This is a genomic window from Thermogymnomonas acidicola JCM 13583 (assembly GCF_001316105.1).
Taxonomy (GTDB): domain Archaea; phylum Thermoplasmatota; class Thermoplasmata; order Thermoplasmatales; family Thermoplasmataceae; genus Thermogymnomonas; species Thermogymnomonas acidicola.
Window position 1 is genome coordinate 1 of the sequence record NZ_BBCP01000003.1, and the last position, 56,483, is coordinate 56,483.

At 56.5% G+C, this 56,483-nt stretch carries 49 protein-coding genes, 2 tRNA genes, 23 pseudogenes and 1 riboswitch; of the genes and pseudogenes, 33 read left to right on the forward strand and 41 right to left on the reverse strand.

Translation table 11 applies throughout. The features are described 5' to 3' along the window. Positions 1-199 precede the first annotated feature (199 nt). From JCM13583_RS02995 to JCM13583_RS03015, 5 genes and pseudogenes are all read left to right on the forward strand, one after another. Positions 200-926 (forward strand): annotated as a pseudogene (locus tag JCM13583_RS02995) (ABC transporter ATP-binding protein). Continuing rightward, positions 907-1,611: a hypothetical protein gene (locus tag JCM13583_RS03000; protein ID WP_075056652.1), complete on the forward strand. Its 705-nt coding sequence runs from the start codon at positions 907-909 to the stop codon at positions 1,609-1,611. The pseudogene JCM13583_RS02995 and the gene JCM13583_RS03000 overlap by 20 nt, the downstream one beginning before the upstream one ends. Then, entirely contained in the window at positions 1,572-2,072 is a 501-nt protein-coding gene (locus JCM13583_RS03005; protein ID WP_075056653.1) for a hypothetical protein, read from the forward strand. Before JCM13583_RS03000 ends, JCM13583_RS03005 begins: the two co-directional genes overlap by 40 nt. Next, positions 2,069-2,338 (forward strand): hypothetical protein, encoded by a 270-nt coding sequence (locus tag JCM13583_RS03010; protein ID WP_075056654.1) that lies wholly within the window; start codon positions 2,069-2,071, stop codon positions 2,336-2,338. The genes JCM13583_RS03005 and JCM13583_RS03010 overlap by 4 nt, the downstream gene beginning before the upstream one ends. A gap of 88 nt (positions 2,339-2,426) precedes the next feature. Beyond that, positions 2,427-2,774, forward strand: coding sequence for a hypothetical protein (locus JCM13583_RS03015; RefSeq protein WP_075056655.1), 348 nt, complete (start codon positions 2,427-2,429; stop codon positions 2,772-2,774). Positions 2,775-3,048: 274 nt separating this feature from the next. Here the strand turns inward: JCM13583_RS03015 and JCM13583_RS03020 are convergent. From JCM13583_RS03020 to JCM13583_RS03030, 3 genes and pseudogenes are all read right to left on the reverse strand, one after another. Continuing rightward, positions 3,049-4,644, reverse strand: a pseudogene (locus tag JCM13583_RS03020) (B12-binding domain-containing radical SAM protein); the annotation flags it as partial. Positions 4,645-4,711: 67 nt separating this feature from the next. Continuing rightward, positions 4,712-5,744: pseudogene (locus JCM13583_RS03025) on the reverse strand (PTO1314 family radical SAM protein). 118 nt (positions 5,745-5,862) lie between these two features. Beyond that, positions 5,863-6,735 carry a hypothetical protein gene (locus JCM13583_RS03030; protein ID WP_075056656.1) on the reverse strand — a complete coding sequence of 291 codons (873 nt, stop codon included), beginning with the start codon at positions 6,733-6,735 and terminating at the stop codon, positions 5,863-5,865. A gap of 278 nt (positions 6,736-7,013) precedes the next feature. Between JCM13583_RS03030 and ppdK the strand changes: the two are divergent. Continuing rightward, positions 7,014-9,716: pseudogene (ppdK, locus tag JCM13583_RS03035) on the forward strand (pyruvate, phosphate dikinase). A gap of 226 nt (positions 9,717-9,942) precedes the next feature. Here the strand turns inward: ppdK and JCM13583_RS03040 are convergent. From JCM13583_RS03040 to JCM13583_RS03050, 3 genes and pseudogenes are all read right to left on the reverse strand, one after another. Beyond that, positions 9,943-10,335: a DUF488 family protein gene (locus tag JCM13583_RS03040; RefSeq protein ID WP_075056657.1), complete on the reverse strand. Its 393-nt coding sequence runs from the start codon at positions 10,333-10,335 to the stop codon at positions 9,943-9,945. A gap of 223 nt (positions 10,336-10,558) precedes the next feature. Then, positions 10,559-10,633 (reverse strand) — tRNA-Gly (locus tag JCM13583_RS03045). 180 nt (positions 10,634-10,813) lie between these two features. Next, positions 10,814-12,143, reverse strand: a pseudogene (locus tag JCM13583_RS03050) (Glu/Leu/Phe/Val dehydrogenase). A gap of 404 nt (positions 12,144-12,547) precedes the next feature. Between JCM13583_RS03050 and JCM13583_RS03055 the strand changes: the two are divergent. Beyond that, a complete protein-coding gene (locus JCM13583_RS03055; RefSeq protein ID WP_075056785.1) occupies positions 12,548-13,306 on the forward strand; it encodes a DNA polymerase sliding clamp in 759 nt (252 codons plus the stop codon). A 274-nt stretch (positions 13,307-13,580) separates the two neighbouring features. Here JCM13583_RS03055 and JCM13583_RS03060 read toward each other — a convergent pair. Continuing rightward, positions 13,581-13,658 (reverse strand) — tRNA-Arg (locus JCM13583_RS03060). 84 nt (positions 13,659-13,742) lie between these two features. On the opposite strand from JCM13583_RS03060, the gene JCM13583_RS03065 reads away from it, so the two are divergent. Continuing rightward, positions 13,743-14,075, forward strand: a complete 333-nt coding sequence (locus tag JCM13583_RS03065; RefSeq protein ID WP_075056658.1) for a 6-carboxytetrahydropterin synthase — start codon at positions 13,743-13,745, stop codon at positions 14,073-14,075. Between the two features lie 130 nt (positions 14,076-14,205). Beyond that, positions 14,206-14,944 (forward strand): annotated as a pseudogene (gene queC, locus JCM13583_RS03070) (7-cyano-7-deazaguanine synthase QueC). Positions 14,945-14,947: 3 nt separating this feature from the next. On the opposite strand, the gene mdh reads toward queC, so the two are convergent. Further along, positions 14,948-15,931, reverse strand: coding sequence for a malate dehydrogenase (mdh, locus tag JCM13583_RS03075; protein ID WP_075056659.1), 984 nt, complete (start codon positions 15,929-15,931; stop codon positions 14,948-14,950). 126 nt (positions 15,932-16,057) lie between these two features. On the opposite strand from mdh, the gene JCM13583_RS13720 reads away from it, so the two are divergent. The 6 genes from JCM13583_RS13720 to JCM13583_RS03095 all read left to right on the forward strand — a co-directional run bounded on the left by JCM13583_RS13720 (position 16,058) and on the right by JCM13583_RS03095 (position 18,398). Beyond that, entirely contained in the window at positions 16,058-16,195 is a 138-nt protein-coding gene (locus JCM13583_RS13720; protein ID WP_171823396.1) for a hypothetical protein, read from the forward strand. 378 nt (positions 16,196-16,573) lie between these two features. Then, positions 16,574-16,942, forward strand: coding sequence for a DUF835 domain-containing protein (locus JCM13583_RS03080; protein ID WP_162509305.1), 369 nt, complete (start codon positions 16,574-16,576; stop codon positions 16,940-16,942). Between the two features lies 1 nt (position 16,943). Then, positions 16,944-17,186, forward strand: a complete 243-nt coding sequence (locus tag JCM13583_RS03085) for a hypothetical protein (protein ID WP_075056661.1) — start codon at positions 16,944-16,946, stop codon at positions 17,184-17,186. 38 nt (positions 17,187-17,224) lie between these two features. Next, the gene (locus JCM13583_RS03090; RefSeq protein WP_162509307.1) at positions 17,225-17,611 is read left to right on the forward strand and encodes a hypothetical protein; all 387 of its coding nucleotides are present in this window, start codon (positions 17,225-17,227) and stop codon (positions 17,609-17,611) included. Further along, a complete protein-coding gene (locus JCM13583_RS13725) occupies positions 17,602-17,763 on the forward strand; it encodes a hypothetical protein (RefSeq protein WP_171823397.1) in 162 nt (53 codons plus the stop codon). The genes JCM13583_RS03090 and JCM13583_RS13725 overlap by 10 nt, the downstream gene beginning before the upstream one ends. After that, a complete protein-coding gene (locus JCM13583_RS03095) occupies positions 17,739-18,398 on the forward strand; it encodes a hypothetical protein (RefSeq protein WP_075056663.1) in 660 nt (219 codons plus the stop codon). Before JCM13583_RS13725 ends, JCM13583_RS03095 begins: the two co-directional genes overlap by 25 nt. On the opposite strand, the gene JCM13583_RS03100 is transcribed toward JCM13583_RS03095, so the two are convergent. Continuing rightward, on the reverse strand, positions 18,383-18,673 hold the full coding sequence (locus JCM13583_RS03100) for a hypothetical protein (RefSeq protein ID WP_075056664.1): 291 nt from the start codon (positions 18,671-18,673) through the stop codon (positions 18,383-18,385). The two genes, JCM13583_RS03095 and JCM13583_RS03100, sit on opposite strands and share 16 nt — an antisense overlap. A 55-nt stretch (positions 18,674-18,728) precedes the next feature. On the opposite strand from JCM13583_RS03100, the pseudogene hemB reads away from it, so the two are divergent. From hemB to JCM13583_RS03120, 4 genes and pseudogenes are all read left to right on the forward strand, one after another. Then, positions 18,729-19,726 (forward strand): annotated as a pseudogene (gene hemB, locus JCM13583_RS03105) (porphobilinogen synthase). 68 nt (positions 19,727-19,794) lie between these two features. Continuing rightward, on the forward strand, positions 19,795-20,145 hold the full coding sequence (locus JCM13583_RS03110) for a TA0956 family protein (protein WP_162509308.1): 351 nt from the start codon (positions 19,795-19,797) through the stop codon (positions 20,143-20,145). 64 nt (positions 20,146-20,209) lie between these two features. After that, complete coding sequence (locus tag JCM13583_RS03115) at positions 20,210-20,503, forward strand: twin-arginine translocase TatA/TatE family subunit (protein WP_075056666.1); 294 nt, start codon at positions 20,210-20,212, stop codon at positions 20,501-20,503. A 1-nt stretch (position 20,504) separates the two neighbouring features. Next, positions 20,505-21,346: pseudogene (locus JCM13583_RS03120) on the forward strand (preprotein translocase subunit TatC). Here the strand turns inward: JCM13583_RS03120 and JCM13583_RS03125 are convergent. The 25 genes and pseudogenes from JCM13583_RS03125 to JCM13583_RS03245 all read right to left on the reverse strand — a co-directional run bounded on the left by JCM13583_RS03125 (position 21,317) and on the right by JCM13583_RS03245 (position 39,839). After that, the gene (locus tag JCM13583_RS03125) at positions 21,317-21,505 is read right to left on the reverse strand and encodes a hypothetical protein (protein WP_075056667.1); all 189 of its coding nucleotides are present in this window, start codon (positions 21,503-21,505) and stop codon (positions 21,317-21,319) included. The pseudogene JCM13583_RS03120 and the gene JCM13583_RS03125 overlap by 30 nt on opposite strands. Before the next feature lie 59 nt (positions 21,506-21,564). Beyond that, positions 21,565-22,044: an enoyl-CoA hydratase/isomerase family protein gene (locus JCM13583_RS03130; RefSeq protein WP_075056668.1), complete on the reverse strand. Its 480-nt coding sequence runs from the start codon at positions 22,042-22,044 to the stop codon at positions 21,565-21,567. A gap of 1 nt (position 22,045) precedes the next feature. Beyond that, positions 22,046-22,300, reverse strand: coding sequence for a hypothetical protein (locus JCM13583_RS03135; protein WP_075056669.1), 255 nt, complete (start codon positions 22,298-22,300; stop codon positions 22,046-22,048). Then, a complete protein-coding gene (locus JCM13583_RS03140) occupies positions 22,297-22,662 on the reverse strand; it encodes a hypothetical protein (RefSeq protein ID WP_075056670.1) in 366 nt (121 codons plus the stop codon). Before JCM13583_RS03140 ends, JCM13583_RS03135 begins: the two co-directional genes overlap by 4 nt. Before the next feature lie 3 nt (positions 22,663-22,665). Then, positions 22,666-24,135 carry an NADH-quinone oxidoreductase subunit NuoN gene (nuoN, locus tag JCM13583_RS03145; protein ID WP_162509309.1) on the reverse strand — a complete coding sequence of 490 codons (1,470 nt, stop codon included), beginning with the start codon at positions 24,133-24,135 and terminating at the stop codon, positions 22,666-22,668. Further along, positions 24,132-24,419, reverse strand: coding sequence for a hypothetical protein (locus JCM13583_RS03150; protein WP_075056671.1), 288 nt, complete (start codon positions 24,417-24,419; stop codon positions 24,132-24,134). The genes nuoN and JCM13583_RS03150 overlap by 4 nt, the downstream gene beginning before the upstream one ends. After that, on the reverse strand, positions 24,416-25,705 hold the full coding sequence (locus JCM13583_RS03155; RefSeq protein WP_075056672.1) for a hypothetical protein: 1,290 nt from the start codon (positions 25,703-25,705) through the stop codon (positions 24,416-24,418). The genes JCM13583_RS03150 and JCM13583_RS03155 overlap by 4 nt, the downstream gene beginning before the upstream one ends. A gap of 1 nt (position 25,706) precedes the next feature. Continuing rightward, positions 25,707-27,653: pseudogene (locus JCM13583_RS03160) on the reverse strand (NADH-quinone oxidoreductase subunit L). Between the two features lie 4 nt (positions 27,654-27,657). Beyond that, positions 27,658-27,957, reverse strand: a complete 300-nt coding sequence (gene nuoK, locus JCM13583_RS03165) for an NADH-quinone oxidoreductase subunit NuoK (RefSeq protein WP_075056673.1) — start codon at positions 27,955-27,957, stop codon at positions 27,658-27,660. After that, positions 27,957-28,244 (reverse strand): NADH-quinone oxidoreductase subunit J, encoded by a 288-nt coding sequence (locus tag JCM13583_RS13730; RefSeq protein ID WP_075056674.1) that lies wholly within the window; start codon positions 28,242-28,244, stop codon positions 27,957-27,959. The genes nuoK and JCM13583_RS13730 overlap by 1 nt, the downstream gene beginning before the upstream one ends. A 5-nt stretch (positions 28,245-28,249) precedes the next feature. After that, complete coding sequence (locus JCM13583_RS13735; RefSeq protein WP_171823399.1) at positions 28,250-28,417, reverse strand: hypothetical protein; 168 nt, start codon at positions 28,415-28,417, stop codon at positions 28,250-28,252. After that, positions 28,414-28,792, reverse strand: a pseudogene (gene nuoI / locus JCM13583_RS03175) (NADH-quinone oxidoreductase subunit NuoI). The gene JCM13583_RS13735 and the pseudogene nuoI overlap by 4 nt, the downstream one beginning before the upstream one ends. A gap of 53 nt (positions 28,793-28,845) precedes the next feature. After that, positions 28,846-29,898, reverse strand: a pseudogene (gene nuoH, locus JCM13583_RS03180) (NADH-quinone oxidoreductase subunit NuoH). Continuing rightward, positions 29,895-31,034, reverse strand: a pseudogene (locus tag JCM13583_RS03185) (NADH-quinone oxidoreductase subunit D). Before JCM13583_RS03185 ends, nuoH begins: the two co-directional pseudogenes overlap by 4 nt. A 5-nt stretch (positions 31,035-31,039) precedes the next feature. Then, entirely contained in the window at positions 31,040-31,504 is a 465-nt protein-coding gene (locus JCM13583_RS03190; protein WP_171823425.1) for an NADH-quinone oxidoreductase subunit C, read from the reverse strand. After that, positions 31,504-31,973, reverse strand: a pseudogene (locus JCM13583_RS03195) (NADH-quinone oxidoreductase subunit B). Before JCM13583_RS03195 ends, JCM13583_RS03190 begins: the two are co-directional and overlap by 1 nt. Further along, positions 31,973-32,412, reverse strand: a pseudogene (gene ndhC, locus JCM13583_RS03200) (NADH-quinone oxidoreductase subunit A). The pseudogenes JCM13583_RS03195 and ndhC overlap by 1 nt, the downstream one beginning before the upstream one ends. A gap of 92 nt (positions 32,413-32,504) precedes the next feature. Beyond that, positions 32,505-34,369: pseudogene (gene gatE / locus JCM13583_RS11995) on the reverse strand (Glu-tRNA(Gln) amidotransferase subunit GatE). Further along, positions 34,366-35,603, reverse strand: a pseudogene (gene gatD / locus JCM13583_RS14325) (Glu-tRNA(Gln) amidotransferase subunit GatD). The pseudogenes gatE and gatD overlap by 4 nt, the downstream one beginning before the upstream one ends. A gap of 11 nt (positions 35,604-35,614) precedes the next feature. Further along, complete coding sequence (locus JCM13583_RS03220; RefSeq protein WP_075056677.1) at positions 35,615-36,424, reverse strand: DUF72 domain-containing protein; 810 nt, start codon at positions 36,422-36,424, stop codon at positions 35,615-35,617. Then, positions 36,424-37,580, reverse strand: a pseudogene (locus JCM13583_RS03225) (acyl-CoA dehydrogenase family protein). The gene JCM13583_RS03220 and the pseudogene JCM13583_RS03225 overlap by 1 nt, the downstream one beginning before the upstream one ends. Continuing rightward, positions 37,513-38,214, reverse strand: a complete 702-nt coding sequence (locus tag JCM13583_RS03230; RefSeq protein ID WP_162509311.1) for a DUF3501 family protein — start codon at positions 38,212-38,214, stop codon at positions 37,513-37,515. Before JCM13583_RS03230 ends, JCM13583_RS03225 begins: the two are co-directional and overlap by 68 nt. A 2-nt stretch (positions 38,215-38,216) precedes the next feature. Beyond that, a pseudogene (locus JCM13583_RS03235) lies at positions 38,217-38,637 on the reverse strand (rubrerythrin). Positions 38,638-38,701: 64 nt separating this feature from the next. Then, the gene (locus JCM13583_RS03240; RefSeq protein WP_171823402.1) at positions 38,702-39,415 is read right to left on the reverse strand and encodes a hypothetical protein; all 714 of its coding nucleotides are present in this window, start codon (positions 39,413-39,415) and stop codon (positions 38,702-38,704) included. Next, on the reverse strand, positions 39,324-39,839 hold the full coding sequence (locus JCM13583_RS03245) for a hypothetical protein (protein ID WP_162509360.1): 516 nt from the start codon (positions 39,837-39,839) through the stop codon (positions 39,324-39,326). Before JCM13583_RS03245 ends, JCM13583_RS03240 begins: the two co-directional genes overlap by 92 nt. A gap of 104 nt (positions 39,840-39,943) precedes the next feature. On the opposite strand from JCM13583_RS03245, the gene JCM13583_RS03250 reads away from it, so the two are divergent. Genes JCM13583_RS03250 through JCM13583_RS03265 form a run of 4 tightly spaced genes read left to right on the forward strand, consistent with a single transcriptional unit; the run spans position 39,944 to position 43,308 of the window. Continuing rightward, positions 39,944-40,777: a hypothetical protein gene (locus JCM13583_RS03250; protein WP_162509312.1), complete on the forward strand. Its 834-nt coding sequence runs from the start codon at positions 39,944-39,946 to the stop codon at positions 40,775-40,777. Next, positions 40,722-41,201 carry a hypothetical protein gene (locus JCM13583_RS03255; protein WP_162509313.1) on the forward strand — a complete coding sequence of 160 codons (480 nt, stop codon included), beginning with the start codon at positions 40,722-40,724 and terminating at the stop codon, positions 41,199-41,201. Before JCM13583_RS03250 ends, JCM13583_RS03255 begins: the two co-directional genes overlap by 56 nt. Continuing rightward, entirely contained in the window at positions 41,144-41,824 is a 681-nt protein-coding gene (locus tag JCM13583_RS03260) for a hypothetical protein (RefSeq protein WP_075056683.1), read from the forward strand. Before JCM13583_RS03255 ends, JCM13583_RS03260 begins: the two co-directional genes overlap by 58 nt. Then, positions 41,785-43,308 carry a hypothetical protein gene (locus JCM13583_RS03265; RefSeq protein ID WP_075056684.1) on the forward strand — a complete coding sequence of 508 codons (1,524 nt, stop codon included), beginning with the start codon at positions 41,785-41,787 and terminating at the stop codon, positions 43,306-43,308. Before JCM13583_RS03260 ends, JCM13583_RS03265 begins: the two co-directional genes overlap by 40 nt. Here the strand turns inward: JCM13583_RS03265 and JCM13583_RS03270 are convergent. The 7 genes and pseudogenes from JCM13583_RS03270 to JCM13583_RS03300 all read right to left on the reverse strand — a co-directional run bounded on the left by JCM13583_RS03270 (position 43,309) and on the right by JCM13583_RS03300 (position 51,476). Further along, positions 43,309-44,348, reverse strand: a pseudogene (locus tag JCM13583_RS03270) (methionine synthase). Then, entirely contained in the window at positions 44,349-45,251 is a 903-nt protein-coding gene (locus JCM13583_RS03275) for a hypothetical protein (RefSeq protein WP_075056685.1), read from the reverse strand. Positions 45,252-45,351: 100 nt separating this feature from the next. Then, entirely contained in the window at positions 45,352-45,861 is a 510-nt protein-coding gene (locus tag JCM13583_RS03280) for a methylenetetrahydrofolate reductase (protein WP_075056686.1), read from the reverse strand. Positions 45,862-46,124: 263 nt separating this feature from the next. Beyond that, a pseudogene (locus JCM13583_RS03285) lies at positions 46,125-47,675 on the reverse strand (aldehyde dehydrogenase family protein). 137 nt (positions 47,676-47,812) lie between these two features. Then, positions 47,813-49,440 (reverse strand): annotated as a pseudogene (locus tag JCM13583_RS03290) (B12-binding domain-containing radical SAM protein). Between the two features lie 102 nt (positions 49,441-49,542). Then, positions 49,543-50,568, reverse strand: a pseudogene (gene amrS, locus JCM13583_RS03295) (AmmeMemoRadiSam system radical SAM enzyme). 92 nt (positions 50,569-50,660) lie between these two features. Beyond that, positions 50,661-51,476: pseudogene (locus tag JCM13583_RS03300) on the reverse strand (MEMO1 family protein). A 270-nt stretch (positions 51,477-51,746) separates the two neighbouring features. On the opposite strand from JCM13583_RS03300, the gene JCM13583_RS03305 reads away from it, so the two are divergent. The 10 genes from JCM13583_RS03305 (at position 51,747) to JCM13583_RS03345 (ending at position 56,053) form a co-directional block, all read left to right on the forward strand. Next, positions 51,747-51,929, forward strand: a complete 183-nt coding sequence (locus tag JCM13583_RS03305; protein ID WP_075056687.1) for an AMMECR1 domain-containing protein — start codon at positions 51,747-51,749, stop codon at positions 51,927-51,929. 23 nt (positions 51,930-51,952) lie between these two features. Next, positions 51,953-52,129, forward strand: coding sequence for an AMMECR1 domain-containing protein (locus JCM13583_RS03310; protein ID WP_171823403.1), 177 nt, complete (start codon positions 51,953-51,955; stop codon positions 52,127-52,129). A 48-nt stretch (positions 52,130-52,177) separates the two neighbouring features. After that, a riboswitch (TPP riboswitch) is annotated at positions 52,178-52,288 on the forward strand. Positions 52,289-52,384: 96 nt separating this feature from the next. After that, on the forward strand, positions 52,385-52,924 hold the full coding sequence (locus tag JCM13583_RS12000) for an MFS transporter (protein WP_171823404.1): 540 nt from the start codon (positions 52,385-52,387) through the stop codon (positions 52,922-52,924). Next, positions 52,836-53,579, forward strand: coding sequence for a hypothetical protein (locus JCM13583_RS13755; protein WP_171823405.1), 744 nt, complete (start codon positions 52,836-52,838; stop codon positions 53,577-53,579). The genes JCM13583_RS12000 and JCM13583_RS13755 overlap by 89 nt, the downstream gene beginning before the upstream one ends. Next, positions 53,507-53,764 (forward strand): thiamine phosphate synthase, encoded by a 258-nt coding sequence (locus JCM13583_RS03320; RefSeq protein WP_075056688.1) that lies wholly within the window; start codon positions 53,507-53,509, stop codon positions 53,762-53,764. The genes JCM13583_RS13755 and JCM13583_RS03320 overlap by 73 nt, the downstream gene beginning before the upstream one ends. A gap of 128 nt (positions 53,765-53,892) precedes the next feature. Then, positions 53,893-54,291 (forward strand): thiamine phosphate synthase, encoded by a 399-nt coding sequence (locus JCM13583_RS03325; protein WP_075056689.1) that lies wholly within the window; start codon positions 53,893-53,895, stop codon positions 54,289-54,291. A 1-nt stretch (position 54,292) separates the two neighbouring features. Continuing rightward, on the forward strand, positions 54,293-54,721 hold the full coding sequence (locus tag JCM13583_RS03330) for a thiamine phosphate synthase (RefSeq protein ID WP_075056690.1): 429 nt from the start codon (positions 54,293-54,295) through the stop codon (positions 54,719-54,721). Beyond that, positions 54,615-54,968: a thiamine phosphate synthase gene (locus JCM13583_RS12005; protein WP_162509317.1), complete on the forward strand. Its 354-nt coding sequence runs from the start codon at positions 54,615-54,617 to the stop codon at positions 54,966-54,968. Before JCM13583_RS03330 ends, JCM13583_RS12005 begins: the two co-directional genes overlap by 107 nt. Before the next feature lie 155 nt (positions 54,969-55,123). Beyond that, positions 55,124-55,267 (forward strand): hypothetical protein, encoded by a 144-nt coding sequence (locus JCM13583_RS13760; protein WP_171823406.1) that lies wholly within the window; start codon positions 55,124-55,126, stop codon positions 55,265-55,267. A 591-nt stretch (positions 55,268-55,858) separates the two neighbouring features. Then, entirely contained in the window at positions 55,859-56,053 is a 195-nt protein-coding gene (locus JCM13583_RS03345) for a hypothetical protein (protein WP_075056691.1), read from the forward strand. Positions 56,054-56,483 lie beyond the last annotated feature (430 nt).

Sequence of the window (56,483 nt, forward strand, 5' to 3'; positions counted from 1 at the left end):
TGTTTTTTCATGGGCTGTGCCCCTCCACCGCCTGGTGCCGTATCTCACCAATGAAGCCACTTTGCCATGCTGTCCGTGTGCCAGATTGAGTTCATGCGCCACTTCAGCGGCATGCAGTTGGTACAGGCAAGAAAAGCGTGGCGCAGGCCAGGGTGCATTCCCTTAATAACCCCATCATACTATACATGGTGAGATGACCGTGCCAGACATTGAGCTCAGCGGCGTCGTCAAGAACTACGGAAAGACTACTGCCCTCAACAGCATATCCTTCAGGATAATGCCGGGGGGAGAGGTACTCCCTCCTGGGCCCCCCCAACGGGGGGGCAGGGAAGTCCACGACACTCAAGCTCATAGCGGGCCTCCTCGAGCCTGACATGGGTGACGTGATGGTGGGTGGCCACAGGGCCGGTTCCAACGAGGCTAAGGCACTGATAGGATACCTGCCAGAGGACGCCATCCCGTACGGTGTCCTCTCCGTGAGGGAGAATATAGAGTATATGGCGGCACTCAGGGGGGGCGTCAGCGACCCAGAGGCCAGGACGGAGGAGATGCTGGAGATACTCTCGCTCAAGCAGATGGAGAAATACAAGGTACAGAAGCTCTCCAGGGGGGGAAACAGGCAGAAGACTGCCATTGCAATGGCACTGATCCACAAGCCCAGGATAGCCATACTCGACGAGCCGCTCAACTACCTTGACATACCCACGCAGGAGCAGGTTGTTGACTTCCTGGAAAGCCTGGGAGCAACCTTCCTGGTGTCAACCCACATCATGTCCATCGCGGAGAAGCTCACTGACAGCGCCATAATAATCACGCACGGGAACATCGTGTACTCCGGCCCCCTGGACAACATAAGGAAGTCGACCGATGAGACCATAGAGAGGGCAGTGGCGAGGATGATGGAGGATGAGGTACACACTGAATAGCCTTATCCTGAGAACGAGGTTCACCAGGGGGGGGTTCCTGGCACTCACCGTCCTCCTCCTCCTTTATTCAGGTTTGATAGGCTTCTTCAGCCCACACAGCAATGATGATGTGATATACGCACTGACTTTCACGGCCTTCCTCTTCCTGGTGATAGGGGTCAGTGGCGGCGTCGCTGTCAGGAGGCCGGACAGGGACTTCCTGTTCACCATGCCGCTTGACAGGAGGAAGCTCGGTTCCTCGCTTCTCCTGGCACAGTTCCTGACAACGGGAGTCTCCGAGGCCTACTTCCTCTTCGTGATCTTCAGGTTCCTGGGTCACCCCCCCATTGCCATAGGGCTGGCCGTGGTTGCCCTCATTGGCACTGCCGGCATGCTGACAGGAGTGGGCATAATCAACTATTCCCTCACCCTGCCCAGGAGGGTCGTCGTGAGCGCGGTCATGGCCCTGCTCGCGCTGAGCCCACTCCTTGGCTTCCGGTACTCCTTCACAAGCCCCCCCCTGGTCTCCTATTCCCCCCCGCGGCACGGCTGTTTCAGCTGCTCTCGGCTCAATCTTCCTGGCCTACTCCTACAGGAATATCACGAGGACAAGTTTCGCGGAGGGGGGGCCTCAGGCTCTCTGGCAGGGAAGAGTTCAGGAGCGAGATGGGCTTCTCCGGCCTCACCCCCCCGAGGAGGGCCATAGTCCGCAGGTACATGAACCTCATAGACATCAGCTCCCGCTCGAGCGCCGGCGGCAGCATAAGGGTCTCGCAGATAAGGAGCAGCACCAAGGCCATCGTGCTCTTCTCTTCGGCGGTTGCAGCGGTCTACGCGGCCGTGGTCCTCACGCTCCCCCCCTCTGCCAGGATCTCCTTCGGCAGTGACAACTTCAACATAATCACCTTCCTGTTCAGCGGGTATGTCAGCGTGATACTCCCTATCCTGTTCTCCCAGGGCGCCATATCGAACGAGAGGCTGTGGGCCGGGCCCATGACCATGGACCTGGCCTCCTATTTCAGGTATGCAATGCTCTCAAAGATGGCCCAGTCATACATAATAATGGCGCCATTCACCGTGGCCAACGTTTTCCTCTACTTCATGGGGGGGCTGCACTTTGCGCTGAACTCAGTGCCGGTATTCCTGGGCATATCCCAACTGCTGTGATAATATATGCGTTCCTTACTGCAAGGTACGCCCCTGTGCAGATCACGGACAGCGAGTTCATGTCGCAGACCTACAGCGGGAGGCAGTTCCTCCTGGTACTCCCGATGCTTGTCCTCTACCTCCTCGCCTTCGTCTCGGTGGCCTTCCTCACCTTCGGGCTAGCGGTGTCCGCCACAATGTACTGCATAACGGCCTACATACTGGCCAGAAGGAAGCTCTGGAGGCACCTGGTGAACATGCTCACCGAAAGGGGGGGTTTTGTCTGAGAGTGCGGGAGGATAGTTTATCCAAAGCGCCGCAGTATGTCCGTGAGTGTCCATGGCCATGATTAGGGTAGGTCAACCCAGCATTAGGGTGAGCTGGGCCTGGTATGACCAGGCATCTGGCATAGTTGAGTGGAAGTTAAGGAACGTGGGGGGCGGCAAGGGCTCTGTCATACTGATCAGGGACGGGTACGTGTTCGGTGGGGGGGCCTTCTGGCCGGTGTACCTGAAGGTCTTCGGTTTCCCGGTAACCATGGACGATGCCCCGCTGGTCAACATGGGGGGCCGGCCAGGAACAACCCACCGCTTGGTGTCCTCACAGACCCTGACGGCCACGGTCAGGTGGGCTTCGTCTTCACACTCTCCGCAGGTGAGGCTTACAGCACCCTGGAAGGCGGGTTCAGCACCGAGTTCACGCCAGATTCCTTCGGCAAGATAGAGGCAATCAGCGTGATTCCTGAATCCGTGCACACGTTCATCATAACATACAACGTGAGTGCACAGTGCGAGCAGTACGCATCACAGACGGGCGAAAGCATAAGCTGCCCCGAGAACCCTGTGAAACTCAGATCGATGTTATGGAGGTCTGGGGGAGGGCTTCCCCCCCATACCTTTCATGGACGATATAGTGCAGCTGAGCTAGTGGGCGTTAGCTCCGGCGAAACCGCAACGTCCTCCTCCTTCTTGGAGGGCGGCGTGAAGACCGTTGTGCCCAGCCAGTAGATGGTCTTCATCAGGCCGAAGAAGCTGTTCAGCTCGATCCTGCTGAACTCCCTTGCCTTCTGGCCGTTGGTCTCCATGAGCTCCTTGAATATGCCCTCGATGTGGCTGAACGTCCTGTCCATTATCATGTTCACAAGGTACCTGACCGCCCCCCCGTTGCCCACACGCCTCGTCATGTATGGGAAGACCTGCCTTGTGACCTCCAGGTCGTGCTTCCAGGATACGTAGAGGAGTTCCCAGTACTTCTTTGGCAGCCTCTCCATGACCGGGAACGGGTTCTGCCTTATCCTGGACGTTCCCATGGGTATAACCGGCAGCGGGAAGACCCAGGCCCTCAGCTTCTCCGCGTATATGTCCTCGACCATCTCTATGCTCTTCTCCACATCCTCATCAGTCTCGTCCGGATAGCCTATGGTCATGGTGTAGCATGGCGTAATGTAGGCATCGTTAAGTATGGCCGTGGACCTTATTATTACGTCCTTCCAGTCTGCGGGGGGGTCCACGGGAACGGCTTGCCCCTCATGTACTTGGCGATTATCCTCTCGCTGCCGTTCTCCAGGCCGACCACAGGGGGGGCCTCAGCCATATACTTGTCGTACTCCGCAATGTGCGATATCTCCTCCACCGTCTTCGGGCTGTCCAGCACCGCCGGCGAAGATATGTGCGGGAAGAATATCTGCTCCGCTCCCGCCTTCTTGACAGACTCGAAGAGCTTGACCACCGCCTCGTGGTTCGTCACGAGCCTCTTTGCGCCGTAGAGCAGTATGTCGTCTGTGAGAAGTTCTATGTTCCTAGAGCCGTGCTTCAGGTTCAGCTCGACCTCCTTCATCACAGATTCCAGGGGGGGTATTGTCCTGAAAGTCTCGGGCGTGATGGAGCAGAACTGGCACCCCCCCCTGGGGGCAGCCCCCCCTTGTTACCTGAACCTCCCCCCCGAACCTGGCAGGCTTCACTATGGTGGGTATCTGCTCCACCTTCGGGTCCCTGCCCTTCATGTCCCTGGGCAGCTGCTCACCGTTGAGGGCCTTCCTCACCAGTTCCGGGAGATCGACCTCGGCCTCCCCCCCGTAGAATATGGTGTCCACCCATTCCGGCCTCTCAAGCGCAAGCTGCCATGTTGCGGGCCCCCCCCTGCAAAGACCTTGAAGTTGTAGGCCCTCTTGAGCCTGGCGATCTTCTCCGACAGCTCAGTGAAGAACTGCGCTGTCCAGGATGGGCCTCCGCCAAACAGCATGGTGAGCTTGAAGGCAACAGGGCTCAGGCCGAGGGGATCGTGGACAGTTATACCGAGGAGTTTCGTATCTGGCCCCCCACGACCCTTTCAAGGGCCTCTGGGGGGCGAGACTACAACGTCGTTGAAACCGGCATTAACTAGGACTGCCTCGACCTTCCTGAGCGCGTAAGGGGGCCACCGTAGCCTCCCCCCCGTTCCTGTGGTACGCGTTGGGCGGCGTGAACATCTTGTCCATCATCAGCCTGGGGGGGACAAGCCTGGCCGGCATGCAGGCCACGTAGCCGAGCGTTGACACTCCAGCGTACTCCGTGAATGAGCCCCCCCTGTCTGCGGTGAGAACTATCCTGGCCATGTTGCAATATTATACTTCAGTAAATATAACTGTTTTGAAAACGGGAAACATAGATGTCATGGATTTATTACTGCGGCGCAGGTGAGCCCCCCCGTGACCTTATATAGGATATGACGTTGTCTATTATCCTCTCCCTCACCATGGATGGGTTGCGCCATGAGAAGAGTGAGGCTCGAGGTAGCATGAGAGGGCGCATTTGTTGCAGCTCCTGTAACTGTCCCAGTCTATGGAGGCCCAGAGCTTCCTCAGATCCGTCTCCCAGACCCTCTGTGTTCCGGAATACTCATTGAGCACGTAGCACGGCGTCACGACCCTCCCTGCGGGTCTATGTTTATGGTAAGCCATGGCTTGCATTCCCACGGGTCATTATGGTACCATGAGTTTATAACGCTCATGAAGTACTCCTTCGACTCCACTATGGGGGGGTACCCCTGCTTCTTCATCTCGAGGAGCCTCTCCAGCACACCGCGGAGCCTCTGTGCATCCGGTGACATCTTATCCGCTGTGGAGTAATCGTATGCCACCTGGAAGCTGACGGAAACGCCCAGGGACCTGCCTAGCTCCACTATCTCCTCCGCCTGGTGCATGTTCTCCCTGGTAATCGTACTGCTTATTGAGACTGGAAGGTACTTCGTGGCCTCCTTAATGCCCTCTACGGCCTTCTTGAAAGAGCCCGGTATGCCGCGCAGCCTGTCGTGGAGCTCGCCTATCCCGTCTATGGATACGAAGAGGTAGTCCAGGTAGTCCTTTATGTCCCTGGCCCTCTCTTTCAGGAACCATCCATTGGTTACCAGGGACGTGTGGAACAGTGAATGTGATGCGGCCAGTATGTCCTTTATATCCCTCCTCAGAAGCGGCTCACCGCCTTCAAAACCCATGAACGAGACGCCGAAATCTGCAAGGGCCTTCAGCATGAGCTTCTCCTCTTCCAGGCTCAGGAGCTTCTCGTCCTGGCGCCTCCAGAACGGGCACATCTTGCACCTCAGGTTGCACGTGTAGAGCAGCTTGTGCCCGGCAATGAAGGGGGGGCGCTTCTCAGACCCCAGGGAGGACAGCTGCCTCCTTATGCTCCTGAGGACCACCTGCTGGAATAGACCCATGTGCTAACCAACACATATCTTTATTCATACTTTTCCATAGCAATAAATATCGCACTGAGTAAAAGGGTCAAGAGTCGGCTTCATGCGTGCGCACGCGTGGTTTCAGGGCCAGTGGGACCTAGGCCTTCTGGGCCTCAGAGTAATCGTGCAGGACTGTCCTGCGCACCTTCCTCCTCTCGAAGAAGCCCCCCCTCAGGATCACACCTACCTCCCTGTTCTTTTGCAGGCTGGTGGATGTGAAGTTCTGGGAGCCTATGAAGGCAAAGTCCCTGCCGACGATGGCCTTGGCGTGCATGTAGAGCTTCTTCGCGTCCATGAGCCTCACATGGACATGCGATTCCCTCAGGAGCTCCGCGTTTTTCCTGTCACTGGCGCTTATGGTGGATGGCAGCACAAGCCTCACGTGGCGCCCCCGCTTCCTGAAGGCCTCCATCACGGGCTTCGAATCGCCGATCTCCTCCGATTCTGCGATTATGGCCCTCGAAACCAGGGATGAAACGGATGTTTCAGAGCCCGGAGACGTTATGATCTTTGGGGTTACCCTCGGGGTTTCCTTTCCGTCCCAGTCGGAGTTGAACAGGGATATGAGGGATTTCCTTATGGCCCTGTCCTTGGTTATGTAGATGAACTCACGGTTCCTGCCGAAAGCAGCGGCTGTCATGTTGGCTGTCCCTATGAGGGCCTGCCTCTCGTTCACCATGTACTTTGCATGGTCGAAGACGCCGGGCCTGTCGAACGCTGCCGGAGACCTCCGTACCTTTGCGCCCGACATATTCAGTGCCTTCACCTCCGCAGTCACGTCGCTGTCTCCGTATGGCCTCCCATCGTAAATGATCCTGACCTGGGCACCGCGCTTTATTGTGTCCGAAACTGCCTTCAGGACATCACTGTCATCGATCAGGTAGAAGTTCATGAGGAGGAAACGCCTTGATGACCTGATGAACCTGAGCACCGGCTCCTTTCCATCATCAGGCTCAACGTATACAGGCATGGAAGGCCAATTGGTCACCTTTTAATTAATGATCTCTCCGAGTGGCAACCCCCCCCTGGGTATTATATGAATTTACAAATATATTAAGACGCCGAAATTTTCACAAACATTCTTACCTCAGTGTCCCAGTGCCTTAAAGATTTCCCCCCCATAGATACCCGACATTTTGTTTCCTTTGTGGAATATTCATAGATTTAGTATAATTCATAGATCTAATACTCACATGATAGGGACACCAAAAGCACCACTTTATAAAGAGACCGGAGCAATGATCAAACATGAACTTAGGGACGGAGAAGAGGATCTACGACCTGGGAGAGGGTGGCATGCACCTGGTCCACCTGCTGGGTGGAAAGGGGGGGCAGGCCTGGCGGAGATGAGGAGGATGGGGGGGCTGCCTGTTCCTGCGGGCTTCACCATAACAACCGCGGAGTGCACGAGGTACCTGAAACACGGCAGGCTCGATGAGGCCTGGTGAACGAAGTCAGGGAGGCCATGGGGGGGAGGCTTGAGGCGGCCACCGGAAAGAGCTTCGGCAGGGGGGGCCAAGGCCACTCCTTGTATCGGTGAGGTCCGGGGGGGCGCCAGTGAGCATGCCAGGAATGATGGACACTGTGCTGAACGTTGGCCTCAATGAAGAGACCATGGAGGCAATGGTAGCCCTCACCGGCGACAGGCGTTTCGCCCTGGACAGCATGAGGCGCCTCATGCAGATGTTCGGCACCACTGTACTGGGCATTCCTAAGGAGGAGTTCGATCGGGCCACACTCAGGGTTGCCAGGAACAACGGGCCTGGGAGTGCAGACATGATGGACCTGGATACGCTCGATGGCCTGGTAAGGGAGTTCGGTGAGGTCTACAGGAACCATGGCCTGGAGTTCCCACAGGATCCGTACAGGCAGCTCTTCATGTCCATAGAGGCGGTTTTCAGGTCCTGGAACTCCGACAGGGCCAGGGCATACAGGGAGATCAATGGGATAGACGATGGGATGGGGACTGCTGTAAACGTCGTGGAGATGGTCTTCGGCAACATGGGGGGGGAAGATTCTGCCACAGGGGGGGTGGTTTTCACAAGGGACCCGAATACAGGGGGGGAGAAGAGGCTGAGCGGTGAATACCTGGTGAACGCACAGGGCGAGGACGTCGTGGCCGGTATAAGGACGCCAGAGAACGTCTACGGCATGGAGAGGCGCATGCCCGGGGGGGCATTCAGAGACCTGGTAGAGGCCTGTGACAGGCTTGAAAGGCACTACAGGGACATGATGGACATAGAGTTCACAGTGGAGCGTGGCAGACTCTACCTGCTGCAGACCAGGGTGGGCAAGAGGGCGCCGAGGGCTCACCTGAGGATAACGCTGGACATGTTGAAGGAGGGCCTGATATCCGTGGAGGAGGCTGTGATGAGGGTGGAGCCAGAACACATAGAGGGGGGGATCATGCACCCAAGGGTTGAGGATGGGCAGGACGGATCCGTGATCTGCTCGGGCCTTGCGGCTTCACCGGGGGGGGTTGCCACTGGAGAGATCGTCTTCTCCTCGGACAGGGCCATAGAGCTCTCGAAGCAGGGCCGGAGGCTGATCCTGGTGAGGCCGGAGACCACGGCCGACGATGTGAGGGGGGCATGGCTGCCAGCGCCGGGTTCCTGACGCAGAAGGGAGGGATGACCTCTCACGCTGCCGTGGTCGCAAGGGCCATGGGAAAGCCAGCCGTTGTGGGCGCAGAGGAGATCGAGGTGGACCACATAGGGGGAGTGCTGAGGGCAAGGGGGCCTCACCCTGAGGGAGGGAGATGTGGTGACAGTTGACGGCACCACTGGCAGGGCTACATAGGCGAGGTCAGGGTCACGGAGGTGGCGGAAAGAGACGATATTGACGAGTTCCTTAGGGTGTGTGACAGCGTCAGCAGGCTCCAGGTGTGGGCCAACGCGAACACGCCTGAAGAGGTGGCCCTCGCGAAGAGAAACGGTGCGAAGGGCATAGGCCTGGCGAGGACGGAGAGGATGTTCCTCGGCAACGACAGGATCGGTGTTGTGAGGGCCATGATAATGAGCAGGGACAGTGAGGAGAGAAGATCGTACCTGGACAGGCTGCTCCCCCCCATGCAGGTAAGCGACTTCACGGAGTTCTTCAGGACGATGGAGGGGGATGCCAGTGATAATAAGGCTCCTCGATCCGCCCCCCCTGCATGAGTTCCTTCCGGAGAAGGAGGAGATACTCGAAAGGCTCTCCGGGCCAGCTGACGGGGGGGAAAGTGCGGCGGAACTCAAAAAGATGCTTGAAACCGTCAGAGACCTGGAGGAGTTCAACCCCATGCTCGGTTTCAGGGGGGGCTGCAGGCTCGGCATAATACACAGGGAGATCTACGAGATGCAGGTCAGGGCAATAGCCAGGGCCGCTCTCAGGGTAAGGTCAGAGGGGGGGATCGAGCCCAACGTCGAGATAATGGTGCCACTGGTTGGCCATGAGAACGAGATGAAGGAGCTGAGGGAGATCATAATGAAGACGTTCTCCAGTGAGGACTGAGGGGGGGAGGATAAGGTACAAGATCGGGACAATGATCGAGGTGCCCAGGGCCTGCCTGGTGGCGGACAGGATCGCGGAGTTCGCGGACTTCTTCTCCTTCGGGACGAACGACCTGACACAGATGACCTTCGGCTACAGCAGGGACGATGCAGAGGGGGGAAGTTCATAAGGCAGTACATAGAGAGAGGAATACTGAGGCATGACCCGTTCACTTCCATAGATCTGGACGGTGTGGGCAGGCTCATGAAGATCGGGGGGGTTGAACTGGGCCGGAAGACCAAAAGGGATCTGGAGATAGGCATCTGCGGTGAACACGGCGGAGATCCGGAGAGCATAGAGTTCTGCCACACGATAGGCCTGGACTATGTATCTGCCTCGCCCAGGAGGATACCCGTTGCGAGGCTGGCTGCAGCGAGGGCTGCCATAAGGAGCGCGATGGGGGGGAGCAGGGAGTCCTGAGGATTTCAGTCAGAGTGCCCATGAGCAATCAAAACCTAAGATCTTTATTCCATTCTTTATTCCATTTTGTTCGCTGTGCGGTGCCTGGCTTGGTGAGGCAAGGCTGGAAACTGGCCCTACAACTACCGGGCTGGGCATGGGGGGGATAAGGGCCCGGGCGCCCCCCCGGGATACAGTGGAATCCGGGGGGGAGCGTGCGGGCAGAGACTATGAATGACTGAACTTGCTACTGCAGCCCTGCCCTCCTCGCATTCTCCCTGCAGAACGACCGGAATTCCTCCCAGTTCTCCAATATCCCTTTTATAACTACTGCACCATTGAGCTCGCTCCTAGATGCGACCAGGAGCGTCACCGTGTCCATCCGCCTCAGCCCCCCCTCGAGCTCTTTACTGTGGCAGAGCTCTTCCCTGTACCTTTTCCTGAACTCATCCCACCTGGCTGGGTCATGTGAGTACCAGCGCCTGAGGGCGTCACTGGGTGCAATGGACTTTGCCCACAGGTCCATCCTCAGGGCATCCTTCTTCATCCCCCCCCTCGGCCAGAGCCTCTCCACAAACACTCGGTAACCATCTTCCTCAGAAGGTGCGTCGTAAACTCTCTTCACCATGACGCGAACCATACAACATTACATGTAGCCCCCCCAATTTATAAAGTCCGGTGATCTGGACTCACCAAGTTAAGACTGGGCACGGTGCACAGGGTGTCGCAATACTTCCATCCATCTAAACCGGTAAAGCGTACGTTTATCCATCTCCAGCGCCCCCCCTAGAAACCTGCCTTGCACTTACCCACATGCCCCCCCCGATGGTCTACTCCACGGGTCTCCCTTCAAAAAACCAGTATGCGGAAGCCGGGATTCGAACCCGGGTTAAGGGCTTGGGAAGCCCCCCCTGTGATGACCACTACACTACTTCCGCCCATCTCCAGAATGGCAAGCCATTATTTATAACTATACGCAGCGATAAATTACCACCCGTACCAGAAAAACGCTGCAGGCAAACCAGGCTTCGCAATAGCGAGAGGCCACACCCCTGAGCGAAAAGTGTAAGTTGGCGCTCTTCTCCGCACTGGAAAATTATAGGTGCGGGACTGGCACCTCAGTACCAGCCCCCCCTTGCCTTCATTGCGTCGGCCACCCTCTTCACAGATATTATGTAAGCGGCCGTCCTTGGGTCAACGTTGTACTTGTTTGCAGTGTCCAGCACGTCGTGCGTGGACTTGGTCATCTTCCTGTCCAGCTTCTCGTAGACCTCGTTCTCCGTCCAGTACTCCCCCCCTGTCTGGTTCTGCACCCACTCGAAGTAGGAGACTGTGACTCCGCCTGCGTTGGACAGGAAGTCTGGGAGAAGCAGCACCTTGTTCCTGTACAGTATCTCGTCCGCCTCTGGAGTGGTCGGGCCGTTTGCCAGCTCCAGCACTATCTTGGCCTTCACCTTGGATGCGTTCTTCGCAGTGATCTGGTTCTCGATCGCCGCGGGTATGAGTACGTCCACCTCGCTCTCGAGCAGCTCCTCGTTCGTTATATCCTCCGTACCCGCAAGGCCCTGCACGGTTCCCGCCTTCTTCTTCTGCTCCATGAGCTTTGCGTAGTCTAGCCCCCCCTTCGGCGAGTAAACGCCTCCCCCCCTGGTGTCTGAAACGGCAACTACCTTGGAGCCGAACATCTCCCTGACCAGCTTCACGGCGAACTGCCCGGCGTTCCCGAAGCCTGTATCGCAACTGTGGCCTTCGATAGGTCAAGGCCGACCCTCTTTGCAGCCTCCCTGAGGACGAACATGCCACCCCCCCTTGCAGTCGCGTCACCCCCCCTGCCCAGTGAACCCCCCCAGTTCTCTATGGGCTTGCCGGTTATCACGCCCGGTGCAGAGTGCCTCACGATCGTCTCGTACTCGTCCATCATCCAGGCCATTATCTGCGGTGTTGTGTAAACGTCCGGAGCAGGGACATCAACCTCGGGACCGATGAAGTCCGCTATTGCCCTTATGTAGCCCCCTGCTCAGCCTCTCCAGCTCGCCCTGGCTCATGCTCTTCGGGTCGCATATCACTCCTCCCTTCCCTCCACCGAGGGGGGAGGTCCATGACAGACGTCTTCCATGTCATCCAGGCAGCGAGTGCCTTAACGGTTGAGAGCGTCTCCTCAGGGTGGAATCTTATACCGCCCTTGGCTGGTCCCCCCCTCGCTGTGTTGTACCTTACCCTGAAACCTGTGAAAACCTTCGTCTTCCCATTGTCCATCTTCACGGGTATGCTCACCTGGAGCACCTTCTGTGGCTGGCTGAGTATGGCCAGCGCCTCTGGGTCCAGGTTCATCACGCTTGCAGCCTTGTTGAGCTGCTTCAGCGCTATGTCAAAAGGATCCAGATCCTCCCCCCCATCTGCCCTCACTCCGGTCTTCACTTTGCCGGATATCTGGACATTTTCCGTCATGCTTTCACCACATGTCCCCCCCAAATGAGGGGGACACATGGGCATGGCATGAGAGCCATTAAACTTTTCATGCGACTTATTTTACTGGATCTGCTATGACATGACATGATGTCTGCGACAACTGTCCACGACAGTGGCCGTACGGTGAAAATATTCCAAGCCGATGGGCAGGAGGCCAGGGTTAAACCTGCATTTTATATGGTATATGAAAGACGAGGCAAGATCCATGCTTATCATGATATACTGGAAAATATACATCACCTGTACCGCGGCGGGAAGAAACTTTTATGCTGGCATCACGCATGGTGTCTGCATATCGCCACACAGTGCTATAAAATTCACTGGTCTGTTGTGGCCTTACTCTGGAGGAGAATGACATGGCAGAGCTTCAGGAGATGGGACAGATGAGGTTGACCATTTCAGTAAGGAACCTCAGGGAGATCGCAGACCTCCTCAACACGGTCGTGACGGAGGCCAAACTCAAGATAGACCAGTCCGGGATCACTGTGAAGGCCGTTGATCCCGCACATGTCGCAATGATCAGCCTTGAGATCCCCAAGGGCGCTTTCTCAGAGTACCAGGTGGAGAGCGAAGAGGAGATCGCAATAGACGTCGAGAGGCTCAAAAGCGTGATAAAGCTGGCGAGCAGCAACGACAGTGTGACCATGAGCAAGGACAAGGAGAAGCTGAAGTTCGAGATAGGCACCATAGCGAAGAGCATAGCGCTTCTCGACAGCCAGGCGGTGACCACGCCGAGGGTGCCACAGATCTCTTCAGATTACTATGTGGTGCTTAACAAGAGCGAACTGGAGAGGGGGGGGCTGAAGGCTGCGGAGGACATATCAGACGCGGTCAGGTTCACACTGACGCCCGATGAGTTCAGGGCAAGGTCCGTCTCCGATTCTGAGGAGAGCGAGCTCAGGCTTCCCAAGGACATGCTGAAGGAGATAAAGTGCAACGTTACGATAAAGAGCTCTTACCCCCCCCTTGAGTACCTGCTGAAGTTCGTCAAGTCGCTAGCAAGCGCGGACGTGATAAAGCTCAGCTTCAAGGACGACTACCCACTGTCCATAGATTTCAACTTCGGCTACGGAAAGGACGGCACGCAGGGGGGGGCTATAAAAGGTACATTCCTGCTGGCCCCCCCGAGGATGGAGCAGTGACACTACTTCACCCTCATCAGCACAGCGACTGCAATTATCACTGCGATTGAAACCACCATCATTATGAGTCCGATGAGTCTCTGCGAGCTCATATGGACGCATACCTGCATGCCGCTTAACTCTTTTCATCACTGAACCCAGTTTTACAAAGCATCCCATTGGAGTAAGGCTGCAAAGGCATATGGTTGCACAGGCGTTATGGTGGAATCCCGACTTAGTCATTTCCGACCGGTAATTTCAGAAACACAGATGCCAGGAATTCCTGAATTCACAACGGGCGCGAGGGGATTTGAACCCCCCCTGATCTACAGCTTAGGAGGCTGTTGCCGTATCCAGGCTAGGCCACGCGCCCACAGAGAGGTTAAGGCACTGTGATATTTTAAAGTTTCACGACCTCCCGGAAACCCATATTAATCTTATCGTGATCCGATGTCCCATGAGTGTCAGCATCGAGGTAAATGGCTGGGAAGCGAACCTGAGGTTCTCAGCCGCGCACTTCATACCGGGCCTGGGCAAATGTTCTAGGCTGCATGGCCACGATTATGCAGTCTCTCTCAGGATCGAAGGTGAGACGAGGGAATCCATACTCATGGACTTCATACCGCTCAAGGCTGCGGTCAGGGAGGCTCTGGAAGAGGTGGACCACAGGATACTGATACCCACCAGGTGCCCCCAGGGCCGATGTCAGGAAAGAGGGCACGAGCATAAGGGTGCAGTGGGAGGGGGGGAAGAGCATGACCGTGCCTTCATCAGATGCTGTCCTCTGTGACGTCACGGACACGAGCAGCGAGGAGCTCTCCGGCTTCATCCTGAAAAAGGTAATGGAGAAGGTGAAGTTCCCTGATAACATAAGCAGGGTCTCCCTGTGCCTCTACGAGGGCCCCCCCGGGCAGGGGGGCATGCAGGGAGGTGGCGCTCCAGTGACCTCAGCGCTCGTGCTCCTCTCAGGTGGCCTCGATTCTACCACGGTCCTTGCCTATGCCCTGAAAAAGGGCTATGATGTGGCCACGCTGAGCTTTGACTATGGCCAGAGGCACAATATCGAACTATTAAGCAGCAGGAGCGTGGCGGATTTCTACGGCGTGGAGAACACGGTCTTCAAGATCGACCTGAGGCAGGTGGGCGGGAGTTCGCTCACCTCGGAGATGCCTGTGGAGAAGAGGGACATAGAGAAGATCGGTGAGAGCGTGCCCAACACGTATGTGCCCGGCAGGAACACCATATTCCTGTCAGTGGCGGCAGCCATAGCCGAGGTTAGGGGGGGCATAGACAGGATCATGATAGGCGCCAACGCAATCGACTACTCCGGCTACCCTGACTGCAGGCCAGCATACTTCAGTGCGATGGAGAGGGCACTCTCTCTGGGCACGAGGATCGGAAACGAGAAGGGGGGGTTCCACATAGAGGTGCCGCTGCAGTACCTCTCAAAGGCTGAGATTATAAGGCTAGGCTCCTCCCTGGGGGCGCCATACCACCTGACCACTTCATGCTACGAGGGAAAACGCCCAGCCTGTGGCCGATGCGATTCGTGCCAGCTCAGGCTCAGGGGGCTTCATGGAGGCGGGCCTAAGAGACCCGCTGGAATATGAGAGTTTTCCAGAATTCTACAGTGAATACCTGAAAAAAGGGAGGCCCTGAGGGTCAGAGCTTCCCGCTCAGGAAGGAGTCAACCTTCTGGCAGTTGTTCTTCACTGACTGCACTGTCTTGTTCCAGAGCTCCCTCTCCTCCTGCGTGAAGTCTATGTCGTAGATCTCCTCAACGCCCTCCTTCCCTATCTTTATGGGAACACCTATGAATATCCCGCTGGCCCCCCCGTAGTGTTCAGCGTGCTTCCCTGACAGGTATGCGGCGCACGGGATCACCCTCTTCTTGTCCTGCACTATAGATTCCACCATGGCCAGGATTGAGACACCGGGTGCGTAGTAAGCGCTGCCCGTCTTCAGGAGGTCGACGATCTCGCCGCCGCCGAACCTGGTCCTCTTCACTATGGCGTCGATCTTTTCCTTGCTCAGGAGTGAGGTGATAGGGATGCCTGCAACGCTGGAGTACCTGATGAACGGCACCATGTCGTCACCGTGCCCGCCTATGACAAAGGCGTTCACGTCCTCAACGGATACGTTGAGCTCCTTCGCTATGAAAGTCCTGAACCTGGCGCTGTCAAGCGAGCCGCCGAGGCCCATGATCCTCTCTGGCCTGGCCCCGGTTATCTTCTGGATGGCGTAAGCCATTATGTCTGCCGGGTTTGAGACAACAACTATGACTGCGTCGGGAGCATACTTCTTTATATTCCTGCCCACATCCAGCATTATCTCAACGTTCTTCCCGAGCAGGTCATCCCTGCTCATTCCGGGCTTCCTTGCGAGGCCTGCGGTTACAACAACTACATCCGAGCCCTCCAGGTTCTTGTAGGCCTCCTGGCCCGGAGTTGTGAAGCCTACGACGTTGCTGTCGTATCCCCCCCAGTGCGGTGCGCCCTCCTGTATGTCAAGTGCCTTGCCCTCTGGCACCCCCCCCTGGACGACATCGAAGAGGTACACATCACCCAGTTCCCTTATGGCAAGGAACTGCGCCAGTGTGGCACCCACGTTTCCAGCGCCTATCACTGATATCTTGCTTCTGGACATAAACAGGTATCCCTGCGGGAGTAAAAACTGTTTGCCCTCAGGGCTGAGGTGGTACGTGGAAATTTTCTTACAACCTGAGTACTGATGAAACCTTTAAATAAAAACTAGGTAATGGATAGGCACTCCATGATAGGCGTCTATGACGTTGATGGCAAGCACAGCGAGTTCGTGAAGCTTGTGCTCAGCGCTGGCTTCGAGGCCGAGGCTGTCACGGATATTGCCGGTACAATACCTGGCATGGAGAGGGGGGGAGCCCACTCATAATAGTCACAGGCACCGGTATCGGTGAAGAGTTGAGGGGCATCCTAGTCAGTGCGGATAGAAAAGTTTTTCCCATAATAGTTTACGATGGTAACGTTTCACTGGACGACATGCTCCTATACAGCTGTGAGAGTGTCAGGATCTCTGAGGGGGGGAGGTACAGGGAGGCACTCTCGGAACTGAAGAAATGCCTCGTGAACCAGAGGTTCAGGAACCTCCGGAGTGTGGACAGGACATCAGTTTACCTTGCCAAGAATGGCCTGTACCCTGGCATACCTTATTACACGGACCCGTCCAGGTTCGAGCGCTTCCTCGAGCTCCTCTACTCAAGGCACATAGACAAGTCAAGGGTACTGGTAGCATCAAGGTACAACCTCTCGGTTGACTTCCCCCCCGAACTCTTCAGTGAGGACAACATGGTGTGGGTTACTGATTCGATGGGGGGGCAACAGGAACAGGCCCGTGAACCTGTCGTTCATTGCGGACACCATTGGCAAGAGGGTGGCGAGCGGCAGGTCCAACATCGTGTTCCTGGACGTCTTCGACCTCCTCAACATGTACCACCCATTTTACGAGGTCAACCGGGCCTTCGAGCAGATAAAGAGCATATGCATAGAGAAGAACGCCTACTTCATCAACGCCATATCCAGGGAGGCAATGGACCCGATACAGTTCGGCCAGGTAACCAGGTTCGCGCAGCCATGGGATCCTGATGAGATCAGGGAACTAGACCTGGAGTCGGATGAGTGAAATGGCACAGCAGGACCTGATGGGTCAGCTCAGGGCCTTCTTTGACCAGCACTTCGGCAAGTCCCTGATCATAAAGGGCAGGCCAGGAGCCGGTAAGACCACATTCGCACTTGACTTCCTGGACATGATGAGGTCCGAGAGACCGGTCTACTACCTCCCAGCCAGGTTTGAGGATAGTCGGTACTCAAGACTTTCCCCCCCTGGGTCAGCGAGGCGAGGAACGTCGATACATCGGTGCCACTGACCAGGGTATGCACCGAATCTCTTGGCAGGCTGGAGCGAATGGTTGAGGAGGGCAGGTTCAACCCCCCCTCATCGCCCAACTTCTCCGGCCTCGTGGTTAACATAGAGGAGATGCTGCCAGAAGTGAAGGCCATGTACCACTTCGTTGACCAGCACATTGATTCGAGCCCGATACTGCTCCTCGATTCCATAGAGGCGCTGGCAGAGAAATATGAGATGAGCGACGCTGCGATCTTCTCACTGATCTACAGGGACCTGGTGGAGGGCTCCAACGCGAACCTGATCGTGATAATAGAGGCCAGGGAGAACCAGAAGCTCGAGTACTTTGCAGATGGGGGGGTGGTGTCCATGGACTACTCCACGGGGGGGGAGGGCTTCGTGATAAGAACCGCCACCGTGGAGAAGCTCAGGGGGGGGTGTCTGTAGGGTCATCCCCACAGTTCCTCTATTCGCTGAACGAGGGCAGGTTCAAGTCTTTCACACACGTGCCCATCGTATACCCTGCCGTCAGGATCACGCCGGAGGAGGAGACGGGGGGGGAGAGCAGTTCGAGGTGCCCATCTACGGTTTCGAAATAGAGAAGCTGACGGAGAGCAGCAGCCCCCCCTCGGTTCCCATAGGCACGCTCATAATGATCCACAGGGAGAGCACCTCCAGCCAGGTGGACCAGGTGGTCAACCTGATAAAGAACAACATAGCGCTCGGAACAGTCTCGGCAGGTAGGGGTGTCATGGACGTGACATCCAGCAGCTACGAGACCTCCGGGGTGCTCGTGAACTGCGTGGACGCGGAGAAGATGAAGAACTATGTCATAGCGGAGAAGTCAAAGAAGAACAACCCATACATAATAAACCTGGAGGGCAAGAGCCTCATAGACGACTTCCCACAGGAGGTGCTTGACTTCTTCATGTCCTATTCCGAGAGACCCGACGTTTACTTCTTCTCCACAGACTTCCTGAGCTTCGTTTACGGCGACAGTTACTATGGAGACCTTGTCAACCTGATCAACGACATAAGGAGTACCGGGATCGTTATACTGATCGCTGATCAGGACGCTTACGAGAGGCTAACCCACTACGCAAACATAACGATACACATTCGGGACTACCACGGTTTCGTCCTGGTCCACTCGAGGCCGGACGCGCTCTACCTCTCCATGCCAGATTACACCCAGAAAGGCTGGCCGAGGCTGAAGCTTCACATGCTGGTCTGAGCGACTTCAGAGACCTCCACGGAGCCTATCTTCCAGAGGCCTCCGGAGCACCGCCAGCCCTTCTCGAATATTGATATCATGACATCCATGACCTGGTGCGTGGCCCTGCGCATGGCTGACATGCAGTCCTCGTCCTCCACCCTGCAGACAACGACAACCCTGTTGGAGAGGATTGAGACTTCAATGCCCGCCCTCCCGGACAAAAGGGAGGAGATGAAATCCCTGTCTATGGCGCTGCCAGACACCAGTTCACCGCGCACAGATACGGCAAACATGCCGCCCCCCAGATAGCCCGGGAAGATTAAATTATGGTGGAGCAATCATTAGAACATGTTCCCCGTGACGAGGCTCAGGAGGCTGAGGAGGAGCCAGCAGATCCGGGACCTCCTGTCTGAGACGTCAATAGACACAGGAAAGATGATGATGCCGGTCTTCGTGGATGAGACCACTGACAGATCCGTGGAGGTCTCTTCCATGCCGGGGGGGGTGAGGAGGTACTCACTGGGGGGGCTTCTTGGCGACTACCTGAGGTCCCTGGAGGAAGCGGGGGGGTGAAGAGCATCCTGCTGTTCGGGGGGGTACCGAAGGTCAAGGACAGCATGGGCACCTCCGCCTACGACAGGAATGGCATTGTGCAGAGGGCCATAGAGCTGGCCAAGGACCAGACAGACCTCGTGGTGGCGGCAGACCTGTGCCTCTGTGAGTATACGGACCATGGCCACTGTGGCATAGTCAGGGGGGGGAATGAAGTGGACAACGACATGACCCTTGACATCTACAGGAAGATAGCGGCAACCTATGCGGAGGCCGGCGCTGACATAATCGCCCCCGAGCGGCATGATGGACGGCCAGGTCGCCGCCATAAGGGAGACGCTGACAGACAGTGGCTTCAAGGACACGCTCATCATGGCATACAGTGCCAAGATGGCGTCCTCGATGTACAGCCCGTTCAGGAACGCTGCAGAGTCCAGGCCGCGTTTCGGTGACAGGCGTTCATACCAGATGCCTTACGGGAACCTCAGGGAGGCCATGAGGGAGATTGACGAGGATGTAAGGAAGGGGCAGACATAGTCATGGTGAAGCCTGCACTCTTCTACCTTGACGTGATTAGTGAGGCGAGGAAACGCTTTGACCTTCCCCCCCTGGCCACATACAGCGTGAGCGGGGAGTACTCCATGCTCGTCAATGCAGTCAGGGCAGGCATACTGCCGGAAGAGAGCATCTACGAGGCAGTAACATCGTTCTTCAGGGCAGGCGCAGACATAGTGATAACCTACTTCGCTGAGCCACTGGCCCGTGGAGACCTCTCTGGCATCATCGGAAGGTAAGGCATGTTCGCAAATACTATGTCACTGTTCGGGATATGGAGGGGGGGACAATGAAACCATGAGTGCCGGTGGTTCGCGTGACAGAGTGTGCGATGTATAACATAACAGTGGGTGGCATGCACCCGTCCACCATATGCGTGGAGATGAAGAAGTTCTCGGCATCGCTGAGGGGGGGGCTCTTGGATGTGCTCACATCTGAATATCCAGAGGAGAGCATGTCGGAGTTCATTCAGAATTTTGCCAGGACAGACGAGGTCATGCCTGAGGACAGGACCCTTGGTTTTGTGGTGGCCAACAGGGACAGGAAGGTGGTGGCCCTGTCCTTCTCGCACCTCCCGGACGAGGTGATGAGGGAGGTAGAGAGCATTGCCGGGAGGTTCAGGGACAGTGGCTTCCAGGTGGAGATTGATGTGTCCTGATACCACGCCGGATCACAGGAGTCACTCCGCATAACCTTAAATAAAAAGTTTCAATCGTTTAGCGATGATCAGTATCGAGGAGATACTAATCATAGTGGTGGTCGCAGCCATACTCTTCGGCGGAAGCAAGAAGATCCCTGAACTCGCAAGGAGCATAGGCAGGGCAACTGGGGGGGAGTTCAGGAGGGGGGGACAGATGGAGATACAGAGGGAGATAGAGAACGCCACCAGGGCAGGTGCGGCCACCCAGACGGTCAACGTCAATGTGGTTGAGGCGGCCAGGAACCTGGGCATTAACCCTGAGGGCAAGAGCGAGGAAGAGCTGAAGAGAGAGATAGCGGAAAAGATCAAGAACTGATATGAGCGATGATGAGCTGCTGCCCAAGCTTTTTGTCTACCTCTCCGAGCTGCGGGTACGGCTCATAAGGATACTGATAGCCTTCGGGCTCCTCACAACAGTATTCATGTTCTTCAGGCTGTCGTTCATGTCTCTGTATGGAACCCCCCCTGTCCCGGTGATACTGCCCACAATCTACCACAACATGGGCATCCAGTTCCTCGGTCTCATAGAACACCACGTGCTCCCCCCCAAGGGCACTGAGATAATCATCCTGAAGCCACAGGACGGTGTTGTGGCAGACCTTGATACTTCGATGTTCCTGGCTGTGGTGTTCTCCATGCCTGTTATTGTAAGGGAAATGGGCAAGTTCATCGGCCCCCCCGCGCTCAGGAAGAGCGAGAAGCAGCTCATCCGCATGGTCACGGTTCCGGCCAGCTTGCTGTTCGCACTCGGTGCTTTCTTCGGCCTCTGGTTCGTTGCACCGAGGCTCTTCATAGTCTTCAGGTCATACGACCTGGGCCTAGGCGCCTCCCCCCCGACCATAAGCCTGACCAGCTTCATATCCTTCATCCTGATCTACATCTTCGCCTTCGGCATGTCATTCGAGGTCCCAGTGATCATGGTTGGCCTCACCAGGACGGGCATGGTATCTTCGGAGACATGGATCGGGGGGGGTGGAGGTACGCGGTGATTGCGTCCCTGGTCTTTGGCATGGTATTCTCTCCCGGTGTGACCGGCTTCACCATGACGATAATGGCCATACCGATGATCGCCCTTTACTTCGCCGGGGCGTACGTGTCCAGGAGGGTGGAGAGGAAGATGATGGCCGAATCAAAGAGTGTTTCTCAGGCCCTCCAGTGACCTCACATCCGGCCTTATGCTGTTTAGGTAGGCATATATGGCAGTATCCCTACCTATTTCTCTGAGAGGTAGGCTGCGCTTCCTGGCAACTACAGATCGCCAGTCCAGGCTCCTGAGCAGACCGCTTTCGAACTCGAGGATGCCTGAGCCTGGTGGCACAATGTAATCAACGATTCCGAGCTCAAGGGCCTCCCTTGCGCCGAAGATCCTTCCCGACCTTATCTCCCCCCCATGGCAGCAGCACTGAGTTTTCCCACCGGGTCTGTCAGGACGTCTGTGAGCGGTGGGAACTTGAAGATGAGCTCCGGCATGCCGAACCTGGACCTCGGTGTTGCTACGACCAGGTCAGCTGAGAGCGCGAGCTCGAGGCCCAAGCCAAGCGCGTAACCGTCCACAAGTGCCACTGTTACCCAGGAATCCCTCATCATCAGCCGGGACACGTTCCTTGCCAGCGACCTTGCCTCCCTGAGGAAGCCAGCATCGTTCAGGGAAAGGCACGTGGCCTGGAATCCCCCCCTGCTGAGGTCCCCCCCGCCAGCACCCATCAGCGTCAGCCACTGCGGGCCTGCCGCAAGGGCATCTGCAAGGGCTGAGAGGAGAGACCTCAGGCCGTCTGTGGAGAGCTGGTTGCCCTGCCCAGCATCTATAACGACCCTGATGTGCTGTCCATGCTTCTCTGTGCGGATCCCGCCAGCCATATCAGTACATGGTCAGGTTGAACTTTTTATCTATCTCCTCATAGTCCTGCCTGGATTTCACCTTCAGTATCTCAGATATCGTCTTCATCGCGTTCACGTACCGCCTGTCATAGGCTTCCCTGGCCAGCTTAAGCCTTCTCTCCTTCTCGTCGTAAAGCACCTGCTCTCCGTGCTTCTTCAGGCAGTGTATGCACTCGGCCGCGGATTCCTCGTCCTCCGTAAGGTGCTCGAAACACTTCTCAAACTCCCTCCTCATAGGTCATCGCACCTCTTCATGTCATACCTGGGATACCTAACATTGTAGCGGTCCCTGACGAACTCCAGAATGTATGTGAGGTACTGCAGGCCGTCTTTGCCCTCGCCGATCTCTTCGAAGAGGTCGCCCAGGCCCAGCATCCTCTGCCTCATGTCCTCCACGCCGATCTTCCCCCCCTCCAGGAACTCCCTCACTATGGTGAGCGCTTCCAGGTAGCGGACGTGCCTCAGCCTCTCAGGGTGGTCCCTTGCCATCATCTGGGCCCAGGCTGTGGCGCTCCTGATCCTTGCCATCGCGTCATCGATATCCCCCCCAAAGAGTATCGCGCTCTTTATTATCTCAAGGTCAACGTTCTCCCTCATTGCTCAGACACCCCCCCCGAGGAAACCGTGTGACACTGTGATGAGGTAAGGGAATAGAGAATAGAACACGCCCAGGGCAACAGTCACGAAGGCAGAGAAGATTACCGGAACGTATGACATCCTGCTTGTGTCGAGGCCCTCGGACGATGGCTCCCTCCAGAACATGTAGTTTATGACCCTGAAGTAGTAGAAGACTGAGATGGCGCTGTTCAGTATGGCGATCACCGCGAGCCACCATAGCCTGCCAGATATCAGGCTCAGGAAGAGGTAGTACTTGGCCTGGAACCCACCGGTCAGCGGTATGCCTGCGAGAGCCAGGAGTATTATTGCGAGGCTCACGGCAGTGGCTGGGGGGGCCTTCTTGGCCAGTCCGGAGAGGTCAGAGACCTGGACGTTCTCCTTTCTCACCAGGTTCACCGAGAGGAAGGCGCCCCCTTTCATGAATATGTATACGAGGGAATAGAACATCGCCGCAGCCATGGCGAACCCGAATGTGCTGCTGTTCAGGCCAGCATACGCTATTAGCGGGATCACAAGGATCAGGTAGCCGGCCTGGGCCACACTCGAGTAGGCCAGCAACCTCTTGAGGTTATTCTGTCCCAGGGCTGCCAGGTTCCCGTACGTCATTGTGAGGATGGCCAGTATTGTCCAGAATATGTAAACGTCATGTGAGAGCGGGGGGGCGAAGCCCAGGAGGAAGACCTTCAGTGTTATCAGGTACGCGAGCACCTTGCTGCCCGCTGACAGGAACGCGGAGACAGAGTTCTCAGTCCCGTCGTAGGTATCTATGGCCCACTGGTGCATCGGGAAGATGGCAAGCTTGAAGCCGAACCCAACCGTGAGGAAGACCAGGGAGATCAGCATGGCTGGATATGAGTATACAGTAACGCTGGTCAGGTCAAAGGTGTGTGCCCCCCCGATGTAGTAGAATGAGGCACCGAAGGCGATGAAGCCAGTCGCAATTGTCCCGGTGAAGAAGTACTTCACGGATGCCTCCAGGTTCCTCCTGTCCTTCCCGTAGCCTGCCAGGATGTAGGTGCCAACACTCACAGCCTCGAAGGAGATGAAAAGGGTGATCAGGTTATAGCTGAAGGTCGCCACCAGCATGCCTATCACAACGAAAAGCAGCGTGGCGTAGAAGACCTCTGGCTTGCTCCTGACCCTCTTCATGGCTGGTATGGATATGAAAATGGCCGAGATTATGAGAACTATGGCGAAGTAGGTGGAAAACCTGTTAAATACCTCTGTGCCTGAGAGGAAGCTGGCCGGGTCTGTGTTGAATATGACAGTCACAGGTATTGACACGAAGAGTGCCACCAGGGTGAGTGCGACGATCACCCTCCTGCCAACACCTGCACTGCCCAGGCCAAGGATCAGGAATGCGAAGACGCCTATTATGAATAGTGCGTAGAGGTGCGGCAGGATACCGTCACTTAAACTCGAAACAACACTGAAGGATACCGGCGAACTCATATTGAACCAGGCCTCCCGAGTATGAGAGATGCTGCTTTAAGGCCCAGGCCCGAGGTATGCTGGACCAGTGGCATGAAGGCCAGAGACAGTGAACCTACGTAGTGGGTGAAGAGCGGGAATATGAGGTTGGGATAGACGCCCAGTATGAAGACCACCACCATTATTGACAGGGTTATTGCGAACTCGCCCTTTCCCAGGTCCCTGATCTGGCCCAGGTTCTCGTTGTAAGGGCCGTAAAGAGCACGCTGCGCAGCCCAGACGTGGTACGAGGCCGTGACTATCATGCGAATATCACCAGCATGATTGCCCAGCTTATCACCTGGAAGGACGCAACGACTATGGAGAACTCCCCAATGAAGCCTGCAAACCCCGGAAGCCCCCCCAGGGATGCCATGAGGGCGGCGAGGAGCATTGAAGAGGCCAGTGGCGCCTCCCTGTAGAGGCCTCCCAGTGAAGGTATCCTCTCGTGCCCGGTGAACTCACTGATGTAGTAGAGGGAGGTGAATACAGCCGCCATTATGAGGCCGTGAGCCACGATCTGGAACATGCCGCCCGCCAGTTCTAGGTTCATGTCATAGCCGTTCTCCAGGATACCAGCAGCGAAGGAGATGGTGACGAAGCCCATGGCCCCTGCGCTGGCATAGGCCATCATCCTCTTCAGGTTCCTCTGCATCATGGCAACCAGGGAGAAGTAGACAAGACTCACAATGCCAAGGAATATGAGGAAGCCCAGCAGCGGTGCTGGGAATACCTGGGCGATGGGCAACAGGATCCCGAAGAGCCCGAAGCCGCCCATGAGTGAGAGGGCACCGGCAAGTATGACTGTGCCGGGATATGGTGCGGTCTCGTAGGCGTCAGGCAACCAGGAGTGCAGGGGGGGAATGAGGGCAACTTCACAAGGAAGGAGAGCAGGAACCCGAAAAGCATGAAGCCCCCTCCAGAACGGCGGCACATGAGTGGAGATGAATGTTGGGTTCAGGAGCAGGGACATCTGGAATGTGTAGACACCCTTGTAGATGAAGTAGAAGTTGTAAAGGGTGAGTATGGACAGCAGCATGAATATGGAGCCTATGTGGGTGTAGACGAAGAACTTGAGCGATATCGAGTCATGCCTCTGCCCCCCCCGTACCTGAGTATGATGAAGAACACAGGTACAAGGACTACCTCCCAGAATATGTAGAAGAAGAGGAAGTTCCTGGATATCAGGAGCCCTATGAGCCCAACCTCCGTTGTGAGTATCAGGGCGTACATTGTCCTGTCGAACTTCCTCGGATCGGTTATGAGGACAGAGAAGAAGATGATTATCGCAGAGAGTATGAGGAGCGCGTCTGTGAACCCGTTGACGCCTATGGTAAAGTATATGCCTATTGAAGGTGCAAGAGCAAACGTAGTTACCGAGAGCTGGCCCCCCCGTGTAGTGGTGCGCGAACCTCAGGACGCTGTAGACCAGAATCAGGAGGAGCACAAGTGCTGACGAACCCATTGCATATGCCCTTATGCCCCCCCTTGGTACGAAGTAGGCGACCAGTGCAAGCAGCAGGGACAGGATGAGTATAGCAAACATCAGCATCTCATATCACCCTGAGGATCTCCATTATCACAAAGACCACTGCAATACCTATGACCATCACGACGAAGTAGTTCTCCACCACACCCGATTGGAGCCTCCTCACCAGGCACTCAGGCTGAGCGTTGCCTTCCCTGTGGTGTCAACGCCCGAGTTGTACCTGTTCTCGAAGGAGTAGAACGCGCCCGAGAGGCCCGTGACCGCCCTCTCCGCGATCACCCTGGTGAACAGGTAGTCCAGGAAGTACTTGTTCCTCACGATCACGTACGCCGGGTTCCTGAAAGGCTTCATCCTTGTCCACCTGTCCGTGCCGTAGATGAAGTAGGTCACTACCACCCGATTACCAGGTATATCTCAGGCACAAGGGAGACTGCGAGGGGGGGCACCACCGGCAGGCCAACTAGGTGCGGCAGCACAGATGACTGCTCAACGTAGCTGTAGAAGGGCCTCTGCACTATGCCCAGGATCAGCGAGGGTATGGCGAGGAAGAAGAGGGGTACCAGGACCAGTACGGGTGGATCCCTGGCATGCTCGGCCAGGTATGACCTCGGCTTCCCCAGTGCAACCCTGAAGAACATCCTGAACGTGTACAGTGTGGTCAGGAGCGCCCCCCCCGTGCTCAGGAAGAACCATGGGAGGAAACCGGCCACGGTCTTTCCCGAAGCTATAAAGTAGACCCAGGCAGCGTCTATTATAGTATCCTTTGAGTAGTAGGCTGCAGTCGGAGGTACAGCCGCCAGGGTTATGGCGCCTATGAACATGAGGGTGATTGTGACAGGCATCTTCCTCCACAGGCCACCCATCTCCCTGGTGTCCCTGAGGTCCATGAGGGTGAGGAGTATGGCTCCGGCGCACATGAAGAGGAGGGCCTTGAACATGGCGTGCACGATGAGGTGATACATGCCGTAAGCGACCCCCCCAGCGTACCCTATCGGAGTTGATCCGGAGACTATGCCACCGAAGCCTATGGCTGCAAGCATGTATCCGATCTGGCTTATCGTGGAATACGCCAGTATCCTCTTTATATCGTTGACCACGAGGCCGATTGTTCCTGCGAACGCGGCGGTGAATGAACCCAGTATTGCGACAGAATAGAGGGCAAAGGGCGCTGCGTAGTAGAATAGCGGGAATACCCTTGCCACAAGATAAACGCCAGCGGTTACCATTGTGGCGGCATGTATGAGCGCGGATACTGTGGTGGGGCCCTCCATGGCATCCGGTATCCAGACGTGCAGGGGAAACTGCGAGGACTTTCCAGCTGCTCCGCCAAGGAGGAGCACCGCCACTATCCCTAGCTTTACCTTGCCGATGGTGAGTGCTATGAGCTGCGCCTTCGTGATTATGAACTGTATGCTGAGCGGGCTGGCGCCGTTGAGTATGGAGGTGCCGTTAAGGGAGGTGTACAGGACCGCCATGCCGACTATGAATAGCAGGTCGCCTACCCTCGTGACTATGAATGCCTTCTTCGCAGCCGATGCTGCGTTTGGCTTGAAGAACCAGAAACCTATGAGGAGGTAGGAGCAGAGGCCAACGAGCTCCCAGAACAGGAAGAAAAGAACCAGATTCGATGCTACCACAAGCCCGAGCATGCCGGCAGTGAAAAGTGAGGTCTCGGCAAAGTAGACGTGCTTGTTCGGGTCATCCCCCCCATGTAGTAGAGGGCGAAGAGGTGTATCATGAGGGAGACGAAAGAGACCATTATTGCCATGACAAGCGTTAGCTGGTCCACATAGACGCCGGCATGTATGTTGTAGAACCATTCCACGCTGTTGTAGACGGGCTGGCCGGTTGCCCTGACATGGAAGAACGTGATTATGGAGAACACCAGGGAGAGGAATATCGTGATGGAGGCCAGGACACCGGCAGTCCACCTGTGGTACCTTCCGACAGTGTAGGAGAGGACGAAACCGATCAGCGGAGAGATGAATATGAACCATGCGTACCAGTACATCGGATCACCACTTTATCTCCTTCAGCAGCGATATTGATATCCTTCCGTACTTCCTGTATATTGCGACTAGCAGGCTTATGCCCACCACGCTTTCCACTGCACCGATGGCTATCACAAAGAGAGCAAAGACCAGGGGGCTCACGGAGTGGGTGAACGATCCCGCGCCCACTAGGTTGAGTATTGCTGCATTTATTATGATCTCTATGGATATGAGCATCTTTATGCCAACGTTTGATGTCATGATCCCGTAAAGCCCTATGCAGAACAGTATTAGAGATAGTGTGGACATAACGCTAAGAAGCATCACTCATCCCTCCTTGTTATGTACAGCATGCCGATTATGCCAGAGACCAGCACCACAGAAAGCAGCTCGAATGGCACAACGTACTGGTTGAAGAGCATTAGGCTTATGTCCTGGATGTCCTGCGAAGTGGGTATGAACGAACCCTGTATCTGCGTTATGACGCCGAAGAACACGATGAAGAAAACAACAACTGCGACAAGCGCTGCCCTTCTATTCAACTTCCTTACCCCCCCTGTGAGCATCAGCGAGAAGACAAGCAGCGTTACGATTGCACCCACGTAGACCAGCAGCTCTATTGACCTACAAGGGATGCCCCGAGGAATATGAAGAGTGCCGCAAGGACGAAGAGGAATATCATCAGGTATATTGCAGAGTGTATGAGGTTCCTGTCCCTGACTGCTAGTATGGAAAAGACGATGACGATTATGGCGAATATCACATATATTATCGTGTAGATCATTTTATTACCTCGTCCTCGGGCAGTGCCAGCTCCTCCGGAGAGTAGGTGAAGCTGTTCCTTGTCCTGGCTGTCTCGAACACGTGCGTGAGGTATATGGCATCCGTGGGGGGCATATCTCCTCACAGTTCCTGCACACCGTGCAGGTGCCGAAGTTCACATCTGGGTATATCTTCCTCTTGTTCCTCGGGTTCTCCCTCTCGACCTCTGCATCGTTATGCTCTTGTTCGGGCAGACCTGCTCGCACAGTGTGCAGCCAACGCAGTCGTCCAGGCTGAGGAATATCCTGAACCTGAACCTGTCAGGCTCGTACGGCCTCTCCTCAGGGTATTGTATTGTCACCGGTTTCTGGAACAGGTGCTTGGCCACAGCAAACATGCCCTTTATCGAGCCTATAATCGGCAGCTCCTTCTTCGGTTCCTTGACCTCTATCACAGCGACCACCCCCCCAGTGTCAGGAATCCTGCTATTATCAGGTTGACGAAGGCAACGGGCAGGAGGTACTTCCAGCCCATGTTGATGAACCTGTCGATCCTTATCCTGGGCATGGAGAGCCAAACCGTGAATGCGATGAGCACCAGGATGAAGGACTTGATCAGCAGGTATATGAAGCCAGCATCGGAGGAGCCGGGCCCGTTGTAACCGCCAAGGTAGAGGAGGGAGACGATCATCGAGCCCAGGAATATGCTCCCGAACAGGCCTATGTAGAATATACCGAACCTCATTCCCGAGTACTCTGTGGTGTGGCCAGAGACCAGCTCGCTGTCGCTCTCCGCCATATCGAATGGCGTGTAGCTGGACCTCGCTATCATGGCTATGAAGAAAACCCCTAGGCCCAGGATCTGTGGGATCCCGTAGGGTATGAACTCCGCTGAAACGATTCCAGATATGGATAGGGGGGGATCCGGCACCCTTGCCGAGGCCATCATGACCAGGGCCACAGCAGTTATCATCATCGGCACTTCGAATGAGACGTCCTTCGCGACGCCCCCTCAGAGCCCCAAGGATCGCGTACTTGTTGTGGGACGCCAAACCTGCGAGTACCTCACCTATGGGCATTATGGCGATCACCGCGAACAGGAGTATGAGCGTGACCTGGGAGTGCGTTATGGTGAGCGACCCGATCCAGTAGAAGTCGCCATAAGGCACTATGCAAAGGCCGATATGAGTCCGATGAAGACTATGATCGGGGGGGCGATCTTGTAAGCCATGTCGTCCCTCAGCTTGGGCAGAATGCTCTCCTTCCCGATCAGCTTCAGGGAATCTGCTATGAGCTGCAGGGTCCCGAACTTGCCGACCCTGTTGGGCCCGATCCTAAGCTGCAGCCTCGCCATGTACTTCCTGAATATGTATATCATTGCCACGAAGACCACGGTGGCAAAGATCAGCATGAATATGGTCTCGAACAGGTAAGCGAAGAAGAAAGAGGCGTAGTGGCCCAGGGGGGGTGAGAAGAATGCCTGGAGCCTGAAAAGCACGTTCACCTGTCCACCTCCCCGAAGACCAGGTCTATGGAGCCGGAAATAGCGATCAGGTCCGCTATCATCTGGTCCTTGGCCAGGACAGGGAGCACTGAGAGGTTCTTGAACATGGGGGGGCTCCTGACGTGCACCCTGTACGGCTTCACACCGCCGTCGCCTACCAGATACACGCCGAACTCACCCTTTGGTGATTCTGTCCTTGCATAAACTTCTCCCTCTCCCCCCCTCAGCCTTGTCATGAGGGACTTCTTGGCCTTGGGGTTGAAGTACGGCCCATCAGGTATCTTCTTTATTGCCTGCTTCAGGATCTTGACCGACTGCCTCATCTCCTCGAACCTCACCAGGAACCTGGCCAGCGTATCACCCTTGAAAGATACCGGGATGTCGAAGTTCAGCTTGTCGTATACCAGGTAAGGCTCAGCCTTCCGAACGTCGTATTCAACTCCGGACGCGCGGAGCATCGGGCCAGTCACGCCGTAGTCCAGGGCAACTTCCCTCTTGAGGACTCCCACGCCCTTGGTCCTGGATATGAATATGTCGTTCTTCACGAATATGTTGTATATCTCCTCCAGCCTCTTTGGGAAAGACGAGAGGAACTCCTCAATCATGTAGATTATCTTGTCATTGAAGTCCTGGTAGACCCCCCCACCAATGCTCATGTAGTTGGTCTCCTGCCTGGAGCCGCATGCCTCAGCGAATATGTTCAGTATCTTTTCTCTCTCTATGAAGCAGTAGAAGAACGGGGGGGTGAGCATGCCTAGGTCAAGGCCGAAGGTCCCGGCCCAGACCAGGTGTGAGGCTATCCTGTTCAGCTCAGCCATTATCACCCTGATCCACTGTGCCCTTTCCGGGGGGGTGGCACACCAAGGAGCTTCTCCGCTGCCTCCAGGTACCCCCACCTCCATGTTCATGGCAGAGACATAGTCCATCCTGTCGAAGTAGATCAGGGCGTCACAGTAGTAGTCGAGTTCGCATATCTTCTCCGCGTTCCTGTGGAGGTAGCCTATTATTGGCTCTACCTCCCTTATGATCTCGCCGTCCAGCTTGGCCTTGAGCCTCAGGACCCCGTGGGTTGATGGGTGCTGTGGCCCGAAGTTCAGTTCGACCCAGCCGCTGCTGTCCTGTGACCTGCTGACCATCATGGCTACCACCCGTCGTTGGGATCGAAGGTTGCATAGTCGTTGCCTTCCTCGTCCATATTGATGTACTGCACCTTGGAGAGGTCGTAGTTCTTTCTGAGGGGATAGCCAACCCAGCTCTCCGGGAGGAAGATCCTCTTAAGGTTAGGGTGCCCCCCCTCGAAGACAATGCCCAGCATGTCGTACTGCTCCCTCTCGTCCCAGTTTGCACTGCTCCACAGTGATGTCACGCTCGGTACCCTTTCATCCATGGTCTCTGTCTTCACAACCACATAAGTGTTCTTCTCCAGTGAATAGAGGTGGTAAACTACCTCCAGCCTGTCCTTCCTGTCCACGCCGGTTATGAGCGAGAGGTTGAATCCCTGGGACTTCAGTTCCCTCATGAGCTCAAGGAGGTGCTCCTTGGCTACCTTTATTATCCTCCTTCCGTCCTTACCCTTGGTCTCCTCGAGTATCTGCACCAAAGACATCACCTGTCCGCTTCGCCCCCCCTTATCTTCTTCTGCAGGAGCATTATGCCGTACGTCAGTGCCTCCGGCGTGGGCGGGCAGCCCGGGACGTAGACATCCACAGGTATCACCTTGTCCACGCCCAGGACAACGGAGTAGCCCTGGTTGTAAGGGCCACCCTGTATCACGCAGACACCCATCGCTATTACGTACTTCGGGTACGGCATCTCGTCGTAAAGCCTCCTGACCCTGGGTGCCATCTTCTTTGTAACCGTGCCCGCAACTATCATCAGGTCCGACTGCTGGGGGAGTTCCTGAATATCTCGCTCCCGAACCTGGATATGTCAAGGTGCGAGGCCTGGATACACATCATCTCAATGGCACAACATGCGAGCCCGAACGTGAGCGGCCACAGTGAGTTGCTCCTGCCCCCCCACTGCAGGGCCCTCTCGAGTGTGGTGAGCACTACGCCGCCCTCTCCGCTCTTCATCATCTCTCCCACCTCATGTAGCCTTCCTTGAAAGCGTAATAGACAACGAACAGTGGCATTACGAGGAATATAATTGTCTCAACAAAGGGCACTATTCCCAGGCTCTTGAACCTGTACGCCCAAGGGAAGAGTAGAACCATATCAACATCGAAGAGTATGAAGAGGAGTATAACAGGTATATACTGGATGGTCACGTTCTTGCCTATGTCACCCCCCCTGGCAACCTCACCGCTCTCGTAGGCTCAAGGTACCTGGTGTCCCTGACAGGAGGGTTGCTCTCCCTCTGCAGGTTCTCAATTATGTCTCTGCTCTTCAGGCTTGGCCGCCTGTTCTTTTTATACCTCCCTTCACCGATGGACGGGATCGCGGAGAAGAGTGCATACATGGCCAGGATGACAAGAACCAGTGTTACTAGGAGCGGAATATAACCGTCCAGCATAATTCAGTATCTGACCAGCCTATTTAAGATATTCTTTGAACCGCCTGCGGCTAAAACCCACTAGCGCTGAAAATATATTCGTCTCCAGACCCTCAAAAATATTTTGGGGGGTATCCTATCACCGCGCACCACTGGACGGGTTCCCCCCCGACCTCGTCGAACAGTTTTAAGAGCACAGATGGGTCGAAGGGCCTCCCTGAGACCCTCCTGGCCTCTGGCACCAGTGACTTCCTCTGGACCCCACGCGATGCCAGCTCCCTTGCAAGGTTCCTGAGCTCCTCCTCGCCCATAGGCCTCAGTGATATATCGCTGAGTATGCTCTCCTTGCCCTCTCCCCCCCTGAACAGCCTGTCCAGTGCGGCCTCAAAGGAGTCCCTCACCCAACCCAGCCTCGATCCCGAAAGGATCAGGCCGTAGATGTCGTCGTCGCTCACCTGGGCCTTGGACGCCTTCCTCTTCTCCGGGACGGTCTGCAGGAGGAGCCTGGAGATGAGCCTCGGGTTGCCAGTCTCATCAGCCAGATACTGGAAGGCCCTCAGCATCCCCCCCTCGTTGACCAGTATCTCCGCGTCCTGCGAAGAGATGCCGTACCTGCCTGATATGGACCTGACGAGCTCGTGCTTCGGCGGTGCCACCATCGAATCAGCCTCATCGAGCATCCCTTTCCCTATGAAGATGTAGGGCACATCAGTCTCCGGGTACATCCTCTCCCCCCCTCCCGGCAGAGGCCTCAGGAACCTGGTCTCTCCATCTTCCGATGCTGCCCTTGTCTCCGAGAAGTCCATGGCAAAGAGCATGCTTAGCTTCCAGTTCATCTCCGCCTCAAGGTTGCCTGCATTGTCCGCCGGCGATGTGCATATCATGAAGCGTCCGGGTTGCCAAGCTCCTGCCTGACCCTCTCCACCTCACCCCCCGGTGATGCCAAACGCCGGTAGCTCGTCAGAGTGCATCAGGCCACCGTATCCGAACGCCTTCACCACCTCTGAAAGCTCCCTACCTATCCTGTATTCTCCACTCTTCAGGAGCCCAGATAGGCCGTCAAGGCGGGAGGCATAAACGTGCAGGCCAGACGATATGGAGTTAGCTATGACCCTTGATCCGGTTCCCCCCTGAAGAGTTCGGTCACGTCCTTCAGCTTCACGCGGGAAGGCCCCCCCTCACCCTCGAGCGCCACTCCGATATTGCCCTGGCCAGGTTCTCCTGCCTACCCCCCCTCTCCCACCTGATGACCTCCCTTATGAGGGACAGCCTGCTGACCCCCCCTTTATCTCCACCCTCCCGTGTCCCATGGAGAAGTTGACGTCTTGCCTTATGGCCTCCGCCCCCCCCTTCTCAGGAACCAGTGTAGGATACAATGTAACCTATGCTCTCCGCAACCTCCACAGCGTGATCCTCGTCCTTTATGTCCGGCTCGGTTGATATTTCTATGAGGGGGAATGCCGAGCCTGTCCAGGCTGTAAGTGACCCTTCCGGCCTCCTCCTTCACCTTCCTGGCTGCATCTTCCTCCAGGCACACGGTCGATATGCCGACACGGCCCTGACTGGTCTCTATGTACCCATCCATGCCCACCACCGCTGTCCTCTGGAAGCCAGTGGTGTTGGAGCCATCTATGACAACCTTCCTCATGTAGGAGATTACGGGCAGCACATCGCAGTGCAGGGCCCTTGAAACCGCGATCGCTGTTAACAGGGCCTTGCGGTCAACCTCGTGTGGTGGTTCCTCGTCCATCTCAACGAGGCAGCTGTTGTCCGTCACTATGTACTCGAACACCCTTGACCTGTTCCTCTCGTATATTGCGGCCCTGTCCATCTTCCCCCCCATTTCGCTCTGCACCGGGATCAGGGTTCTCCAGAACCTGGTGCCTGTTTCCTGGTGGCCCTCAACAGGGCACCGGCAGAACAGCTTTCCAGTGTTCAGCTGGAAATGTATCTCCAGGCCTATCTTCTGGCCTCTCAAAGCTGCACCTCCCTCTGTATCACCTCTCCCCCCCTCAGGTCAGTGAGCAGGGCCTCGGCAAACCTCTCTTCTGGGTAGTTGGCCAGCACATACATGCTCTTCACGTAAGCCACCTCAGGCAGCATGCCCTCCGCCGGCAGCACACCTATGGACTGCAGTTCCCTCCCTGTGCTGTAAACGTTCATGTTCACAGACCCGCCTATGCACTGCGATGCCATCACAACGTGCACCCCCCCGTCCCTGACGAGCCTTCCTATTGAGTCGTAGAGGTGCTTGAGCAGTGGCCTAGACCAGTCCCCCCCATGAGCACCAGGGCTCTCCTCCCGTCTGCCATGGCCTCTAGGTCGCTGCCCTGCAGGGTCGGGTGCACGTACACCATTGAAACCCTCTCATCGAGCCTGCCGTTCAGGCGCACAGCACCAGATGGTGCCCTGGCGTGCCCCCCCTCCAGGCTCACGTTGCCATGCGATAGAGATGCAAGTGGCGGTATGCCTATGCTCCTGAAGGCGTCCCTCCTGCTGGTGTGCATCTTCCTCGAACGGACGCCCCCCCTGTGGAGCACAATGCTCTCGTCTGAGATGGAGCCGTGCATGGCTATGCCGACCTCACCGATAGGCAGGGAAGAGAATTTCACAGCGGCAGCCACGTTGAGCGGTGCGTCGCTGCTGGGGGGGCGGTCCGGGCTCCTCTGCGAACCCACCAGGACGACAGGTGAAGGCAGCCCCTCGAACATGAAGGCGAGGGCGGCCGCGGTGTATGACATTGTATCTGTGCCGTGGGCCACCACCACGCGCTTCCCCCCCCTTTCCATCTCCAAGGCGACCTCCCTTGCGAGCCTCACCCAGTCTGCAGGCCTCATGTTCTCGCTGAAAACGTTCATTACCTCCCTGACCTCAACCTCACCGCTCTCCGCGATCTCCGGGGGCGCCCCCCTAAGGATTATCCTCGGGTCCTTCACAGGCCTCACAGCACCGGTGGCGTAGTCCACCATGCTCGCTATTGTCCCCCCCCTGTTGTCAGGATGACCACAGAACCGTTACCGGTGCCAGGTGCTCCCTCTTCCTCCACCCTTGGGGGCCTCCTGCACAAGCCTGATCCTGCACTCCGCCTCTGGAACCGATATGTTGTACCCGCTCCTCAGCTTCACGGTTATTATTCCGCCTTCCTGGTTCACGAACGTTGCATCATATTTCCTGTTCCTGAACTCCACCTCAACACGGTCGCCGAGTTTCATGGAGATGCCTCCTAAACTATCCTCCCCCCCAGGTTCCTGGTTATGCCGAGCATATCCATGGCCCTGATGGCATTCCTTGGGGGGGCCTTCCCAGAGGGGGGGTGGTTGTTGAAGTAGATGAAGACCTCCTCCAGGCCACTGCTGCCCCTTATGATGCCCACTATGCTTTCAAGTTCGCTGTCACTGTATTCATAGTCGAAGGGCAGTGCATCCGACTTCCTGTACCAGGCTTCGTAGTTGCGGCCGTGTAGCCTAACGTATGCCTGGCCGGAAAGTTCATTGACGCCGGAGATCCTTGACTCCGGGCTGTCCAGTGTGACTGGAAGGACTCCTACCTCAACCAGCCTGCTGTAGTATTCCCTGGAGTAGAGTGCCCTGTTCCTGAACTCCACCGCGTACCTGTACCTCCCCGTCCTGGCCTCCCCGAGAAGCCCAATCAGAGACTCCATGTTCCCAGGGCCGAAGGCTGGCGGCAGCTGTATCAGGCAGTAGCCAGGACGCCTTTGCTGCGGAACCTCTCCAGCACCTCGTCCTCGAAGACGGCAAGTGAGGCCGAGGCAAGTTCTGCGCTCCTGAAGAGGGCCTCGTGCGTCACAGCCCTGGGGGGCCTTCACAGAGAACATGAACTCCCTGCCCGATACTGTCCTTATCCACCTGTCCACAGATATGCCTGAGGGCTGCCGGTAGAATGTGGAATCGACCTCCACGGTGTTGAACACGCTGCTGTAGAATGACAGGTGGTCCCTGGTAGACGGAGGGTAGAATGTGCCGACCCAGTCACTGTAACTCCAGCCGCTGCAGCCAGCCCAGTACCTGACCATCAGTGCCCCCCCTTCAGGATCTCCCTGGCTATCACTATCCTCTGTATCTCGTTTGTGCCCTCATAGATCTCCGTTATCTTCGCATCCCTCAGGTGCCTCTCGACGTCAAAGTCCTTGGTGTAGCCGTAGCCCCCCCAAAGATCTGTATTGCCTCCTTGGCCACGAACATGGCTGTCTCTGAAGCATACATCTTTGCCATGGAGGCGAGCTTTATGGCCCTCTGGCCCACTGCCCAGAGGCGCGCGGCCTCATATGTCAGGAGCCTGCTTGCCTCTATCCTCGTGGCCATGTCCGCCAGCTTGAACTGTATCCCCCCCTCGAACTCGGATATTGCCTGCCCGAACTGCTTCCTGTTCTTGGAGTACTCCAGGGCTTCCTCGTAAGCAGCCTCTGCGATGCCGAGTGCTTGGGCCGCTATGCCGATCCGCCCTGCATCGAGTGTCTCCATTATGACCCTGAAGCCGTCGTTGAGCTGGCCCACTATGTTTTCCTCAGGCACCTCCACGTCTTCGAAGACGAGTTCAACTGTGGAACTCCCCCCCCTCAGCCCCATCTTCCTGATGTCCCTGCTTATCCTCAGTCCTGGCGTGCCAGCATCGACAACGAATGTCGTGATGCCCCCCCTGTGCCTCTTCCCGGAGTCCGTTACAGCATCGAAGACGAAGAACTTCGCTATCCTCCCGTTGGAGATGAAGAGCTTCGTTCCGTTAACGACAAAGCTACTGCCCTTCCTCACAGCAGTTGTCCTGATGGATGCTGCATCGCTCCCTGCGCCTGGCTCCGTTATGGCCAGGCCGCCCACTGCTCCCTGGGCCACCTGCGTGAGGTACCTTTTCTTCAGTTCCTCGCTGCCAAACATGAGGATGGGCTCGGCAAACAGTGTCAGTGCACCGTCAAGCACCAGTGCGGTGCTCGGGCAGGCCTTTGATATCTCCTCAATGACCCTGACAAGAAGCTCGAAGCCGAGGCCTGCGCCACCGTACTTCTCCGGAATGTAGATGGAGAAGAGGCCAAGGGCCCTCATCCTGTCTATGAGGTCCTGTGGGACGTTCTCCTCCTCATCTATCTGCCTGGCCCTGGGCTTGACCTCATTCTGGGCGAATTCCCTGACTACCTTGAGGACCTGCTCCTCCGTCTCCTTGAGGCCTGAAAGCATGCATGAGCCATGTCAAGAATCGATATAAATTGGTGCTTCGGGCCCCCCCTTCAACGGCCCGATATGAGCTCACTCTTGAGGGTCTCCAGGAGGTCCTCCGGTATCCGGGCGCTCTCCTCGTACCCCCCGGGTGCCTTGTCTCTATGTATACGTTCCTTGCTTCCATGAACTCCGAGAGCTGCTTGTCAGTGAACCTGAAACGCAGGTACTGGAGAGTGCTCTCGAGCGTGTCCGTTGACCTCCCCCCCTCTTCCGGTATTGCGTGTATCTCTGAGTTCCCGAAAGTCATGTATACATGCTTCTCTATCCCTGCAAGCCTTGGCATCTCCCGTATGAGCTTGTCCTGTGTGTCGAACTCAATGAACATAGACACGCTCAGCTCGTTTCTGCCGGGCAGTAGGTCACTGTAGACCCTGATCAGCCTCCTTATCTCCTCCTCATCGTGCACGTTCTCTATGAACACCATCTCATTGATCTGGTTGAGCACTGTGTCCTTGCACTCAAAGAGGAAGCTGAAGGTCCTGGTTGAGACCCTCCTCCTCTTCTTTATCTCAATTATCTCCTTGACTATCCTGTCCCTTTCCTTCTCATAAATCTGAGGAGGTAGAACCTCCTCCCTCCTTATCTCCAGCATGTTCACTGCTGCTTCAGCTTCTGCAGCGTCTCCTCGTACTTCTTGGCGTGAGACTTCTCCGCTTGGCAAGCACCTCAAACCAGTGGGCTATGTCTTCGAAGCCCTCCTCCCTCGCTACCTTTGCAAAGCCAGGTACATCTGGGAGTACTCGTATGTCTCTCCTGCTATGGCGCTCTTGAGGTTCTGCTCTGTTGTCCCTATGGGCTCTCCGGTCACAGGGTCGCCAACAAGCTGCAGGTACTTGAGGTGACCGAATGCGTGCGCAGTCTCACCGTCTGCCGTTGACCTGAAAACGGCCGCTATCTCCTGGTAGCCCTCCTCGTCTGCCTTCTGTGCGAAGTACAGATACCTCCTGTTCGCCTGCGCCTCACCCGCAAAACCCATTTTCAGGTTCTCCAGAGTCTTGCTGTTCTTCAGATCCATTTTGCCACCAGGGATGTATCGAATTATCATATTTGAATTTATTGGAATGATTACTAATTAATATCTATACAAATTTAGCCCTGCCGGATGCGACCAGGAATATGCCGAGGGCCCTATCTACACTATGGACACCCGCGTCCAGCTCGAACTTCCTGCCCATGAACCAAACTGAAAAGCCTGCTGGGAGCTCGACCCTGCACTCCCCCCCATCCCTGAACCTCTCCGGCACGGCAGACACCAGGGGATCGAACTCCTCCAGACCGTCGAGAGGGACAGGCAGGACCATGAGGCCAGACTTCCCGTGCAGGCTCATGGGGAACCTGATCAGCCTGTGCACGTCTGTGGTCACGGGCTCATCGATCTCAGACCTCTCCCTCTCAAGGTATGTGGTGGTTGCCCACTCGAACACCTTCTGCTCCGCCTCACTGATATCAAGCCTGTACTTCAGGTGGCCAGGGCTGCTCAGCACCTGCTCCCTACTCGCAGTCCTTGTCCTGTCCACTATGACCGGGGGGGAGTTCCTGCGTGACAGGATATCAGAGAGCTCATCGTCCTTGAGTATGCCAATGTTCGAGCCCCTGTAGACCTCCGCGAACACTGAAGAAACGAAGCGGTCTATGGAGCTGATCCAGCCCCCCCCATTGCACCGCTGAGCAGAAAGGAGTTCTTCCTTATCTCTGAAAATGTTATCCCCCCCTCCCCCCCCTAACGTAGTCAGCGATCTCCCTCCTGGAATCCGAATCGAGTGTGTAGACTGCGTCGTCCTGTATGTGCACATGGTATCCACGGCCACCAGAGAAGTAGACCTTGATCGAATCACGCGGCACGCCCAGCGAGCCGATTAGGAAGTTCTTTACCAGCCTGATGGTGTGCTTCTTCACCTCTCCGAGTATCGCCTCGTAGCTCATGTTTGAGGCGCCTGGTATGTGGTCTGCATCCAGGTCAAAGATCAGCTCCGCACCCAACCAGCCCTTACCCTCCATTGACCTCTCATCCGGCTTCCTGTAATATGCAGAAGAGTAGTAGAGGTGCCTGGGCGGATCCCTGGCACACATTGCCCTGGCCTCAAGGAGGCTCCTGAACTTCCTGTGCCTGACCATTGTGCCCTCGAATGGGATCAGGCCTATCTCCCTTGAGGAGATGTTGTCAGGGCCATCCGGCTCCCATGAGGAGTAGTATTCCCTGAATGCAGAGTGGAGCATGGCCGTGGATCTGTCCACCTTAACCTATGGAATAGTATTTTAATTAGGTTTGTGATCGTTTACCCATGCAAAAAAGGGTTCTAATGATTATAATTATAATAATTATGCTAATACTATCAAGCGCATACCTATCAACCGCATCCGTTTCAGGAAAACCATCACACTCGGTGAAGCCGGAACCTGTTGCGGCCACAGCCAGCAGCGGGCAGCCCGTGAACGTTACTGGCATATGGTCCGGTGAAGCCTATGTCCCTGACGCCACACAGGCAGCCTACGTCACCGGCCTGCTGAGGCAGATGGGAATAAACTACACGTATGCAGGTTCACTCATCTCGTTCACATTCCCCGCCTCAGCCTACAGCGAGATCGCCGGTTCCCTTTCTGCTATCCGGCAGGCCACAGGCATCGAATACGCACTTTCCAGCGGCGTGCATTACGCTGTTCCGTACATAGTGCCCCCCCTGCAGGTTGGCTCCTCCGGCATCTACTACACACCCTCACAGATAGCAAAAGCGTACCAGTTCGACGAGGCCTACTCGGAAGGCGTCTATGGAAACGGCACCACGATAGTGATAGTGGACGCCTATGGCGACCCAAACCTCAACTACGACGTTGCGGCTTTCGATAACATAACTGGCCTGCCGCCCATAAACCTGAAGGTCATATACCCGATGGGCGAGCCGGCCCAGTACAACAGCAGCTGGGCCGTGGAGACCTCCACCGATGTGGAATGGGCCCACGCCATGGCGCCAGGTGCCAGGGTGATCCTCGTCGTAGCACCCTCAGCGGACAGCAATGTACTGCAGCAGGCCGTGAGCTACGCAGTTGACGAGAGGCTCGGAAACGTTATCTCCCTGAGCTGGGGGCCTGCCGGAGAACCAGGTGGGCCAGTCCCAGATGGAGGTGGCGAACAAGGTGTTCGAGCAGGCCGCAGCTGAGAACATAACAGTGGTTGCGGCCTCAGGTGACCAGGGAGGCCTGGACGGCGAAAGCTCGCCCACCGTCAACTTCCCTGCATCTGACCCTTACGTGCTTGCTGTGGGTGGCACATCACTGTACTACGACAACCCGTACCAGCAGACCGCATGGGGTGGATACTATGACGGCACCACGTTCGGGAGCGGTGGCGGGTTCAGTGCCAACTTCTCCAGGCCGTACTTCCAGGCAGGCCCCCCCGGCATCAACTCCACCATGAGGGGGCTTGCCCGACGTTGCATGGTGGCCAACCCTGAGACCGGGGTGCTTGTGGTTACCGATGGCACGGAGAGGCAGATAGGGGGGGGCACCAGTGTGGGCGCACCAATATGGTCAGCATCATTGCACTCATCGACCAGTTCGACCACAGGCCGGTTGGCCTCATAACCCCCCCGATGCTCTACCAGATCTACAGGACTCCCTACTACAGTGACGCGTTCGTCCAGATCACGCAGGGCACGAACGGCGTGTATAACGCCGGGCCCGGCTGGAACCCTGTTACGGGCCTGGGAACGCCCATGGTGTACAACCTTATGGTCCTCACCTACTACCTGTACCTCCCATACGGGACCTACGAGGAGTTCACTGGCAGCTACCTGAACGCCACATCGGTCAGTGCCCAGGTATCCATGAGGGATTACGTGGCACAGTATGTGATCAACGGGACTGATTTTTACTACGTTGGTTTTTACAACGACGAGTTCAACTACACCAAGGTAGGCATAGGGGGGGTGAACTCCACAGGTGTGTACGCGATAGCAGAGGTGGAGCAGGACGGGCAGGTGGCGCTGGACTCGAGGCAGGTGGCCAGCGGTGCAGCCCAGGCGGCAGGGTTCTCCGCCGAAATCTCGGCCAGTTACACGGACTACGGTCTCAGTGAGTACATCAATTTGACGTCCGGCATAGTCTACCACTTCACATTCAACACACTGGTCTCGTTCAAGGGCCAGTCATACCCCCCCATCATAGGGTGGATGTTGCGGGATCCGAGTACAACCTCTCGGACATAAGCACTGCACAGTTCTCGGGCATACTGATCAACGGCACGGCAGTCAGCGGCCAGCCGGATGTTTACACCGGCACTCTGGACTACCTGAACATGCAGAACTATTCCAGTGTGAACGTGTCCAGCAACAGTGCCGGGTACCTGTTCTCCACGGGAGTGCCCAGGATAGGTGGCGCACAGGGTAACGGGACAGGACAGATAGAGTACTGGCTGGCATTCGGCAACGGTGCCATAGAGGGGCATTTCCACACCCGTGGGCTGCCGCCTGGCGTGTGGTATGTCAATGGCACGGCGGTGTCCACTGGTTACAACATGACCTTCCCGTTCAGCAGGGGGGGAGGCATATACCTGGTGACGTACAGCGCACCCGGCGTGGACATCTCAAGGTACGTCGCTGTGCCGTACTTCGGCTACGCGAGCCTTAACGTCAGCACGTCCGCACAGACCGACAGGTATGAGGTGTACAACGCCACAGTTGACTACTTCTACCACTACACGGGCAGCAAAAGCATCAGGGTGGCTGCCCTGGACACATCGAACAGTGTATCCATAACCGCCAAAGGCGAACACCCGTATAAGGGGAACGTAACGGCCGGGGAGGGCCTGAACGTTACCCTTATGCCGTACAACGTCACAGTGACGCTATACGTGTCACCCGGAACTGCAACCGTAGATGCGAAACACGTCAGCATGGTAAGGGACGGCGGGTTCTACACCATCTCCTCCACCCCACAGGAGATCAACCTAACGGTTTCAGCCAGTGGGTACTACAGCGACACCATCCAGCTTGAACTCCTGCCCGGCAGGAACGTTACTGAGGAGGCCCAGCTGGAGCCTCTGGCAACTGATTACGTGGTCGTACAGGGAGCGGTGGAGGATGCCCTCTACCACTACCCGGTCGTCAACGCGAACGTGTCGCTGGGCAGCCTTTACGTTTACACAAACGGGACGGGGGGGAACTTCACCGCCTATGTGGAACCCGGCACGTACAGTGTCAGGATAGAGGCCCCCCCACTCTACAGGAACCTGAGCTCGAACGAGACTTTTGACAGGTCTTCGAGTGTTGTCTTTTACCTCCAGCCGCAGGAGGTCAACGTATCGGTGATACCTCACATATACCTGCTCAGGAACTTCCCCTTCCTGTTCTACTTCGCATACGTCTCCTGGTCACAGTACACCGGATCGGGCTTCCAGTCTTACACCCTCTACATTTCCAACAGCTCGTCCTTCACCAACTATACGACCATGACTATAACTTCGCAGAAGCACACTTACGTGATCCTGGACAATGTCTATCCCGGGAAGACTTACTATGCCATGGTGATAGTGAGGACGTCTAACGGCCAGATATTCGGGAGCGGTGAGTTCCGCATAGGCTACACTAACATAGGGCTGCTGGCACTTAACGTGGTTATAGTGGTGGGCATCGTGCTCTACGTAACCTATGCAGTGAGGATATTCAGAAAAAGGAAGAGGTACGGGGAATGATCACAGGATCTCTTCCCTCAGGGCCCTGACTGCGTCCACCATGTTCTTAAGCTTCTGGAAGCCCACCTCCCTGGACCTGGTGCGCAGGCCGCAGTCCGGGTTCACCTTCACTAGCCTGGGGTCATCTACGACCGAGATCGCGTACTCTATGCGCTTCCTGATAAGGTCCACAGGTTCCACGGTGTCTATGTGCACGTCTGTGACCCCCCCTATGCCTACGAACCTCTTCTTCGATACCGTCTCGTTTACCTGCGCGAAGTACTTCAGGTCACTGTACCCCCCCAGGCGCTCCGATCCGGGTGCGAGCGGGTCCCTGTTCGCGTACTCCAGGTTATAGCCGTCTATGTTCATTTCAGGTATCCTGTCGTAAAGTATCCTGTAGTCCTTGCTGTAACACACATGGAGGCTGAACTCAACACCGCTTAGGCCCTCAGTGCACCTATTTATCGAATCGACGACAATGTCCATCTCTGACGGGTGTGTTGTGGTAGCGGGCTCGTCTATCTGCACCTCAAACCTCTCCTTCCTGCCCGACCTCTTCCAGAGCTCATACATCTCCTTGATCTCCTGGTTTATGATCTCAGCATATGCCATGGCCAGGCTGTGCCTGTCACTGTAATGCTCGTTGAATGACCAGTCCATCATGGTGTAGGGCCCGGTGATTGGCATCTTTATCCTCTCAACTGCGCTGTCAAGCAGGAACCTGAGCTCATCGATGTGGAAGGGTTCCTTCCTTCTTATGTCTCTGACCACACTCCCTTTCCTGTAGTACCGGTTGTCGAATGACCTCACTAGGCCATAGAACTCTATTCCGTCTATCCTGCTGGCCGGGTGCTCGTACATCTCCCACCTGAACATCTCCCCCCCACCGACGCCAGGTTGTCCAGCCCTGCCTTCCTGAACAGATCGAGTGTCTCCAGTGTGGCCTTTCCTGCCAGCTGCCTGAACTCCTCGGTGCCCTGTATGGAGTGGAACTTCGAGCTAAGGTACAGTGGCTTCCTGAAGCTGCCTATCTCCTGGGTTATGAGTATCTGTTCCATTCAGATCGCCTCCATTATGGCAACCTTCTTCTCCGCAATGCCCCTGGGTAGGAAGTCCAGGTAGTCGTTGGTCGTGACGTATAGGTCCCCGCTCAGCGTTGAGGCTGTGTCTTCCAGGTTCCTCATGGCATCCTTCCCCTCCAGCCTGGTGTTGTGGGCGTCGAGTGCCTTCACGCCCACGTTCCTGCACACCCTGGATGCTGCCTCAATGTCGGAAAGATCAACCACCAGAGTATCAGGCCTGTTGTGCAGGCCCTGGAATGGCTTCTCGCTGAACCTTCCCTGCACCACAAGCGTGACCTTGTAGTCCCTGAAAAGCGGATCCAGGACCGTGAGGTCGTCCTTTCCGTAAGGCAGTGCCTCGAATAGCACCATGTTCTTTGTCCCTGACTTCCCCCCCTGGACCTGCCTGTATATGTCCACAAGGCCCTTAACTGCATCCCCTTCGGATATGCCATGAAGCCTCGAGAGCTTCACGAACGTCAGGGGGGGCGAGGGCAGGAAAGTGGCCCAGCCGCTGTCCCTGGGCATGTAGATGGGCATGGGCGGGTTCTCCTCGACCTCTGCATCCGAATATGGGTCGAATCTCAGTTTGCCAACCTTTGATACCAGTGGTTCCCTGTAGAAGGTGTTCGTCTCCAGGTACCTGGTCAGCGGCCCCCCCAGGGTGATGCCGTCTGTGGCCAGTGCCAGCGGCCTCAGGATGTCATGCCAGTTGAACAGGGGGGGATCGGTCACAAGGTCTATGTTCCTGCACATCCCATAGAATTTCTCCTTCTCCTCCCTGATCCTTTCCTTCACCTCATCAGTCCCGACAGAACCCCTCTCCCACCTTCCGTAGGTCAGCCTCAGCTGCTCTGACCTCGGGAATATACCATAAAGAAGAGACCTGACCTGTCCCATATCAGACAACCTCCAGAAACTCCCTCGCTATGTCGTTCCTTCCAAGCGGCATGATATGCACCCCATCGACGTAGCCCCCTCAGTTCCTCCACGAGCCTTTCTAATATGCCCCTGGAAGCAGCCAGCGGGTCTGAGCCGGAGAGCTTGCGCTTCGTTTCTTCGGAGAGCCGGACCCCCCCATGGCCTCTATGGACTTCAGCTGGGATTCCCTCCTGATGGGTATGAAGCCTAAGGAGAGCCTGAAGTCCCTGTTCCTGATCCACTCCTTCTGCAGCAGTTCAGGCTCGTACACGGCCTGCGTTATGAAGAAGTCTGCCCCGGCCTCCCTCTTGGCCCTGACGACCTGTTCCTCAACGTCCCTGTAAGGGTTCAGCGAGGAGCCGACGGTTACACTGCCCTCATAGTCCTTCATGTACACGGTACTCCTCTTGACCCTCCTGATGGTGCCCATGACGTCGAGCTCCCTGACCTCCCTGGATTCCGACTGGCTGGATATGGGGGGGTCACCGCCTATCACGAAGAAGCTGTCTATGCCTGCCTTTATCCCCCCCGTTATGACCTGGGCACTGATCTGGAGGCCGTTCTTGTCCCTCGGAGTTATGTGCGGCATAGGTTTCAGTGAAGTCCCCCCCTGGTGGCAACGTAGAGCGATAGGATAGGGTCAATGCCGGGCAGGCCCATGGGGGGGTTCTCCGGCACCGTCACCATGTCAGCAACACCGTCAAGCACTCGGCCCGCTTCCATAAGGTCTTCAAGGCCGGGCGACTTCCTGGGGGACTATCTCAACGGACTTCAGCATCATACCACTTGCGACCATCGAGATATTTAAGGTAAGAAATAATGGTTAGTCATATTTGTATTACCAGTGCTCATTCATATGTCGAACCGCACGCCCTGTGCCAGTGGCAGGTCATGGCCGTAATTCTTGGTCACCGTCTGCCTCCGCATGTAGTTCTTCCATGCGTCGCTGCCGCTCTCCCTGCCGCCGCCCGTCTCCTTCTCTCCCCCCCGAGGCGCCACCTATCTCAGCGCCAGCCGTGCTCGTGTTCACATTGGCGATGCCGCAGTCAGAGCCGTGGGGCGACAGGAACTCCTCCTCCTCGCGCAGGTCTGTGGTGAATATTGCGGAGGACAGTCCCTGAGGCACGCTGTTGTGTATCTCTATGGCCTCCCTGAGGTCACGGTACTTGAAGACGTACAGGATGGGAGCGAAGGTCTCCTCCCTGCATATCTCCATGTCCTTCCTGGCCTCGATTATGGTGGGTTCCACATAGTACCCTCTGAGGCCGTCCACCGTCTTTGGCCTGCCCCCGAAGAGCACCTTTCCGCCCTCCTCCTCCGCCCTCTTGACCGCGTTCGTGAACTTCTCTACCGCTTCCCTGTCTATCAGGGGGGCCAACGAGGACACCCTCCTGGCTTGGATCTCCTACCCTCACAGACGAGTATGCCTTGACGAGCCTGGAGACGAACTCGCTGTAGATCTTCTCAGAAACTATCACCCTCCTGGTGGATGTGCACCTCTGCCCTGCGGTTGCCAGGGCCCCCCCGAAAAGCACCCCCCCTTTCAGCGCAACCTCCATGTCAGCCTTGTCCGAGACGATTGCGGCGTTGTTGCCCCCCCCGAGTTCGAGTATGGTGCGGCCAAGCCTGGAAGAAACCCTCTCGGCTATCCTCCGTCCGGTCCTGACAGAACCGGTGAAGGAGATGAGCGGTACCCTGGGGTCAGAGGCGAGCATTTCGCCCATCTCCACACCTGGGCCTGCTACCATCGTGAAGATGGGGGGGTGCCGATTCCTCCTCCACCACCTCCGCCACGGTCCTCATTACCATTATGGCGGTAAGCACAGCTTGGTGGAAGGCTTCCAGATCACAGTGTCACCCACCGTGGCAGCGATGAACGAGTTCCAGGACCACACGGAGGCGGGGAAGTTGAAGGCCGTGATCACACCCACTGGCCCCCCAGGGGGAGCCACTGCTCATAGAGCCTGTGGTGCGGCCTCTCGCTTGCCATGGTCAGGCCATACACCTGCCTGGATAGCCCGAGGGAGAAGTCAGAGATATCGATCATCTCCTGTATCTCGCCCTGCCCCCTCAGTTATTGTCTTGCCCACCTCCAGGGTGACCACGAGGCCCAGCATGTCCCTCTCCTCCCTGAGCCTCTCGCCTATCTTCCTGATCAGCTGCCCCCCTCTTGGGCGCAGGCCACTCCCTCCACTCCTCGAATGCCCTGGTAGAGGCCTTCACTGCATCCTCGTAAGCAGTGGTATCTGAAAGCATGACATCGGCCACAGGTTCTCCGTCCACCGGGCTCACAACAGTGTGTTTCCTTGTGCCCGCGGCCCACTTTCCATAGTATGTGGCCTCCAGTTTGCCGCCTAGGGAGAAGTGCTCCTCCACCCTCCTCCTCACATCTGCAATGTCCATAGGGGGGGAAGATCTGGAGGAACTGAATATAACTTCACACAGGGTGGTTGGTTAAGAAAAACAGGTTAAAGTGGCCCAGGCAGCCAGGCCAAAAGGGAGGCGCACTCCATTCGTGTCCCATATTGTTGGGGGGGATATCACTTCGATTCCTTGATGAGGAAGTACGGGTTCTTCCCACCGTCCGTTATCTCGTATACGATCTTGTTTGAGGTCTCCATCACCTCTTCCACGTGCCTGGATCGATGTTTGGCCTCCTCTTGCTCTGCCAGTACAGGTCATATGTCTGGAGGAGGAATCTCGGGAAGTCTGCTATGTCTCTGAGGTAGCTGGGCATCATCTTCATTATGAAGTCCATGGAGTTCTTCATAAGCCTCTCCTTCTCCGGGTCCCTCTCCTTTATGTTCTTTATCTTCCCCCCTGAAGTACTTGTAGAGGTAGAAGCTGTAGGTTGCGTAGAACTGTGCAATCTGAACCGTGACTGGCCCCCAGCCGCGTCTTCATCACAGGGGGGGTCACTATGTCGTACCTGTCCCAGTCCAGGGTGAAGAGGAGGTTGTTCCTGACGGCGTCATCGAAGACGCGTGTCCCAGGAAGGGGCGTGTAGATTGAGAACTGGATTGCGTCTGCGCCTGCCCTGGCCAGTTTCCTGGAGAAGCGGATTGATGCTATGATATCGCGGAGCCTCTCGTATGGTGCGCCGACCATCATGCCGACGAGGGTGACTATGCCGTTCCTTGAGAGTGTGTTCACTGCGTCCACGGACTGTGGCGTGAACTCGCCCTTGTGCATCTTCTTCAGCACCTCTTCGCTCCCAGATTCCACTCCGAGGAAGGCCACCTTCACCCCTGCCCTGGCAGCCTTCTCTATGAGGGGCTTGTTCTTAGCGGTCACGTCAGCCCTCATCTGCACTATGTATTTGAGGCCCAGGTCCTCCTCTATGATCCTGTCGAACAGCTCGTCCCTCTGCCTGACGTTCGGGAAGACCACGAAGATATCGTCTGTGAAGAAGACCCAGTTGTAGCCGTGTGCCTTGGCGTCGCGGAGTTCCGCCATTATCCTGTCGTTGCTCTTGTTCCTCCACTTGTTTCCCCATGTGGGTGTCACAGAGCAGAAGTCGCAGGCGTACGGGCAACCCCCTGGCAGTCTCCAGGCACGCGACATACTGGTCGTTACCGAACACCTTGAACGTGTACTTCTCCCTCTCCAGGAGGTCAAGGGGAGGCATGGGGAGCGTGTCCAGGTCCCTGATCAGGGGGGGCCTTGGCCTCGTCCTGTGTATGCCCTCCTCGTCCCTGTACACGATGCCCCCCCTGACTCCTGACAGTCCGGTGCCCTGGTCCACCGCCTCAGCTATCTCATACATGGTTTCGTCGCCCTCGCCCAGTACAGAGACGTCGAAGCCGGAGCGCACGATCTCCTTGGGAAGGAACGTGGCGTGGTGACCCCCCCCGCCACCAGGAGGGTCTCAGGGCTCCTCTCCTTTATCTTCCTAGCAATGATACTCGCATTCACGTGGGCAGCTGTGGCGTGCAGCGTTATCCCCCCCACAATGTCAGGCTTCATCTCGAGAGCGGCGTTTACAGTCTCCTCTATGGACAGGTTGTCACCCTCCATGTCTATGATCTTGACCCTGGACCCGGGTATCCTGAGCACCTCCCCCCCCGCCAGGTCAAGGAGGCCCAGGGGGGGCGTTGGGAGAAAACCCCCACTTGGTGAGGTAACCACTTCCGGTCTTGTTGGTAGGGCGGATGAAGACAGCCCTCACAGCCATAGGAATCCAGCTTCCGGGGGGGATTTATAAACCTTGATCGGCCATTTTATTTCGGTGCCTTATAATTAATTAACTACCTAATTGTTGGCAAGACGCTCAGAGGACAAAAGGTATGCTGTATCCACAGTCCGGACACCTGGAGTCTGGAGTTAACCTGATCCTCAGGGTCCTCATCATATCCCTCTCCACGAGCAATGAGCCGCACCCGGGGCAGTAGGTATTCTGGAGCCTGTGCCCGGGCACGTTGCCTATGTAGACGTAGTGGAAGCCCATCGACTTCGCAAGCTCTGCGTGCCGTTCGAGCACCCCCCCGACGGGTGTGTTAGGCAGGGACATTAAACGGTAGTCCGGGTGGAACCTCAGGAAGCTTATGGGCACATCCGGGCCGCATATGTCCATGATGCGCCCCCCCAGCATGGCCCTGGCCTCATCGAGGCTATCCCCCCCTATCCGTGGCACCACCAGGTCGGTGACCTCAACGTGTATTCCCCCCCCGCCAGCATCTCTGCGATGGTATCATAAATGAGGTCCACATCGAACACTGACATAACCTTCCTGTAGAACTCCTTCGAGGCATTACCCTTGAAGTCAACGGTTGCAGCGTCTAGGAAACCGGAAATGAAACCGACGCTCTCCCTGGTCTCGAAACCGTTCGTCACGAATATGTTGATCAGGCCCTCCCTCCTGGCCAGCACTCCCACGTCCCTGGCGAACTCGCTGAATATGGTGGGCTCGTTGTATGTATAGCTATGCCGCCACATCCGTAACTGATCGCTTCACTCACTATGTCTTCCGGCCCCCCCATGTCGTACCCTTCCGGCCTCCTCCTCTGGCTCAGCTCGAAGTTCTGGCAGAACTGGCATGCGAAGTCGCAGCCGGCAGTGCCTATTGAGAGTATCCTGTACCCAGGGTGCATGTGCAGAACGGGCTTCTTCTCGATGGGGGGGTCTATCTGGACAGCCATGGGCCTTCCGTAGACGTTAAGGTAGAGCCTGCCCCCCCCATGTTCTGCCTGACACCGCAGAACCCTATCTGGCCGTCCGCGAGTGTGCAGTACCTCCTGCATGCCGTGCACCTTACCTTCCCGCCCACCTTCTCGTAGAGTACTGCCTCACCCTGCACATGTACACATGCAAGGGTGGGATAAAGCGTTATCCAGTTCTCCGCCAGAGGGACTGCGTGAAGACTGTTGCAGTGAGGACCCACGGCACGGATCAGAGGTATGCGACTACTGAGCCGTAACCGACCGTTGCGTTCATGTCACCGCTGGCTCCCCCCCAGAGGTGGAGTGGTGGAGCAGCTTCATCCTCCCACCCAGTTCCGCAGTGATGTGCATGAGCACCGCTATTGGGCCGTAGCCGCATGCCGTGACCCCCCCCTGGCCCTTAGCGTCCTGTAGAACCCCCCTCTATGTCCAGGTCGATTATTCTCTCAATGAGCTCCATGTCCTTCTTCACCACCACCTCGTGCGGCTCGTAGTGTGTGAAATCTGATGAGGCTATGAGCACCACATCCCTCCTGAGGGCGCTGATGGATCTGTAGAGCTCCTCCGATGCCTGCGGGCCCTGGTCTCCCATGGCCACAGGTACGAAGGAGAAGTCGTCACCGAAGAGGTACTGGAGGAAAGGTACCTGGACTTCTATTGAGTGCTCCATTGCGTGCGCAAGCTTGTCCGAGACTATGTTCCTCGACTTCGTGCACAGATCCCTGGCGAGGTCCTCGTCCACCCTTGCCCTCCCGAGCGGCGTGAGCCAGACGCCCTCAGGGTACACCGCGGAGTAGGACGGGTAGCCGTTGTGGTTCGGGCCGATTATCAGGAAGTCCCTGGACTGCGACCTGGAAAGTGCCCTGTAGGAATACATGGCGGTGAGGCCTGAGTATATGTATCCTGCGTGCGGTACGATGACACCTATGACCTTCCCCGGGATTTCCTCTGGCCTGGCACGCTTCTCGAAGCCTGCCAGCATGGATATGACCTGCTCCTCGTCGTTCGGGTAGAAAGTGCCGGCCACGGCGGGTACGCGCATCAATTTGTCATGGCTTGCACGTTTAAAGTGTTAATGCTCAACAGAAGATCGTAAATCCCCCCCCTTGTCCATGATCGCGTGATGGAACTGGAACAGGCGATCATGAGGCCAGGCGTCCGTGAGGCGCTCAGGAAGCTGGCTGTGGAAGCCATAAGAGGGATATTCACAGGACAGGTGCCTGAGGTGCCCGAAGACTAATCGGTCTGGATGAAAGGTGCGGTGCATTCGTCACCATAAAGGAGAACGGCATGCTCAGGGGGCTGCATCGGTTTCTTGAGGAGCGATAAGAGCATCCCGCGGGCAGTCATGGAGAGCGCGAGGCTGTCCGCAACTGAAGACCCCCCCAGGTTCCCGCCACTGACCGCGAGGGAGGTGGATAATATTGAAGTGGAGATAACGCTCCTGGGTGAGCCCTTTGAGCTGGACGTAAGTGACGGCATCAGGGGGGGAAGATAAGGATAGGCACACACGGCCTGATTGTGGAGAGGGGGGGCCCCTACAGGGGGGGCCTCCTGCTGCCCCAGGTTGCAACGGAGTTCGGTTTCGATGAGGAGCAGTTCCTTGAGGCCACGTGCGAGAAGGCTGGCCTGCCGCCAGGGGGGGCGTGGAAGAAGCCCGGCACTAGGGTATATGCTTTTGAAGGCCTCGTCTTCTGAGGAGGGACCAAAAGGGACATATAACGGTGGGTGATGTTCAGACAGGATATAGGTCACCGGGGGGGGAGCTCCGTAGGGGGGGCTGAGAGGACCCATTGGGGTCGACCCTTTGAACCTGATCCGGGTAATGCCGGCGTAGGGAGGTGTGTCATGTTTGCTGGAACATTACAGTGAGTTAAGGAAACACCTTGACAACAGCCCTTGGGAGAGGAAGCACACCCTCATGATCCTTTCCGTCGCTTCGTCGTTCTTCCTGTGGGGGGCGTCATACTGGCCATAGCGCCACTCGTCACAACATGGTACTTCATACCGCCCTCAGCAGACGAGTATATACTGATCGCATCGCCAGTTGGACTGCTGCTCGGGAACTACATAATGGGCCTCCTCTCAGACAGGTTCGGGAGGAAGCCCGCATATGTCCTCACCCTGGTTCCCACCGCGGTAGGCCTACTCCTCATAACCCTATCCTTCTCATGGTTGCCCATAGCGATCGGCATCTTCCTCTCTGAATTCGGAATAGGTGGGGACGAGACTGTATCCCTGTCCCTCATGGGCGAGATGCTCCCGCTGAGGCACAGGGGGGAGGGCTATTGTGTCAATATCGAACATTGCAAACATCTCGATCACGCTCATCTCACTCCTGTTCCTGCTGCAGCCCAGGGTATCATCATCAGTCTTTGTGGAGAAGGAGATCTTCGGGGGGGCCATGGTCGCGGTCTCCCTTGCAATAGCCATAGGAAGCAGGTTCTACCTCCCGGAGAGCGAGAGGTGGGCGTACCTGAACAGGAACGGTGAGGGAGAGAGACCCATGAACTGGCTGACCTTCGCCGCGCTGTCTCTCTTCGCCATCACGATAATAGTTGGGTTCCCGCTGACAGCACTGGTGATAGGGCCATTCCAGTTCCCGCAGTACACCGATACGTTCGAGTTCCTTGTAACCCTTGCAGAATCAGTGACGGGCGTTGTCTTTGGCCTCCTGCTGGCAGAGAGGATCAGCAGGAAGTCTGGCAGCCTCATCGCCTACACAGGCGGCTTCGTCTCCATCCTTTTAATAGTGCTTTTCCTCAGGTCACTCACCCTCGCACTCTTCCTGGTCATACTGGTCGTGAACGGGGTCTTCGGTGAGATCGGCTGGGCCGAGAGGGAAATGCTGGAACCGGAGAGCTTCTTCACACCCAGGAGGGGGGGCAGGGCCATAGGGTACGTGAGAATGGTCGGATACGCTGTCTACGTAGTGACAATACCCCTGCTCGCGAGGCAGGTGAGTTCGAGTACTTCGTGTTCACCTGTGCCATCTTCCTCCTCGGTTTCATTGGCGCTCTCCTCTACTTCCTGGGTGGCAGGGAAACGAGAGGCATTAGCCTGGAGTGATGTGATATGGGAAGGAGGCCTCTGCTCTACGCTGTCACGGAGGGTTTCAGTGGGGGGGAAGGGTTCTTCAGGAAGGTAGCCGAGGCACTGGAAGGGGGGGGCGTAGATATCCTGCAGTACCGCGATCTAGGGAAGCACGGAAGGCACGCTGAAATAGCGAGGAGGCTAAGGGCGATATGCAGTGACTTCGGGGTACCGCTGGCCATAGACGATGAGCCCTGGGTCGCAAGGCAGGCTGGTGCCGACATGCTGCACCTTGGATAAGGAGCTTAACCAATACAGTATCCCTCTGGTGGTCCGAAGGGGGAAGCACGGGACTGTTCCGGGATAAGACAGGGCAGCGACATGCTTGCTTCCCAGGCCATGACAGTAGGCCTGTGCTGTGCAGGCATATGCCGAGCCTGGAGGAGGCCAGGGCTGTTGTGGGCAATCTTCCAATCGGAACATCAGTCTACTGCAGCCCGGTATTCGCTGTGGAGGCGCAGGCACACGGCTATGCTTACGTTTCAGTGGGCACGCCCTACATGAGCGTGACGAAGAGGATAGCGACGGTCTGCTCCATGCAGAACCTCTCAGAGGCCGTCAGGGCAGTCAGAATACCTGTGTACGCGGTGGGCGGCGTTAACCTCAAGAATGCTGCAGAGATCCTTGAAACTGGCGTATCCGGTCTTGTTTCTGTGTCCGCAATATTCTCTGCCAACGACGTCAGGGGAACTGTGAGAAAGTTCATAGAGGTCCTTGAAGGTTTCACCGTTGACAGGGACCCGTTTCCTGTGGGGCTGGTGAGGTAGAATGTCAGGATGGAAGCCTATACTTTACCTGATAACGCCTGACTACATTGGAGAGGGCTTCTTCAGGCTCGTGGAGGATGCACTGGATGGCGGGCCAGATGTGCTGCAGTACAGGGACAAGAAGAGCACAAGGCAGACCAGGACAGAGGTGGCGAGGAGGCTGCGCAGGATGTGCCATGACCGCGGGGTGGCCTTCGTTGTGGACGATGACCCGTATGTTGCCAGGGACAGCGGGGCTGACCTGTTGCATGTGGGCAGGGACGACCCGAGCATTGAGGAGGCCAGGGAGGTAGTAGCAACATGCCCATTGGCTCCTCTTCGTACTGCAGCACCAGCCTCGCGAGGGACCTGGAGAGGCGCGGGTCGGCATATGTGGCATTCGGGGCCTTCTTCCGGAGCCCCCCCTCGAAGCCAGAGGCAGCCTCTGTGACAAGAAGACCATCACAGAGGGCCTGCGGGCCGTAAGGATACCGGTATATGCCATAGGGGGAATCAGCCAAACCAATGTCAAGCCGCTGCTTGAACAGGGTGTCTCAGGCGTTGCAGTGATCTCCTCCGTCTTCTCCTCGGAGAACCCTAAGAGGGCGGTCTTGGAATACAGTGGAATACTGGCGGAGTACAGGTGCGACAGGGACCCACTGTCATGGTTCAGGAGGGCTGGTCAGGCCGGACCCTGAATGAGCAATACACCTCCCTGCCTTTCCCTGTGGTGCCTGATTGCCCAAGCCATTTTCCCACCTTCCCGCTTTTAGACTCTGACTATGAGTGCATGCTCCCTAATACCCGTCATCCTTGGTGTTACTGGAGAGAGACTGTATAAAGGCCCTTTTTAATGCTCTCTTACTCAAAGGATCGACACTTCGCTGACGATGAGCAGGTGCAGGGTTCCGGGGGGGGCGCGGGCCAGATGTGGGGGGGGCGTCCAGGGGGGGGAGTCCGGGGGGGTCATGGGCTGGACACCTGCGGGGGGGGATAAGCGAAAGTCCTGATCCAGCCGCAGGCATACATTTTTTAATCCCGTGAATATCGGGAATTCACAGCCGGTAGATCAGCGGTAGATCGCCTGCTTTGCAAGCAGGAGGCCTCGGGTTCAAATCCCGACCGGTCCACTTGATATATTAATCGAATACTTTCATGCTAATGCTCGTTATGCTATTATGAAGATCCAGCCGAAATATCAGGAGCTGCTTGCAGATGAAGACGTGCGGACGTAGTTCGAGGATCTAGAGGCAAGATCGTTGCTGAGTACAACTGTAGCCCTGAGGAACCCCGGGCATCACTGCGAGACCATGCATACCGGCCACAGGGAAATTCTAAACATAGGAGAGGGCAACTAGAGGGATTTCAGATGCGAGCTCACGGATCTTGTCGAAGACTTGGGGGGGGAGAGAAGGATGGGCCTTGCAGTCTAGGTATAATCGAAGCCATTTCTCCGTTCCCGGAAGTGATATATGCAGCGCTCCTGACCCCCCCTGGTCTCCGGCCTCGCAAGCCTGGTGGCCATGATCCGCTTCAGGAAGGAGCGGTACAAGTCCTTTGGCAAGGATCCAGAGGGCCGGAAGCGGCTATGACGATAGACCTCATTGAGGAGAAGGCCATATTCAGAACTTTCGCACTATGGACCACGGGTGCAGCCCGCTATGGCACCTCGGGGCTTCAGAGTGAACTGACTCCCAATGACCTTCCTCTTGAGCATAATGCGTTTCTGCTCAACGCGGAACTCCTGCGTTTTCAGCAGCGTGACGGCAGTCCGGAAAAGTGAACTACTCACACTGGGCCGCCAGACACGTTTTGCCTTCACACACAGGCTGATACCGGACGACCCCCCCACTTTCCATTTCCACCTCACTCATTCTCGAATGGAGTTGTTTCTGGTCTTTCCTATTCCACCGTCCCGTTCAGAGTGATAAACTGCCAGCCTGACCATGCCCCCCCTGGCACCAGCCGCCCCCCCGGACGCACGACACTGCATAAAGGTTCAAGTGCTGGTGGGTGTTCAGGGTTGCAGTGAATCCAAGGGGCCCACAAGAAGTTGTGGATGTACCGATAGCGGTACTCTCCCTGATTTTTTAACTTGACGGGGATTAAAGGGGTGGGAGTCCCCCCCTATGTGGGGGGGGAGGTGTAGTTCACCCTATCCTAACTGCAAAGAGCAAAGAATCGGAAGGCGGGAACGTTTTCCCCCCTGCTAC

Bases quoted from the DNA above. Each gene is read 5' to 3' on its own strand.
- JCM13583_RS03000 (WP_075056652.1), top strand. From the start codon at position 907: ATGAGGTACACACTGAATAGCCTTATCCTGAGAACGAGGTTCACCAGG.
- JCM13583_RS03005 (WP_075056653.1), top strand. From the start codon at position 1,572: ATGGGCTTCTCCGGCCTCACCCCCCCGAGGAGGGCCATAGTCCGCAGG.
- JCM13583_RS03030 (WP_075056656.1), bottom strand. From the start codon at position 6,735: ATGCCTGTATACGTTGAGCCTGATGATGGAAAGGAGCCGGTGCTCAGG.
- JCM13583_RS03040 (WP_075056657.1), bottom strand. From the start codon at position 10,335: ATGGTTCGCGTCATGGTGAAGAGAGTTTACGACGCACCTTCTGAGGAA.
- JCM13583_RS03055 (WP_075056785.1), top strand. From the start codon at position 12,548: ATGAGGTTGACCATTTCAGTAAGGAACCTCAGGGAGATCGCAGACCTC.
- JCM13583_RS03065 (WP_075056658.1), top strand. From the start codon at position 13,743: ATGAGTGTCAGCATCGAGGTAAATGGCTGGGAAGCGAACCTGAGGTTC.
- mdh (WP_075056659.1), bottom strand. From the start codon at position 15,931: ATGTCCAGAAGCAAGATATCAGTGATAGGCGCTGGAAACGTGGGTGCC.
- JCM13583_RS13720 (WP_171823396.1), top strand. From the start codon at position 16,058: ATGATAGGCGTCTATGACGTTGATGGCAAGCACAGCGAGTTCGTGAAG.
- JCM13583_RS03085 (WP_075056661.1), top strand. From the start codon at position 16,944: ATGGCACAGCAGGACCTGATGGGTCAGCTCAGGGCCTTCTTTGACCAG.
- JCM13583_RS03090 (WP_162509307.1), top strand. From the start codon at position 17,225: ATGGTTGAGGAGGGCAGGTTCAACCCCCCCTCATCGCCCAACTTCTCC.
- JCM13583_RS03100 (WP_075056664.1), bottom strand. From the start codon at position 18,673: ATGTTTGCCGTATCTGTGCGCGGTGAACTGGTGTCTGGCAGCGCCATA.
- JCM13583_RS03115 (WP_075056666.1), top strand. From the start codon at position 20,210: ATGATCAGTATCGAGGAGATACTAATCATAGTGGTGGTCGCAGCCATA.
- JCM13583_RS03130 (WP_075056668.1), bottom strand. From the start codon at position 22,044: ATGGCTGGCGGGATCCGCACAGAGAAGCATGGACAGCACATCAGGGTC.
- JCM13583_RS03135 (WP_075056669.1), bottom strand. From the start codon at position 22,300: ATGAGGAGGGAGTTTGAGAAGTGTTTCGAGCACCTTACGGAGGACGAG.
- JCM13583_RS03140 (WP_075056670.1), bottom strand. From the start codon at position 22,662: ATGAGGGAGAACGTTGACCTTGAGATAATAAAGAGCGCGATACTCTTT.
- nuoN (WP_162509309.1), bottom strand. From the start codon at position 24,135: ATGAGTTCGCCGGTATCCTTCAGTGTTGTTTCGAGTTTAAGTGACGGT.
- JCM13583_RS03150 (WP_075056671.1), bottom strand. From the start codon at position 24,419: ATGATAGTCACGGCCTCGTACCACGTCTGGGCTGCGCAGCGTGCTCTT.
- JCM13583_RS03155 (WP_075056672.1), bottom strand. From the start codon at position 25,705: ATGCTGATGTTTGCTATACTCATCCTGTCCCTGCTGCTTGCACTGGTC.
- nuoK (WP_075056673.1), bottom strand. From the start codon at position 27,957: ATGCTTCTTAGCGTTATGTCCACACTATCTCTAATACTGTTCTGCATA.
- JCM13583_RS13735 (WP_171823399.1), bottom strand. From the start codon at position 28,417: ATGATCTACACGATAATATATGTGATATTCGCCATAATCGTCATCGTC.
- JCM13583_RS03190 (WP_171823425.1), bottom strand. From the start codon at position 31,504: ATGTCTTTGGTGCAGATACTCGAGGAGACCAAGGGTAAGGACGGAAGG.
- JCM13583_RS03220 (WP_075056677.1), bottom strand. From the start codon at position 36,424: ATGGTCAGGTACTGGGCTGGCTGCAGCGGCTGGAGTTACAGTGACTGG.
- JCM13583_RS03230 (WP_162509311.1), bottom strand. From the start codon at position 38,214: ATGCTGGAGATAAGGAGGGAGGAGGTTCTACCTCCTCAGATTTATGAG.
- JCM13583_RS03240 (WP_171823402.1), bottom strand. From the start codon at position 39,415: ATGTGCACATACAGGACGACGCAGTCTACACACTCGATTCGGATTCCA.
- JCM13583_RS03245 (WP_162509360.1), bottom strand. From the start codon at position 39,839: ATGCTCCACTCTGCATTCAGGGAATACTACTCCTCATGGGAGCCGGAT.
- JCM13583_RS03250 (WP_162509312.1), top strand. From the start codon at position 39,944: ATGCTAATACTATCAAGCGCATACCTATCAACCGCATCCGTTTCAGGA.
- JCM13583_RS03260 (WP_075056683.1), top strand. From the start codon at position 41,144: ATGGTCAGCATCATTGCACTCATCGACCAGTTCGACCACAGGCCGGTT.
- JCM13583_RS03275 (WP_075056685.1), bottom strand. From the start codon at position 45,251: ATGGGACAGGTCAGGTCTCTTCTTTATGGTATATTCCCGAGGTCAGAG.
- JCM13583_RS03280 (WP_075056686.1), bottom strand. From the start codon at position 45,861: ATGCCGCACATAACTCCGAGGGACAAGAACGGCCTCCAGATCAGTGCC.
- JCM13583_RS13755 (WP_171823405.1), top strand. From the start codon at position 52,836: ATGGTCGCGGTCTCCCTTGCAATAGCCATAGGAAGCAGGTTCTACCTC.
- JCM13583_RS03320 (WP_075056688.1), top strand. From the start codon at position 53,507: ATGGGAAGGAGGCCTCTGCTCTACGCTGTCACGGAGGGTTTCAGTGGG.
- JCM13583_RS03325 (WP_075056689.1), top strand. From the start codon at position 53,893: ATGCCGAGCCTGGAGGAGGCCAGGGCTGTTGTGGGCAATCTTCCAATC.
- JCM13583_RS03330 (WP_075056690.1), top strand. From the start codon at position 54,293: ATGTCAGGATGGAAGCCTATACTTTACCTGATAACGCCTGACTACATT.
- JCM13583_RS13760 (WP_171823406.1), top strand. From the start codon at position 55,124: ATGCTCTCTTACTCAAAGGATCGACACTTCGCTGACGATGAGCAGGTG.
- JCM13583_RS03345 (WP_075056691.1), top strand. From the start codon at position 55,859: ATGACGATAGACCTCATTGAGGAGAAGGCCATATTCAGAACTTTCGCA.